Source organism: Nonomuraea aridisoli (genome assembly GCF_003236395.1).
Lineage (GTDB): Bacteria > Actinomycetota > Actinomycetes > Streptosporangiales > Streptosporangiaceae > Nonomuraea > Nonomuraea aridisoli.
This window is the reverse complement of sequence record NZ_POUD01000011.1, coordinates 1-57,671: the sequence shown is the minus strand read 5'-3', so window position 1 is coordinate 57,671 and position 57,671 is coordinate 1. Positions and strand designations below refer to the sequence as shown.

Sequence of the window (57,671 nt, the reverse complement as noted above, 5' to 3'; positions counted from 1 at the left end):
GGATGCGCCGCGCGGGCCGCGCGCTGACCAAGATGGGCGTCGTCGACTTCGCCACCACCGTCGCCCCCGGCTTCCGCGACGTGCTCGTCACCGGCAAGACGACCGAGGCCGTACGCCGGCGCGGCAGGAACGGCCGCAGGGTCTACGACGCGGTCGTCCTCGACGCCCCGCCGACCGGCCGCATCACCCGTTTCCTGAACGTCACCAAGGAAGTGGCCGGCCTGGCCAAGGTCGGCCCGATCAAGAACCACTCCGACCTGGTCAGCGGCGTCGTGAAGTCGCCGGAGACCGCCGTGCACTTCGTCACGGTGCTGGAGGAGATGCCGGTGCAGGAGACGCTCGACGGCATCGACGAATTGCGCGCCGCCGGTCTTCCCGCCGGCGGCATTTTCATCAACATGGTGCGCGAATCCCTCCTTCCCCAGGCCGCACTTGACTCGGCTGTCAAAGGCCGGCTCGACGTCGGAGAGCTCACTCTCGGGCTCAAGGCGGCAGGAGTGATCGACGGCGCGCAGGCCACTTCGATGGCCGAGGCGCTCGCCGAGGAGATCGCGGAACATGCCCGCCGCACCGAGCTCGAGAACACCGAACGCGAATCGCTGGCCGAAGCCGACCTGACGACGTACGAGCTGCCGTTGCTGGCCGACGGCGTCGACCTGGCCGGCCTGTACGAGCTCGCCGAGAGCATGCGCACCCAGGGAGCAGCGTGAAGAAGCCCGCCGTCCTCGACATCGACGCGATCCTCGACGACCGGGGCACCCGCATCATCGTCTGCTGCGGCGCGGGCGGCGTGGGCAAGACCACGACCGCCGCGGCCCTGGGCCTGCGGGCCGCCGAACGCGGCCGGTGCGCGGTCGTGCTGACCGTCGACCCGGCCCGGCGCCTCGCCCAGTCGATGGGCCTGACCGAGCTCGACAACACCCCGCGCCTGGTCAGCTCGCCCGACGGCGGCGGCCAGCTCTACGCGATGATGCTCGACATGAAGCGCACGTTCGACGAGATCATCGAGGCGCACGCCGACCCCGAGCGGGCCCGGCAGATCCTGTCGAACCCCTTCTACCAGTCCCTCTCGTCGAGTTTCTCCGGCACGCAGGAGTACATGGCCATGGAGAAGCTCGGCCAGTTGCGCCGCTCCGACGAGTGGGATCTGATCATCGTGGACACGCCGCCCTCACGCTCGGCGCTCGACTTCCTCGACGCTCCCGAGCGGCTCGGGCGCTTCCTCGACGGCAGGTTCATCAGGCTGCTGACCGCCCCGGCCAAGGCCGGGGGGCGCAGCGCGTTCCGACTGCTCAACGCCGGGTTCGGGTTGATGGCCGGGGCGATGACGAAGCTGCTCGGCGCGCAGGTCATCAAGGACCTGCAGACGTTCGTGTCCGCGCTCGACGCGGTCTTCGGCGGCTTCCGGCAGCGGGCCGAGGCCACGTACCGGCTGCTGCAGGCGCCCGGCACGGCCTTCCTCGTGGTGGCCGCGCCCGAGCGGGACGCGCTGCGTGAGGCGTCCTACTTCGTGGAGCGCCTGGCCGAGGAGCGGATGCCGCTCGCCGGCCTGGTGGTCAACCGCGTGCACACCTCGCCGGCCTCGGCGCTGTCGGCCGCCCGCAGCGCCGCCGCCGCGGAAGACCTGGAATCGAGGGGCGAGCACGAGCTCACCGCCGCCGTGCTGCGGCTGCACGCCGGGCGGATGCAGCTCGCGGCCCGTGAGAGCCGCGAACAGGAGCATTTCGTCTCGGCCCACCCCACGGTCCCCGTGGTGCAGGTCCGCGCCATGTCCGAGGACGTCCACGACCTGGCGGGGCTGCGCCGGATCGGGGACCTGCTGGCGGCCGCATAGAGGTACGGCCGGCGGGCGGCGCCGGCCGTACGCGGTCGCCGATCCGCGGATCAGCCCGCGATCAGCTCGTTGGTCCGTTCGTACTCTTCCTTGGCCGACTCGAGCAGGTCGCGCCACGAGTCCACGTCGGGCCGTCTGCGCAGCAGCGCACGCCGTTCGCGTTCGGTCATACCGCCCCACACCCCGAACTCGATGCGGTTGTCCAGCGCATCGGCGAGGCATTCGGTACGGACCGGGCAGCCCCGGCAGATGAGCTTCGCTCTGTTCTGCGCGGCGCCCTGCACGAACAGGGCATCCGGATCCGCACCCTTACAGGCGGCACGGGAGGTCCAATCCGTGATCCACATTTTTCGACCCCACTCCCCTTAGGTGGTCAGTCGTCATTTGGGGCCGACGGGCGCGGGCGCCGAGCCTCCGTATTCAGTTGCCGCAGGGAGAACGTACGCAACCGACCCTTCGTGCCGACAGACCCCAGAGGACCAATTTCTCGCGGCAGTCTTGACCGGGAATGACTAGTCACCCCCGTCAGTCAAGGCGAAATGGTGTCGTGCTACCGATTAGGTCAGTCATTCGACGTACCCTTAGGGGTGTGCAAGCCCAGGGCAAAGATCGCGCCAACCCGGTACTCAACATCCTGCGCCTGATCATCGCGGGAGCAGCGGCCGGCGTGCTGACCGCCGCCGTGGCGCTGCCCGCCGTCGGTGGAGCGGGGATCTCCACCAAGACCGCCGTCGAAGGGCTCAACCTCAAGCCGGAGGAGCTGGAGGAGCCTCCGTTGTCGGAGGTCACCCGGCTCTACGACGCCAACGATGACCAGATCGGCCAGTTCTACTTCGAGAACCGCCAGTCGGTCACGCTGGACAAGGTCGCCCCGATCATGCGCACAGCCCTGATCGCCATCGAGGACTACCGTTTCTACCAGCACGGGCCCATCGATGTGGAAGGAACGGCCAGAGCTCTGGTCAAGAATCTGACGAGCGGCGGCGTCACGCAGGGCGGTTCCTCGATCACGCAGCAGTACGTCAAGCAGGTTCTGCTCAACAAGGCCGAGACGCCGGAGGAGCAGGCCGCGGCGATCGCGCCCACGGTCTCGCGCAAGCTGTCGGAGCTGCGCCACGCCATGGCGATCGAGAAGAAGTACACCAAAGACCAGATTCTCGAGAAATATCTGAACATCGCCTACTTCGGCGCGGGAGCCCACGGCATCCAGGCCGCGGCCAAGCGCTTCTTCGACAAGCCGGCCTCCGAGCTCAACCTCGTCGAGGCCGCCACGCTCGCCGGCGCCGTCCAGAACCCTGCCCGCACCGACCCCAACGTCGGCCCCGAGTCGCGCGAGCGGCTGCTGGAGCGGCGCAACGTCGTGCTCGACCGCATGGCCGAGCTGAAGAAGATCACGCCGCAGCAGGCGGCCGAGGCCAAGGCGAAGAAGCTCGGCTTCAAGGACATCGAGGCTCCCGGCGGGTGCGAGGAGAGCGAATACCCGTACTTCTGCCTCTATGTCCAGTACGAGATCCTCAACAACGAGGACTTCGGCAAGAACCAGGATGAGCGCAGGGAACTCCTGGAGCGGGGCGGTCTGAGGATCAAGACCACGATCGACCCCAAGATGCAGGCCGCCGCCGAGCGGGCGATCAGGAAGTATGTCAGCGCCAAGGACAAGCCCGTGGCCTCGCAGGCCATGGTCGTGCCCGGCACCGGTGAGATCAAGGCCATGGCCGCCTCCCGGAAGTACGGCCGGAGCAAGAGCAAGAACGAGATGAGCTACAACATCGTGGCCGACGCCGCCCACGGCGGCGGCCGCGGGTTCCAGCAGGGCTCGACGGCCAAGGTCTACACGCTGGCCGCCGCGCTCGAAGAGGGCATGAAGTACGGCGACGGCTTCCCCTCGCCCGCGGGCTACCAGGCCGGCGGCTACAGCGCGTTCAAGAACTGCAAGGGCCAGAACGTCGGCGACCCGTCCCACACCGTGCGCAACTCCAGCGAGGGCGGCGGCGGCTTCAAGACGCTCGAGACCGGCACCTGGGGCTCGGTGAACACCTTCTTCGTCAAGCTGCAGGAGGAGGTCGGGCTCTGCGACGTCGTCAAGATGGCCAAGAAGCTCGGCGTCAAGCGGGCCGACGGGCAGAAGCTGTCGGAGGTCGAGACGTTCACGCTCGGCGTCAACGAGGTCGACCCGGTCACGATCGCCAGCTCCTACGCGGTCTTCGGCGCGCGCGGCGAATACTGCAAGCCGCTGGCCATCACCGAGATCACCGACCGCTACGGCAAGACCAAGCAGTACAAGCCGAAGTGCTCGCAGGTGCTGGACGAGAAGGTCGCCGACGCCGTCAACGGCATCCTGTCCGGGGTGTTCACCAAGGGCACCATGACCGAGGTCGGCGGGATCGGGCGTGACGCGGCCGGCAAGACCGGCACGACCGACAACTACATGTCGGCCTGGTTCGCCGGTTACACGCCGAACCTGGCGTCGGCCGTGAGCCTGGGCGACCCGCGCGGCACCTCGGCCCACAAGCTGATCGGGGTCACCATCGGCGGGCGGTACTACTCGTACGTGTACGGGGCGTCGATCTCGGGGCGCATCTGGAAGGACTCCATGCTGGACGCCCTCAAGGGCGTGGAGGCGACGGACTTCACGCCGGTCGACCGGTCGCGCTTCGGCGGCTGCACCGACAACTGCGCGCCCAAGCCGCCCAAGGAGAAGCGCGACGACGGGCCGCGCGATCCGTTCGACTGGTTCGACCGCGACGATGACGGCGGCGGCGACGGCGGCGATCGCGGCAACTGGGGCGACTGGGGCAACGGGCGCGGCGACGACGGGCCGGGCAACGGGCGAGGCAACGGCCGCGGCGCCGGCAACGCCGGCCCCGCCGGCAACGACGACTAACCCACGGCCCCTTGCCTGAGCCCTGCGGACCTTCCGCGAGCCCTGCGGGACTTCCGCGGGGCTGAGCGGATTTGGACTGCAGGGCTCAGCGGATTTGGGGCGCGGGGCTCAGCGGGTCTGGGCCGGGGTTTGCCGCCCTCCAGAGGTTTGTGCCGCTCGGCGGGCTGTGCCGCTCGGCGGGCCCGCAAGGCCCTTCAGCACGCCTTCACAGCCCGGTAGGGGGCCTGCGAAGCGCTGAGGCCCTCTACCACCATGAGAACGCCCGGGGCTTCCCAGGAACCCTTGAGCGCCTTCCACAGGCCCACAACACCTCACCGGCCCCCTGGACGCGCCCGGAGCGGCGATCGCCTGTGCACGCCTCGATCGGCGAGAGGTAGCCGGGCGCCGCCCCGACCCGGTAGCGCGTCAGGCCGGCGCAACCAGGACTCGGCAGCAACAGAACCGAAGTGGCGACCCGCTCGGTCGGGACGTCGGCAGAAGGAGCACAGCCGCCGACCAGCCACACCCCGGCGACAGAACCGCACAGCGGGCCGCCCGGTCCCGCTCAAGCAAGGGAACCGGCAGCGAGCCGCCCGATCAGACCCAAGCAACGGAACCGGCAGCGGGTCGCCCGGTCAAGCCTCAGCGACAGGTCCGGAACAGCGACCACACCGGTCAAGACCGGCCAGCCGGAACGGCGGCCGGTCCCATCACACCTCGGCAGCCCCACCCGGTACACCGGCCAGTCCTCTCGACAGACGCACAGGACGACCCGCCCGCTCAAGGCGTGAGGCGTGAGGCGTGAGGCGTGACGCGAGGCGTGGGGCGTGAGCCGGAGAAGCGGCCGGGCGGCGCGACTCGGCGGCGTTACTCGGCGGCGAGGCGGGCGCGTACGGCGGCGGCGACCCGGCCGCCCTCGGCACGGCCGGCGACCTTTGGGTTGACGGCCTTCATGACCTGCCCCATGGCCTGCGGCCCCGACGCCCCAGTCTCGGCGACGGCGGCGTCGACCAGCGCGGCCAGCTCCTCGTCCGACAGCTGCGCCGGCAGGTACTCCTCCAGCACCCGCTGCTCGTCGAGCTCGGCCTGCGCCTGCTCGGCCCGCCCCGCGTTGCTGAACGCCTCCGCCGCCTCGCGCCGCTTCTTGGCCTCCTTGGTGAGGACCTTGATGACCTCGTCGTCGGTCAGCTCCCTGGCCTCCTTGCCGGCGACCTCTTCGACGTTCACCGCGGCCAGTGCCATCCGGATGGTCCGGAGGCGGACCTCGTCCCGGCTCTTCAGCGAGGCCGTCAGATCGGCCTTCAGCTTGTCCTTCAATGCGCTCATGCGGTCCATCTTGCCGCCTGTGCGGACTGCCGCGGTCGTCTCCCGCCCGATGTCGGGCATCATGAAGGAGTGAGGAAAGCCGTCGCAGTGCCCCTGTCCGTGTTCGGCCTCGGCCTGGCCGGGCTGACCTACGCCTCCGTGGTGGAGCGCAACTGGTTCCGCCTGCGCCGCTTCGACGTGCCCGTGCTGGAGCGCGGCCAGCGTCCGGTGCGCATCCTCCACCTGTCCGATCTGCATCTGACGCCTGGCCGCTCGATGCTGATCAACTGGGTGCGTTCCCTGGGCGCCCTGGAGCCCGACCTGGTGGTCAACACCGGCGACTCGATCGCCCACCCGGACGCCGTCCCGTCGCTCCTGCACGCCCTGGAGCCCCTGCTGTCGCGCCCCGGCCTGTTCGTGTACGGCTCCAACGACCTCTACGCCCCCAAGCCGAAGAACCCGGCCCGCTACCTGTGGCGCACGTCCAAGAACGAACGCCGCCAGCACGTGCCGTCCCTGCCGTGGGAGGAGCTCGGGGCGGGCATGGCGGCCGAGGGCTGGCTCGACATGAACAACACCACCGCCCGCATCAAGGTGGGCGACCTCGACGTGGCCGTGGCGGGCATCCACGACTCCCACATCTCCCGCGACCGCTACGACCTCGTGGCGGGCCCTGCGCCTTCCGACGCCGACCTGCGGCTGGGAGTCATGCACTCACCCGAGCCACGCAACATGTCCCTCTTCGCGGCCGACGGCTACGAGCTCCTGCTCGCCGGCCACACCCACGGCGGCCAGCTCTGCATCCCGTTCTACGGCGCCCTGGTGACCAACTGCGGCATCGACCGGGCCAGGGTGAAGGGCCTGAGCCGCCACGACGGCGCCTGGCTGCACGTCTCGGCCGGCCTCGGCACCTCCCCGTACGCCCCGGCCCGCTTCGCCTGCTTCCCGGAGGCGTCTCTGCTGACCCTGGTCCCCCGGCGCTGAAGGCGGTCACAACCACCCCGGAAGTGGGCTAGACTTCTTCAAGCACGCGCACGACGGCGTGCACCGGGGTGTAGCGCAGCTTGGCAGCGCGCTTCGTTCGGGACGAAGAGGTCGTGGGTTCAAATCCCGCCACCCCGACACTGTAGTTGCAGATCAAGGGCCTGGTTCTCAAGATCGAGAGCCAGGCCCTTGATCGTTTGACCGTCATTTGACCGTCGTTCTGAACGCCCCCACGGGTCACTGACAGGTTCAAAAAAGTTCTCCTGGGCACCTTGATCGCCCAACTGCCACCGCTCTGCGGCGGTCGCCGGTTCAAAGCAGTGGGTGGCCAGCGTGGGCCCAGGAGCGCGCCAGGCCTGGATTCGATCTCCGTCCGCATGGATCGTAGGTAGGGCCGCACCCACTGCCAGGATCCTGAGGTCCGCCATGCTGAGGACGTTGGTGAGCATCGCGATGCACTGGACAGTGCGGGGGCAAAGCCTTCGGCACGTTCGCTGTGCCCGATGCCATGAGATCTATTCCGAAGGCACCGGGGGCCGCTTCCTGACCACAGCCACATTCACCATGCGAACGAGACCCGAGGGCAGCACCACGACCGACGCCATCCAGACCCCTGCCGAGTGGGTCTGCTCATGCGGCAGGAAGGCGCCCTTGGAGATAGGCGAGTTGCTGACCAACGACACAATGGTGCAGTGCCGCCGCCGATGGATCTGCCGTAACCGTTGGCAGGTTCCCGCGGGACTGGAATGGATGACCTGCCCATGCTGCTGGACCGCCCAGCCAGGTCCCAACGCCCGCGGACAGTGATCAAACACCAGTACAGCGCTCGCTGGGCGCCGTCCCGGAGAGAATGGTGTCTTCAGCGAGGTCTCCGGGAGGCACCGTGGCTCCACGACGGCGAGGCTCGGATCCGGTCTTTGCTACGATCCGCGCCCTGACGAAGGTCGACGAGTTATCGGAGAAGCACACACGGCGCGGGATCCGAATCCTGCTCGCGGTGGCGCGCGAAGCAAGCGATCGGGGCCACGAACTCCGGCTCGGCAGAGGCGGACGGTTAGAGATCACCGTCAGACCTACAACCTCTACCCTTCTCCTCAAGGAGGAGTACGGCCGCGTTCCGCGCAAGTTGACCGCCCAGGACAAGAAGTGGCTGGAAGAGGCGAAGGCCAACCCGAACCGCGTTCTTCCCAGACCGCGAACCTGGGAGCGAGGTCCCACCGGCCGGGTGATCGTCGATATCCTCGAACGTCGTACCTCAGGGCATGCTGGCCAGTGGTACGACGACAAGGATCATGGCGTCCAGGATTACGCCGCTGCCGTCGTCAACTGTGCCGAGAACCGCGCCGGCTCTGAGGAGGCGCGGCACGCATCGGAAGCGCGCGCCAGGGAGTTCTACCGGCGCCAGGCGGAACTCGATCGGGAAGCCGCGATCGAGCTACTGGTGCAGGCACGCATTAAGGACGCGCTCAGCGAGCAGGTACGCAACTGGCGCCAAGCCGAAGACATCCGCGTGTACTGCGACCGACTGGAACAGAGGAACACCGCTCAGGCGAGTGACAGCGCGGACTCTACGCGCGAGTGGATTGCGTGGGCGAGGCATCACGCTGATGCGATCGATCCCTTGCTCCAGAATCCACTTCCAGCGATGCCAACGATCAAGTGGTCCGATGAAGATCTAGAGCCGTACAAGCCCGAAAGACCAATCCTCTTCGGCTCTGGCTACCTCCGGCATCCGTTCTGAAAGACAGCTATCGGTGCCCTCAAGCGGGCTGCTGTCGTCTGGACGGCTGGTCACGGTGACCGGGCCGGGCGGGGTGGGCAAGACCCGGCTGGCGCTGGCGGTGGCGGCGACGGTCGAACCGCCCGACGGGGTCTGGCTGGTCGAACTGGCCGAGCTGTGTGGCGGCGGCCTGGCGGAGGTGGCCGAGGTCGTGGCGGGAGTGCTGGGCGTACGCGACGAGCCCGCCACCGGCGCCCGCCCCGGCGTGCGCGACGAGCCCGCCACCGGGGTTCGCCCCGGCGACAGGCGCACCGGGGCGAACCCCGGTTCGGGCGTCGCCGGGCTGGCCGAGCGGCTCGCCGGCGCGCTCCGCGGGCGGCGGATGCTGCTGGTCCTCGACAACTGCGAACATCTCATCGAGCCGGTGGCCGAGCTGGCCGGACTGCTGCTCAGGGCCGCCCCGGGAGTGAGCGTCCTCGCCACGAGCCACGAGCCGCTGGCCATCCCCGGGGAGGTCGTCCACCCGCTGGGCCCGCTCGGCCGGGACGACGCCGTCACGCTGTTCGCGGCCCGGGCGGGCATCGCGCTCAACGCCGCGAACGCGGGCTGGGTGGCGTCGATCTGCGAGCGGCTCGACGGCATACCGCTCGCCCTGGAGCTGGCCGCCGCTCGCGTCCGCACGCTCGGGGTGCGAGGCGTCGCCGAACGCCTCGACGACCGGTTCGCCCTGCTCGCCGCCACGACCCGCGGCCTGCCCGCCCGGCAGCGCACCCTGCGAGCGGTGATCGACTGGAGCTGGGACCAGCTCGACCAGGCGCAGCGCGCCGCCCTGTGCGCGCTGGCCGTGCACCCGGGCGGCTGCACGCTCCAGGCGGCCGAGGCGGTCGGCGTGGACCTGGGCCTGCTCGACCAACTCGTCAACCGTTCGATGGTGGTGGCCGAGCAGCAGCCGTCGGGCCGGATGCGTTATCGGCTGCTGGAGTCCGTCGCCGCCTACTGCCTGGAGCGGCGCCGCCCGGCCGGCGACGTGCTGAGCCGCCGCGACGCCTACTACGCCGGGCTCGCCGAGCGGGCCGATCTCCACGGCCCGGGCCAGCGGCGGTGGCTGCGGCGTCTCGACGAGGAGTGGCCCAACCTCCGTGCCGTGCTCGACCACTCCCGGGACCCGGAGCTGGCCGTCCGCGTGGCGTGGTACTGGTACCTGCGGGGCAGGCACCGTGAGGGACACCGCCACCTGGCCGCGGTACGGGAACACCCCGAGGCCGCGGCATGGTTGCGCGGATTCGCCCTGCTGACCGGCGCCGGGCGGACGGAGCGCGACCGTACTGCCGGGACCCTGGCGAGCCCCCGTGCGCGGTGGTTCCTGGCTCTCGCCCACCTGCACCTCGGGGCCGTCGCCGCCGGCCAAACCCTGATCGACGGCGCACTGGCCGACTTCCGCGCCACGGGCGACCGATGGGGTGAGGCGGCGGCGCTCGCCGCCCGCGCCAAGCAAGCCCTCTTCCAGGGCGACCTCGACCTGGCCGAGCGCAGCGGCACCGCCAGCCACGCGCTGTTCACCGCCCTGGGCGACCGGTGGGGACAGCTCCAGGCCACCGACATGCTCGGCTACCTGGCCGAGATCACCGGAGACTACGACCGCGCCGCGCTGCTGCACCGTGACGGGCTGCGCGGCGCGGAGGACCTGCAGTTGTGGGTCGACGTGTCGTACCGGCTGTCCAGCCTCGGCCGCATCGCGCTCCTGACCGGCGACTTCGCCCGCGCCCGGGAGTTCCACGAGCGGGGGCTGCGGCTTGCGGCCGAACAGTCCAGCCGCTTCGCCGAGGAGTTCGCGCGGGTGGGGCTCGCCCTCGCCGCCAGGCGCTCGGGCGACCTCGACGGCGCCGACGCGCTGCTCCGCGAGTCGCTGGCCTGGAGCCGGCGATTGGAGGACGAGGACGGAGTGCCGTTCTACGGGGTGACGCTCCTGCTGTCGGAGCTCGGCTTCGTCGCCGAGCAGCGCGGCGACGCCGCCGGCGCCCGGTCACTGCACCAGGAAGGGCTCGCCGCGGCCGAGGCGATCGGCGACCCGCGCGCCGTCGCGCTGGCCCACGAGGGCCTGGCCGGAGCGGCGGCGCTGGAGGGCTCCTTCGCGGCGGCGGAGCGCCTGCTGGCCACGGCCGCCGCCCTCCGCGAGGCGGCGGGCGCGCCCCTGCCGCCGGCCGAGCGCGGCGACGTCGAGCGCATCACGGCGCGCATCAGGGCCGCCGTGCGCTGACCACCAGCCGGGCGTGCGAGCCACCCGTCAGGGTTAGCCCACCCGACCAGGAGGGAACGATGCACGCCTTGATCTACGACCCCGGCCTCACCCTCGGCGTGGTGCCCGACCCGGTGCCACGCCCCTCGCAGGCGCTGGTGAAGGTGACCGCGATCGCGCTCAACTTCGGAGAGATCGCCTTCCGCCCGCCGAACGCGCGTCCTGGCCACGTCTCGGGATGGGACGCGGCCGGCGTCGTCGTCCGGGCCGCCGCCGACGGGTCCCGCCCTGCCGCGGGCACCCGCGTGGTCACCTTCGGCTGGAGCGGGGCCTGGGCCGAGCTCCGTGCGGTGGAGGCGGCCGACCTGGCCATCGTGCCCGAAGGCGTCGACCTGGGTCTGACCGCCGCGCTGCCGGTCGCCGGGGTCACGGCCCTGCAGGCCCTGCGCCGGCTCGGGCCCGTCGCCGACCGCCGCGTGCTCATCACCGGCGCGTCCGGCGGCGTCGGCCGTTACGCGGTGCAGCTCGCCGCCCGCGCCGGCGCGTACGTCATCGCCTCGGTCGGCAGCCCAGCCCGCGGCGAGGGCCTGCCCGGCCTGGGCGCGTCCGAGGTCGTCATCGGGCCCGCGGGCCTGCGCGAGCGCGTGTACGGCGTGCTGGACAACGTCGGCGGACGGCAACTGGCCGAGGCGTTCCTCCTGCTGGAGGACGACGGCGTCGTCCAGGCCATCGGCATGGCGTCCCGCGAGCCGACGACGATCGACTTCGAGGAGGCCCGCGTCCGGTCGGCGCGCGGCCGGATCGAGAACTTCACCATCTCCACTCCGCTCGGCGCCGACCTCGCCCACCTGGTGAACCTGCTCGCCACCGGGCGGCTGGACGCCCAAGTGGGCTGGCGCGGCCCGTGGGAAAGAGCCGCCGAGGCCGCCGCGGCCCTGCTCGCCCGCCGGGTGCGCGGAAAGGCGGTGCTCGACCTGCCGTGAACGAGGCGACCGCCGGCCGGCGGGAAGCGTCACGGCGGGCTCAGCCAGCGGTCGCCGGGGCCCGGGACCGGAAGAACCGGGCGGTGTCCTCGTCGGCCGGGAAGTACGCCTCGACCGCGATCTCTTCCAGCGTGATGTCGAAGGCGGCGCCGAAGGTCGTGACCGTGTTGATGAAGCACAGCTCGGCGCCGCGGTGCTCGATGCGGATCGGGAGCGCGATGCCGGCGGGATCGGGTGGCGGCGGGTCGCCTTCGGGGCCGTAGGACCGCAGCTCGTCGTAGAGCGCGTGCAGTTCGGGGTCGCCGCTCTGCGCCGCCTGGCGGGCGAGCCGGGGCAACAGGTGACCGCGCACCTGCCCGAGGTTGTTCACCCGCCGCGCGAACCCGTCCGGATGCAGGCCCAGCCGCATCATGTTGACCGGCGGACGCAGCAACGACGCGTCGACGCCGTCCAGGAAGACGTCGATCGCCGCGTTGGCGAACAGCAGATTCCAGCGCCGGTCCACGGCGAGCGCCGGATACGGCTCGTGGCCCCGCAGCACCTGCTCCAGGGCGTCCCGCGCGGGCATCAGGTGGGGATCTTCGAGCGGCCGTTCCCGGACGACGGGCGCGTGCCCCGCCGCGACCAGCAGCCGGTTGCGTTCCCGCAACGGGACGCCGAGGTGCTCGGCCAGACGCAACACCATCGCGCTGCTGGGAATGGTCCGTCCCGTCTCCACGAAGCTGACGTGCCGGGCCGACACCTGCGCTTGGATCGCCAGATCGAGCTGGCTCAGCCCTCTGCGATGGCGCCACTCGCGCAGCAGCTCACCGACTGGCCGGCCCTGGATCATGCGGCGATTATCGCCCCGCCCGGCCGGGCGTCGCCATTACATGCCATGTAATCGACACGCCGGCCAGGCGGCTGGGACGGTCGGTCCATGAACGAGACCAGCGAGACAGCGCGCAACAAGGCGGTGGCCGTCCACGCCTTCAACGAGTTCGCGGCGGGGAACCTCGACGTGCTCCGTACAACCCTGCGGGACGATTTCATCGAGCACAGCCCGGGGAACCCGTCCGGGCGTGAGGCGTTCATCGCGTTCGTCGCGCAGGCCCCGGTGGCCCGGGCCCGGCTCGCGCTGAAACGGGTCATCGCCGAGGGCGACTACGTGGTCATGCACTACCACATGACCACGGACGACGCCCCCCGCGGTGTCGCCGTCGTGGACATCTGGCGACTGGTCGACGGCCAGATCGCCGAGCACTGGGACGTCGTCCAGCCGGTGCCCGAGGACGCGCGGACCCCCCACGGAATGTTCTGAAGGGGCCTCGGGGGCTATCGCAGCGCCTGGTTCCCGCGGGCGGTCCATACCGCGAGCCCGGCCAGCAGGATGAGGCCGCCCGCGAGCCACAGCGCGCCATGGAGCGGGAGTGCGTCGACGACCCTGCCGCCGGCCAGCGCGCCGAGGCCGATCGAGAGGTTGAACACCGCGACCCACAGGGCGGAGGCGGCTTCGACCGCCCGCGGCGCGGCCTTGATCATCGAGGTCTGGAGGCTGACCGAGACCCCGCCGTACACCAGCCCCCAGAGGACCAGGAGCGCGATCCCGCCCGCCGGAGCGCGGCCCGCCAGGGGATAGAGCAGGACCAGCACCGCCAGGACGACGGCGATGGCGAACACCGTACGGTGCGGTCGTCGCGCGACCGCCTCGCCGGCGATGAAGTTGCCCGCGACCCCGGCCACGCCGAACCCGAACAGCAGCGGCCCGATGAGCGGTTCCGCGACGCCCGACAGATCCCGCAGCACCGGGCCGACGAACGTGTAGGCCGAGAAGTGCCCGGTAACGATGAGAAGGGTGGCGATGACCCCGATCAGCACTCCGGCGTTGCGGAACTGGCCGGCCAGGTGCCGCGGGCTCACGGGCTGCGCGGCGGCCAGCGGCGGCACCACCGCCAGGAGGGCGGCCAGCACGACGAGCGCGAGGGCGCTCAGCACACCGAACGCGGTGCGCCAGCCGGCCAGCTCGCCGATCACCGTGCCGATCGGGACGCCGAACACATTCGCGGTGCCGACGCCCCCGAAAATGACCGCGGTCGCCCGCGGCACGTGCGCGGCGCGGACGAGCCGGACGGCCAGGCCGCCCGCGACGGCCCAGAAGCCGCCGATCGCCACCCCGACCAGGACGCGGGAGGCGATGAGCGCCGGATAGTTCGGCGCCAGGGCGGAGAACAGGTTGGCCAGCGTCATCAGCCCCATCAAGCCGGCCAGCAGAAGCTTGCGGTTCATCGCGCCGACGAGGACCGGGACCACCGGTCCCGCAGGCCACGGCCGACACGGCGACCCAATGGCTCTTCGGCGGGGCATCGGGCTCAGTCGGGTGATCCGTCTGGTCTGTCTGGTCCGTTTGCTTCGTCTGGTCCGTCGGCATGGTGCCGTCTCTCCTCCCGCCATTCGGGAGCGAACGCTCCCATATGCGGACGCCACCCTAGTATGGGAGCGATCGCTCCATAACTGGGGTAGACTGGTGCCATGGCCCGGCCGAGGGAGTTCGACGAGCGGGAAGTGGTCGCCAAGGCGACCGACCTGTTCTGGCGGCGCGGCTACAACGCCACGTCCGTCCGCGATCTCGGCGCCGAGCTCAAGCTCACCCAGAGCAGCCTGTATCGCACGTTCAGCGACAAGCGCGGCCTGTTCCTGCGCGCGCTCGATCACTACCGGGCGACCGAGACCACCCAGGCCGACGAGTGGCTGAGCCGGTCCGGGCCTGTCCGCGAGGTCCTGCGCGACTGGCTGATCTGGATGGTCGGCGACGAGGCCGGTCGTGGTTGTCTGGTGGTCAACACCGCCACCGAGCTGGGCGCCGGCGACCCGGAGATCCGGCGGGAGACCGAGGCGGCGTTCGAGGTCACCCGGGAGGCGCTCGCGTCTGTGCTGCGCCGCGGCTGCCGCGACGGCGACCTGCCGGCCGATCTCGACCTCGACGGCGCCGTGGAGCTGCTGTTCACGACCGTGCTCGGGCTGCGGGTGCGGGAACGCGCCGGCCACGACCCCGCGCGCCTGGCCAGGAGCATCGACGTCGCCGTTCAGGCACTTGCCGCCTGCCGCAGAAGACCTTCCTGACGCCCCCGCCGCCGCTGACTCCCCCACATGCCGCGCTCGACGCGCCAGCCCCGCGCCGACCCCCGGCACGCGAGCCGGGCGGTGTGGGGGCGGTGTGGCCGTAGCTGGCCGCTGTGCGGAGCGCTGTGGGCGCGACACCGGCCTTTGTGATCGGTATCACAGCCGAGCGGTGTCACGGATTTCCTCCGGTCGCCGTCTCCGCTGCGGGTGACGGCTCACGGTGTGAAGGGGTGAGGGATGGGATGACGTGCCGGTCGTGGGAGGCGTCCCGGCGGCGGACGGCTCCGAGCCCGCGCTCGGCAGCGGGGAGAGCGGCCGCACCGCGGTGGAGCCGGGTCCGTCCTGGCGACGGTGAGGAGTAGCCGATGGGCGCATCGTCCACCCCGTACGCTCCCGCGTCGGCCAGGGGTGCCGACCGTACCGGCGATGGGGTCGAGTTCCGGTTGCTCGGGCCGGTAGGCGTCTGGATGGACGGCGACCTGCTCGGGCCCGCCGTCCCGAAGCAGCGCTCGGTGTTGGCGGTCCTGCTGCTCCATCTGCGGCAGGTGGTGCCCGTGGACGGGTTCGTCCAGGCGATCTGGGGGGAGACGCCGCCACCGCAGGCCCGCAACGCGCTGAGCGGCTACATCTCGCGGCTGCGCCGGGTCCTGGCGGGGATTCCCGGGGTCGAGTTGACGACCTCGCGTCCCGGTTACCGCCTGGACGCCGATCCGATGCGGGTGGATCTATACCGCTTTCGCCACCTGGTGCGGACGGCGCGCGGCCACGACGTGGCGCAGGCCGGGGACCTGCTCCGGCAGGCCCTGTCGTTATGGCGCGGGCCGGCGCTCGCGGACGTGGCCGGAGAGCCGCTGCCGCGCGGAGCCGGCGCGACGCTGGAGGAGGAACGCCTGGCCGCGCTGGAGGACCGCATCGCCGCCGACCTGCGGGCCGGCCGCCACCGGGAGGCGCTCACCGAGCTGCCGGCGCTCATGGACGCCCACCCCTTACGGGAGCGCCCGGCGGCGCTGATGATGACCGCGCTGCGCCAGGACGGCCGCCGCAGCGCCGCGCTGGAGGTGTTCCGCGACGCCAGGCGCAGGCTGGTGGAGGAACTGGGCATCGAGCCAGGCGACGATCTCCAGCTCCTCCACCGGAGGATCCTGCGTGGTGAGCCGGTCAACCTCACCGCGTCTCAAGAGGCGGGCGAACGCCTGCCCGTCCCGGCGGAAGTCCCCGCCGGGGTGGCGTCCTTCGTCGGCCGGGCCGCCGAGGTGCGCCTGCTGCGGGACGCCCTGACCGGTGACCCGGCGGAGACCGGCGCGCCGTGGGTCTGCCAGATCAGCGGGATCGGCGGCGTCGGCAAGTCCACGCTGGGCGTCCACGTGGCCCGCGCGGTCGCCGGCTCGTTCCCCGACGGGCAGCTGTACGCCAACCTGCACGGCGCGACCCCCGATGTGGAGCCCACCCGGCCCGTGGACGCGCTCGGCCGGTTCCTGCGCTCGCTCGGCCTGGCCACCTCGGCGGTGCCCGGTCAGGTGGAGGAGGCGGCGGCCCGGTTCCGTTCGCTGACCGAGGGGCGGCGCATGCTGATCGTGCTGGACAACGTGCGTGACGCCGCCCAGGTGCGGCCGCTGCTGCCGGGCAGCCCGAGCTGCGCGGTGCTGATCACCAGTCGCAGGATGCTGGCCTCGCTCGACGACACCGTCCGGGTGTCGCTGGACGTCCTGTCCGCGGCCGAGGGGCTCGCGCTCCTGAACAGAGCGGTGGGTGCGGCGAGGATCGCCGCGGAGCCGGACGCCGCCGCCGAGCTGGTCCGTCTGTGCGGCGGCCTGCCGCTGGCGTTGCGCCTGGTGTCGGCCCGCCTGGCGGCCCGGCCGACGATGACCGTGGCGGCGATGGCCCGGCGGCTGGCCACCGCACGGCGCCGGCTGGACGAGCTCCAGGCCGACGACCGGGCCGTACGGGCCGGATTTCAGGGCAGCTACCAGGACCTGCGCGCCGATCCGACCGGCGTCGCGGCGGCCCGGGTGTTCCGGCTGCTGGGGCTGCTGGACGGGCCCGACGTCGAGGTGGCCGTGGCGGCCGCGCTGGCCGGCGCCTCCGAGGAGCGTACGCGGGCGCTGCTGGAGCAGCTGGTGGACGCCCAGTTGGTGGAGAACCACGCCCCCGACCGCTACCGCCTGCACGACCTTCTGCGCTTGTTCGCGCGAGAGCGAGCCGAAGAGGAGGACTCACCGCGGGAGCGCGCGGACGCCGTGGAGCGCGCCCTGCACTGCTACTTGGCGACCGCCCGGACCGCACTCGGGTTGTCGAACCAGACCAGAGCGTGGCGGACCGGCATAGGCCCGCAGGAACTCTCCCATCCAGGCATAGCGCTGCGGCCCGCCGACGAACTCCACGCCTGGGTGGACGCCGAGGAGGACAACCTGCTCGCGGCCGTCGCCCAGGCGCTCGGCACGCCCGCCGCCGAGCTGGCGGTCGCCCTGGCCGCGAGCCACCGCGCCACCGGCCGCCTGGACGACGCGGCGGACCTGCACCTGCGCGCGCTGGAGATCAACCGCGAGATCGGCGACCTGTGGGGCAGACGTCGAGCCTGAGCCATCTCGGGCTGGTCCACCAGCACGGCGGACGGTTCGACGCGGCCATCGACCTCCACGTCCAGGCTCTGCGGATCGTCGAGGACGTGGGCAGCGCGGTGGACCGGGTGTCCGTCCTGGTGCATGTGGCCGAGGCGTACCGGCTGGCCGCCCGGCCCCGGCAGGCCGTGGACCACTACCGGCAGGCGGAGCTGCACTGGGGGCTCGGCCTCGCCCTCCACGACGCCGGCGACCTGGCCGAGGCCCGGGACGCCTGGCGCAGCTTCAGCACCATCCTCCACCGCCTGCGGCTGATCACCGCCGACGAGATGCGGGCGATCGACTCCGGCCCGCCGCCCCCGGCCACGCCGCAGGCGATCCGGCGGCAGCTTTGAGCCCGAGCCGCGCTGGTGACGAGGCGCGGGCGGCCGGCCTGAGCCGGCGGTTCCCGGCCGGGCGCGCGGCAGCCGCGGACCCGGCCGGTATGAGCCTCCCGGCCGGAGACCAGGAGCTAACAGACGCGGACGGACTTGGGTCCATTGCGAATGTCGGCCGGCCGCATCCAGCCGACCGCCTTCGCGTTCTTGACCTTTCTGACGTAATACCAGGTGGAGCTCTTGCCGGAGACGGCCGGCTTCTTGCAGACCAAGGTCAGTGGCTCGTTCCGGCAACGTGGATCTCCGTTGTCTTGGACTGGCTGTAGATGTACGAGGGGTTCTTGCAGGTGGCGGTAGCGGACGCGGCCGCCGGGACGACACCGGCGATCGTGGCGGTCGCGACCGCGGACGCGACCGCGAGCATCCTGCCCGCTCCCCGGCGCCGCTTCGCCGTGCCTTTCTCGAGGTCTTGCATGGAGCCGACTGCCTTTCTCCTGATCGGAAACGTGGTCGGCGACAAGACGGGGGCGAGTGTCCGATCGTGACAGCGCGGCCCCGATGTGACGCGAATCACCCGGCGGTTGGAACCGGCTCGGGCACGACCGCACGCGGCGGCGTTTCAACGGGATTTCAATGCGTTTTCACCGCCGTGGTGAACGGTGGCGAGAAAAGGCTTGCGGCTCCTTCGTCCGGCGGTCGGGCGAAGGCTCGCCAAATGACTCAGGGACAGTCGTACAGAGAGAGAATGATGTGTCGCACCACGGGGGACGCTGGGGACCGCAGGGACGACCGGGGCACGGCCCGCCACCGGCCCAGAACGTCCCGCCGCCCGGCCATGGCCCGGCCCAGAACGTCCCGCCGCCCGGCCATGGCCCGGCCCAGAACGTCCCGCCGCTAGGCCACGGCCCGGCGCAGGCCCCGGGCCACCAGGTGCCCGGGCAGCCGAGTCCCCCGCTGCCGGGGGTGCCCTACGGTGCCCCGCCATCCGGCAACCGCAACAGCCCCGTGCTCATCGGCGTAATCGTGGCGCTGTCGGCGCTCCTCCTCCTCGGCGGCGGCGCCTTCGGCGCGTACGCCTACCTCAACGCCGCTGCCCCGGCGCCCACCCTCATCGCCCGGACCAGCTTCCCGCCATCCGAGCCACCGCGGTCCGAGCCACCGCCATCCGACCCACCGCCATCCGACCCACCATCATCCGACCCGCCGCAGTCCGAGCCGACGAACTCCTCCGAGGCCGAGCCGTCCGCCACGCCCAGTGAACCCGCGCCGGAAACTCCGCTCGACCACACCGAGTTCGGCGACTGGAGACTGACCCTGGGAGACAAGCGATACCAGGCGGACAAGGTCGGCGGCTGGACGTACGACTCGTGCGGCCCGGTGGACGCCGAGGGGGTGCTGGCCGACAACGGGTGCGAGAGCGCCGTCCAGCTCGCCTATTCCGCCAGCGGCGGCGCCATCAGGGCGGTGCAGGTCATCATGTCGTTCCCCAGCGCCAACGCGGCCAGGACCGCCGCGGCCCGGCTGGCCAACGCCAACGCCGACAAGGCGGTGGCCTGGCGGAGGAGCAGCGCCCACAGCTCGTACGGCTACGGCAAGGTCCACTCGGGCGCGTACCGGAACTTCGTGGTCGTCACGATCGTCACCGCCACCAGGACGGCCGCTTCCAAGGCCATGGGTTTCCACCGCTACCTGCAGGCCGACCGTGGCGTCTATTTCCTGATAAAACGCGACACCGCCGTCACCAGTTAGGCCAAGAGGGTTCCGACACCGGTCCGAGATCCGGAGGCGCGACGATGGTCATGACCCGGACGGGCAAGGTGGCCCGGTTAGGGGGATTCGTGGTCTTGTTCCGCCGGGTCCTGGGGTTCGCTGACGGTGATCTGTTGCTGTCCGGAGTGGTCGTGGCCGCGGTGCTGCTCGATCCCGCCCGCCGCGCCGCCGTCCCGCTGGGCCTCGCCGTGCTCGGGGCGCTGGCGCTGCCCGCACGCGGGCGATGGCCGGTCGCGGCAGTCCTGATCGCGTGCCCGGCCTTCTGCGGGGTGCTCGCGTCCGGCGGACTGCTGGTGGCGGCCTGCGTTCCGGCGCTGGCCGCGGTCCACACCGCGGCCGTGCGCGGGCGCCGCGCGACCGCCGCCTTCGGAGTGCTCGCGGTAGTGGCGGGCGCCGCGCTCTGGCCCGCCGCGGGCGCGCCGGCGCGGATCGTCTTCACGGGTACGTGGGCGGCGCTGTTCAGCGGTGCGCTGCTGGCCGGCGCGGTCGTCGCCGCGCGGCGCGAGACGGCCGCCGTCCGGGAGCGGCAGCGGCTGGCCGAGGAGCGGTTGTGGCTCGCACGCGAGGTCCACGACGTGGTAGGGCAGAGCGTGACCAGCGTCGCCGTGCAGTCCGCCGCCGCGCTGCACCTGCTCGGCGACCGCGAGCCGGACCGGCCCGAGCTGCGTGACGTGCTCACCGGCATCCGTGACACCAGCAGGGCGCGATGCGCGAGCTGCGGGCCACGCTGGGATGGCTGCACGGCGAGCCGCCGGGCCTGGACCGGCTCGGTGCGCTGGAGGCGGCCATGCGGGACGCGGGCCTGCGCGTGACGGTCGTCCGCGAGGGGCCCGACCGCCCCGTGCCCGCCGCCGTGGGTCACGCCGCCTACCGGACCGTTCAGGAAGCGCTCAGCAACGTCCTGCGCCACGCGGCCCCGGGCACGACGGCCGAGGTCCGGGTACGCCGCGGCGCCGGCCTCACGATCACGGTGACCGACGGGGGCGGAACCGCGACCGGCGCGGCGTCCGCGGGCGGCGGCGGCCGGGGGATCGAGGGCATGCGGGCGCGCGCCGAGCACCTCGGAGGCACGCTGACGGCCGGGCCCGGCGAGGACGGCCGGTTCACGGTGACGGCCCGGCTGCCGGCGGAGTCCGCGTGATCAGAGTGGGGCTGGCCGACGACCAGGAGCTGGTCAGGAAGGGCTTCCGGCTGATCGTCGACGCCTCGCCGGGGTTCGCCGTCATGGGCGAGGCGGCCGGCGGCTAAGCCGCGGTGGCGCTGGCCAGGAACCAGCGCCCGGACGTGCTCGTCATGGACGTTCGCATGCCCGACCTCGACGGCATCACCGCCACCCGGCTCATCACGGCCGACCCCGAGCTGGCCGGGGTGCGGGTGGTGGTCCTGACCACGTACGCCGACGACGCCAACGTCTACGCGGCGCTCCAGGCGGGCGCGAGCGGCTTCCTGGTTGTGGCAGCGGCTGCACGAGGTGCTGCTCGATCGCCTTCGTGCGGCCGACGCGCTCGACTTCTCCCGGGCTGCGGTGGACTCTTCGCAGATCAGGGCGTTAAAAGGGGGGCGCAGACCGGCCCGTCCCCGGTCGATCGAGGACGAGCCGGCAGCAAACATCACCTGATTACCAAGGCCACCGGCGTCCCGCTCGCCATCATCCTGACCGGCGCCAACCGCAACGACGTCACCCAGCTCCGCCCACTACTGGACGCCATCCCCAAGGTGCGCGGCAAGCGCGGTCGACCCCGCCAACGCCCGGACGTCGTACTGGCAGACCGAGGCTACGACCACGACAAGTACCGAAACCTCGTACGTGAGCTGCAGATACGCCCACTGATCGCCCGCCGCGGCACCGAACACGGCTCCGGCCGCGGTAAACAACGCTAGGTCGTGGAACAGACCTTGTGCGCCGCGAGGCGCTCTGTTGTATCCCCGGTTGAGCCGGGAAGGACTTGGAGGGAGGTTTCTGGGTGAATGGCGACCTGGATCCGAAAGGTGAAGGGGACAATAGCATGCCGGGAAATCCGGCGGCCGGGTCCAGTGGTCAGGGACGGGGTGCCGACGGGGCCCGCGTGATATGGCGAAAGCTGAATTGCCTGAATCCTAATCTCCCGACGATGCAAGTTCCCATCCGCCGGAAAGACCTCTGAAACCGGTGCCGTGCTCTGCGTTGGGTTCGATTGTGGCCGCTGCAACCTCTGGAGTGCGGGGCGACGCCCAGCGAGGGTGTTCAAGGAGATGAGTGGGGCGCCTACGTCAGGCTATTACGTGCAACAGAGACGAACGCGGGATCGCCTGTCGGGCGCGAGCCCTATGGCGACGGAGGCCTCGTAGTAGTCGCCGGAGTCACGACCGGTCAGGGAGGGCGGGAAAGCCGCCTGCAGGGCGAAGGAGGCCAGGTGATCGGACACCAGCCCGATCGGGAGGTATGCGTAATGCGGCGGGAGGCCGAGCGGAATAGGACCAGCCCCGGCTGACACCTCGCCGCTCGGCCGGCCCATCCGCCCTGCCGCACGCCTTCCGCCGGCTGCGCATCAGCTGGGATGTCCGCGCCGACATCCATGAGGCCTTCCTCAAGCTGGCCTGCGCGCTCATCTGCTGGCGGCTCGCGGCGCGGGCCGCAGGTCGCGTGAAGGCCGAGAAGATCCTGGCTGAGCAGGTCAGGCACACGGTAGATCTGCTGTTGGACCGCTCTCGGGTGCTCGCCGGACGGGTCGGCGCCGGCAGGGCCGCCGTGGTGGGTCTGTGCTACCGGCTGGCCGACGGCAGCGCGCAGGTGGTGGCAGCCCGCGGCCTCGGAGTCACCGCCGGCTCAGCGTCGTGACCGAAGCTCCGCCGACCGTACGCACAGCCCCACGTCGCATCCCGCCTGGCCCATCGATCCGGTCACGCCGGTACCGGTCATTCGCAGGGCTGGGGCCCCGCGGCGCGGCGGAGCCGGTTGGCGATCGCCAGTCCCAGTCAGAGGCGACGATGAGGTTGCACCCACGCTGGTCGAGCTCGCGCAGGGACCCGTACAGCCCGCGCGCGTAGGCGGCCATCGAACCGGGCACCGCCACCACGGCATGCGCCTTCACCAGGGCGTCGGCGAAGGATGGAGGAAGAAGGACCCCCGCCTGGTGTCCTACCTCTTGCGCGAGCTCCGCTTCGGCGACGACCTTCTCGGGCTCGACCAGGACGACCCGCGCACGCGGCGCGTAGTGCGACGAATGCTGGCCCGGCACCCGGATGCGGCTCGTCAAGCGGACCGCGAGCCGGCGCCCCAGCGCCGCTTCAAGGTCTTCGCGCGTCACCCCGCCGGGCCGCAGGACGCTGGGGATCTCACCCGTGGCGTCGACGATGGTCGACTCGACGCCGACCTGACAGAGCCCGCCGTCCAGCACGAAGTCGACGGCATCATCGGGCGCGCGCTGCGTTCCCGATGTGTCCAGCACCAAGCCCACCGAGTGCACCATCTGCCAGACGTCCTTTGCTTGATGGTGCAGGGAGCTCACCGACGTGTGCAGCCGAAGGGTCGATGAGGCGGAGTGCCCGCCGACAGCCATGATGCCTTGGCTCGCGGTCAAGGCGGAGTCGGTCGAGGCGATGCCGGATGCGTGACATGTTCACCTATGAGTCATTTACGCGCTATATCGCGAAACCACGTGTGCGCCAGGATTTGGGGGCGGCAACGCGGGTTCGAGGAGAAGGATCGTGACGACCGATCAGAGGCACCGGGGTGGCGCCAGCGGACGGTTTCTGTGGGAGTTCGTCAGGGCGCCCATGCGTACGGCGGCGGTGCTGCCCAGTTCGGTGGGGCTGGCGGCGCGGATGGTGGCGGGTGTCCCCGAGCGTGGTGAGCCGGTGGTGGTCGAGCTGGGGGCGGGAACGGGCGCCTTCACCTCCGCCATCCAGGAGCGGCTCTGCGGGCGGGGCAGGCACGTCGTGGTCGAGCTCAACGACAGGTTCGCGGCGGAGATCGCGCGAGCGTACCCGTCGGTCGAGGTGGTGTGCGATCACGCCGTACGCCTGCCCGCTGTGCTCGCCGAGCGAGGCGTCGGGCCGGTGGACGTCGTGGTCAGCGGTCTGCCCTGGATCGCCTACACCGGTGCGCCCCCGCTGATCGAGTCGGTGGCGCGGGCTCTCGCACCGGACGGGGTCTACACGCAGTTCGCCTACAACTGGACGCGCTGGGCGACCCCTGCGCGGCGACTGGTCGACGGCCTGCGGACGGAGTTCGAGGAGGTCGTGACGACTATGACGGTCTGGCGCAATCTGCCGCCCGCGATGGTCTACGTGGCCCGCCGCCCTCGGGCGGCGCAGGCCGCACCGTGACCGCGTTCCGGGACGGCGGCGGGCGGCGAAAGTAGCCGTCAGGAAGGCGTCGGTTCCTGGAGTCCGCACAAGGGCCGGGGTGACGGCCCAGCACGACGCGCGTGGAGGAGCTCATGCCTGTTGTCCGCTCGAGCCGGGAGACCCGTGCGTCCTGGGAGCTTTCCAGGTCGTGGCTCGCTTCCTCGCGGGCCTCCTCTGCAGAAGCGCGTGCACGACGGCGGCTCTCTGCGTCTCGATGACCTGCATGCGCCGGCGCCGCCGCGGACCTTGTCGTCGCCCTGCATGTCGGTGATGTAGAACTCCCTGGCGTCGCCCAGGTCCAAGGTGAAGCCGTCCTTCTGCCGGCGCGCGTCAGCTCGGCGGAAGTCGACCAGGACGCCACCCGGTTCGGCCGGCGCCAGCGGTGAGCTCTCCCCCTGGCTGGGGGAAGGCTCGCTCTCACCCTGAACGGGCGCGGTCGAGGCCGGTGCGGGCGCACTCGCCGCGGGTCCGGTGGTGACGGTGCTGGTCACCCTGTCCAGAGCGGCACCGCCGGCACCGCTAACGAACGGGGACGGCGAGCTCGCGGCCGCGGTAGAAGCCCTCCCGCTCCTCGACGACGTACGGTGCCATGACCTCACGCCGGTGCGCCTCGCCCTCGGACGTACGCCAGGCGTCACAGTCTTCCTTGGAGTCCCAGAACGACACCCCGGTGATCTCCTGCCCGTCTTCGGACCAGTACGCGTACGCCTGGCGCAGGCCCCGCGGGTACGGATCCGGGCGCCACGCCCGTTCGAACTCCTCCAGCGTGCCCGGCCTGATCCGGCGCGTCGTCACCCAGACGAACTGCTCCCTCATCGCGGCCTCCTCCGAAACACGATTCGGCTTGATGGCGCTCTCCCCACCATAAGCCGCCGCTCCCTGGGAACCGGCCCCGCCCCGCGTGAGGGTACAGACCTCCGGCTCAAGGGGGGATCATGCCAACCCGATGGCCCGGTGGCGGTGTTCGCCGACCAGGCCGGTCCAGCCACTCCCCCGAGCGGTGCGGACCGGTAGCGTGGACGTCCGCACCGTCGAACACCGCCACCACCGATCGAGCGAGGCCATCGGTGAACCGTGCGACAGCGTGCGACGCAGCTCGTCTGCTCATCGCCGGGGCCGACTGACTGATCCTGTTATGCCTGGCGCAGTTGCTGGGCGATCCAGTCGTAGACCAGCGCGGACGTGTGAGCGACGTTGCTGACGCCGCAGTGGTGATCGGCGCCGTCCGCAGTCGTGAGGGACACGAAGTGCTTGGGGGCCCGCAGCGCCTGGTGGAATCGGTGGGCCTGTGCCAGCGCCGTCTGGGTTTCGCCCTCGGCAACCAGGCTGAGCGTCGGGCAGGCGATCTGCTCCTCCATTCCTTCCAGGCTGAAGTTCGCGGCGTGCGTCAGGAACGCATCCAGTGAGGTCACGCCGTGGTTCCACAGCAGGTAGTTCTCGATCATGGCTTGTGTACTCCAGCTGGCGCGCCTGACCCGTTCCGATGGATCGTCGTACGAGCCACCGGTGGTCGCCCCCAGGACCAAGCCCAGTAGATCACGCTGCGGGGAATTGGCCACCAGCGCCTTGATACGCCGGTCGTGGGCCGCCGCGCGGGGAGCGAGGTAGCCGCCGAAGCTGAGCCCATACAAGGCAAGCCGATCGCCGTTCACAGCCGTGCGGTTGAGGGCGTAGTCCACGACTGCGCTCAGTGGCACCTCCGCATCCGGCCGGAAAGCCAACTCCGGATGTGACAGTTGCAGGCCGCGGTGACCGGGACCGTGAAAGACGATGACGTTCAAACCTCGCCTGATCGCGTCGGGAACCCCGCCAAGCAGGTACATCTCCTCCCCAGCGCCGTCCATGCCACCGCAGGCGATCACTGTCGGCCGTGGCTTGCCATCGTCGGCGACGGCGAACAGGTAGCCAGGTAGTGCCACGCCGTTTTCGTAAGGGATCGAAATCTTCTCGGCCGGATGCGTCATGAGCTGCGCGGCAGCGTCGAACTGCGCGAGGCTCTCCTCGTAGAACCTTCGGCGCTGGGCCGCCTGAGTCGCCGGGAAATAGAACTCGGCCGCGCGCAGGTAGTTGTAGGCTCGCAGAAATGCTTGGCGTGCGGTGGCATGTCGTCCCGCGGCCAGCGCCTCTCTTGCCTGCGCGGCGACCCGCTGTCCCAGTTCGGCCCAAGCGTTGATGTAACTGTCGCGATCGCCGCCACTCGGCGGCGCCTGGCGCGCGACATGCAGGACCTCTCCCGGGGAGGCTCCACCGTACGGTGCACTGGCGAGCGTTCGCATGTACTGAAAGTCCAGTGCGGCGTCAGGACTGAAATTCAGCCGGTTGAACGGGGCAACGTCGTCAGCCATCGGTTCTCGACTCTCTAGTGGACCTGGGTGGTGTGTCCCGAGCAGCGTAGGTTGATCGTAGGCTGGCGATCAATCAACAAAGGTGCGGCAAATGCTGCATATGCAACAGATAGGATCTAATGTCGCATAATTTGCCGTCGCGGCCGCATGGTGACATCAGAGTCCAGCGAACGCGCCAACGACTCCGTGCCGCGATCCTGGAACTTGCGGATCGCGATGGTTATGAAGCGATCACGATCGGTGACATAGCAGCCCTGGCCGAGGTGAACCGCGCGACCTTCTATCGCCACTACGAAGACAAAGAGGACCTCGCCGTAGACGTCCTCGTGCAGGTGGCCGCGGAAACCGGCCGGATGGCCCCGATCCTCGGCGGGTCGGCACCGGTCGACCTCGACTCCAGGATCGAGAGCGGGGAACGCCTCTTCGAGCACTTCGCACGGCATCACCGGCTGTATCGTCCGCTTCTTGGCTACTCTCGCAACCGGCGCTTCATGATGCGGGTGCGCGGGCTGCTGGTTCCCCTCGTCCGCGCTCGGATCGACGCCGCGACCGACGGCGCCTGGTCACCTCGCGAGTGGCCGCCAACGTCCGAAAGTTCCACGCCTCGGGAGGCCCCGATGCCTCCAGAACTGGTCCCCGTCTTCGCCGTCGAATTGCTCCTCGGCGTGGTCGCCTGGTGGCTGGAGCGCGGCGTCCCCTATCCGCCGCGGCTGATGGCCTCCTGGTTCATCCAGTTCCTCTTCCCCGGATATTTCGGCGTCGTTGGTCTTGAGCATCTCCTTCCCGGCGGTCCGCAGACCGAAGGCCCGCCGCCGCACGAAACTTGAACCGTCCAGTCGCCAAGCGAGTGACGGAGAGACACCGTCGCGCTGCGCACGGATACCTCCTGTCCTGGATCGACCGAGTACGGCTGACATCCACGAACCAGGCGACCTAGGCACCGCAAGTTGGGCTCGATCGCCGGTGCGGCGAAGGCACTCTACGTCGTCTGGGCACTCCTCGTCGCGTGGCGACGATCTGACGCGGCTCGATGGACTACCCGAGACGAATCACTCTGACCAGCGGCTCGTGGCTTATCGAGAAATCCCGGCCGTGTGCACCCGAGGCGGTTGCCGAGAACGCCGATCAGCTGACCTGCGTTCGCCGTCCAAGCATCCCCCCGGCGCCTCGGCTGGATCCACGTCCGGCATGTGTCTAGTCCCATGAGACGCCTGACGTTTCTGTCCCATGACATCCACGACAGGTGATCTAGGAAACATGGTCGACCTTGCGGGGCCGATGAGCTTTGACGTTGCGGACCGGTAGATCGGTGGTGCGATGCACCGTGCGCGGACCCTCGTTGAGATCGATGGTCAGCGTGGTGTCGCTGACATGCACGGTGACGACCCGGCCGACATACAGCCGTCCCAGGGAGACGGTCTGCCGGGCCACCATGATGACGCCGAAGGAGTTCGCGCGGCGCTGCACCGTGATCGGTGACCGTGCCGGGACCGGCGGCGGGCCTGCCGGGCGGGCGCCGCGCAGTTGCAGGCACTTGGCCCAGATCAGCGGGTTCGGGCGGGTGCGCAGCAGCTGCCGGGTGTCGGGGTCGAGGAACATCAAGGTCTTCTCCTCGATCCGGATGGTGACCCGGCGCCCGCCCAGGATCTCGGCCGCCAGCAGATAGCGGCCGGCCAGGCTGACCATGCCGTACTTGTTCACCGTCCGCTCCACCTCCACCACCGCGTCACTCTCGGCCTGCGGCAGCGGCGACGGCCCCGCCGCACGGCCACCACCGGCGAACAGGCGGGCCAGATCGTTGGTCGACAGGTGCGAACGCAGGCTCTTCAGCCGCACCCCGCCGACCAGCAGATGGATCACGTTCACATCCGCCCAGAAGGTGATCACCTGACCGGCGCGGGCCGGGCCGAGCCAGAACTGCTTACCCGCCACGCCCAGGTTGCCGCTGGCCGGCACCACACGCTCGAACTCGATCGGCCCGCCCGACCACGCCGCCGGTCGCGTCGGCTGTTCGGCCACCGGCATGCCTTCGTTGCTGCTCTTGCGGCGCTCCGGCGCCGCAGCACTGGCATCGGCCGCCGCATCGTCTGGCGCGTCGTCCACGGCAGGCGCTGGGTCCGGCTGGGCGGTCAGGATGGTCGGCAGGCGCAGCGGCAGCAGCTCCCGCTCAGCTGGGCTCACCGGCGTGAACCGGTCGGCGGGCACCGCCATGTCCAAGCTCTGATGCGGCCGGGCGGTGTTGTAATGCTCCACCCACGCATCCAGCTCCGCCTGAAACGCGGCCAGGTCCTCGAACGGTCCGGCACCGTCCAGCAGCTCGCGGCGCATGCTCTGATGGAAACGCTCCACCTTGCCCGTCGTCGTCGGTGAACGCGGCTGAGTCAGCCGATGCACGATGGCGTTGTCCCGGCAGATCCGGTCGAACAACACCTCACCGCCATGGCCGAACCGCGCGGTGAACTGCTTGCCGTTATCCGTCAGCACCTCACCCGGAGCCCCGAACGCCCGCAGCGCCTCGGTGAAGGCCAGACAGACCGCCCGGCCGGTGGCCCGCACCACCGCCTTGGCGATCACACAGAAACGTGAGTGGTCGTCGACACCGGTGACCACCTTGACCTCACGCCCGTCCGCCAAGAACACGCCGCCGACGATGTCCAGCTGCCATAACTCCATCGGTGCTTCACGCTGCCAACGCCGGAAGACTTTCCTGCGCCGTCCCGCACCCGGCTCGATCAGGCCGTGACGCTTCAGCGCCCGATACACGCCCATCCGCGACGGCGGCGGATCGATACCGCGTCGCCCGGCTTCATGCGCTAACCGGACCGGACCCCACCGCGGATGCTGACGCCGCAACTCACAGACCAGCACCTCCACCTCCGCCGGCATCTGCGACGGAGACGAGTGCGGGTCGTAGGCGATCAGTGATCGGGTGATGGGCTGGCCGGTGTTGCGGTTGTGCCAGATGGCGGCGGTCAGGGCCAGGATGCGCTGGGCGATGCGGGCTCCGACGCCGATGGCGGTTCGGGCGCCGTGAAGCTCCAGGTCGAGTTGGCCTTTGAGTGTGTCGTTGACGGACTCGATGAGCTGGCGGATGGGCTTGAGCAGGTGCTCGCCGGGGCGGGGTGTGCGGTTGCGGTAGGACGGGCGTAACAGCCGTACCCCGCGTTCGGCCAGGAAGGCGTCCAGTTCGGCGGAGATGTATCCCTTGTCGGCGATGATGAGCAGGCCGGGGCGCTCGGCCACGAGATTCGGGTCGTGTTCGATGAGGGCCATCAGCACCTGGCGTTCGTCGATGTTCGGGGTGGCCAGGGCCCACGTGACGGGTAGTCCTGCTGGGGTGCAGATCAGATGCAGGCGCAGGCCCCAGAACCAGCGTGAGTGGGAGCGGCAGTAGCCGTAGCCGGCCCACCCCGCGAGCTCGGAACGGCGGGCCGTGGGGCGGGATCGACCGCACTCGACCGGGGTGGAGTCGGCCACCCAGATCGGGTCATCCCACAGGTCGGTGTCACAGGCCAGGGCCCGGATCGCTCGTTTGAGCAGGGGCAAGGCCTTGTGCAGGCGCTTGTTGTAGCCGGACTGGCCGGGCAGGTACGGAAAGGCGCCGGGCAGATGTGCGGGGACGTAGCGCAGCCAGCGAGCCTGGGAGTGCACGCCGAGCAGGACCTGGGCCACCGCCAAAGTCAGCAGCTCGGCATCGGTCAGTCGAGGTGGTCGTCCTAGCCGGGGTGATTCGCCCAGCCAGTCGTCGATCCTCACGTACAGTGCGGTCAGAAGGGTGTTGAGGTCGTTCGTCACACATCGATCCTCGACACCCTTCGTCGTACCTGCACTCCAAACGACTTAGGACTTACTCGTCTAGTGCGATCAATGGTGACGACTGCAGTGAAGGACGTGGCGGTCTTATCTGGGCGACCAGTCCGCGGAACTGCTTGAGCCAGTTGAAACAGCGCTCGACGACATTACGGCGTCGGTAGCCGGGCTGCTGTCCGGTTTCGTACCGTGTCGGGTGCGGTGTCTCGCCGTGGAGGCAGTGGCAATCCACGACCTCGGCCTGGAAGGATCGGTTCCGGCTCTGTGGCGCCGGTCCGCCGACCGGCCATACCTGCGTGGTGAAGCGACCGAGCAGATCGGCCCTGAAGCGGCTGCTGACGTAGGGAGAACGGCTACCTCGCCGAACGGATGCTTCCCGTCAATGGCATGCGGTTCCCGGTCATGCCTACACGGGCGCGCAGGCCCCGGCGCAGACACGACCACACCTGCTGATCCATCGGCGGTGTGCGCATCTGACCGGCTCAGCGAGGGGACAGCCCACCCGCAAACGGCGGCGCCAGAGGCTTTTATTTGCACGCCCGGCCTGTGATGTCATGCTGCTCGCCCCCGTGGCGCAACTCCGCCGAACTTGGAAGCAAACCGTCGGGGCCGGAGTGGCCCGATCAGGTCAGGCCAACAACCATCGTGTCACCGCCTGAAACGACCACGACCGCACCGGGCGCGAGCAGCAGCGACACAGGATCACCTGGCGAGGCGAAGTTTACCGGGATGCGTCGCGTGTCTCCGGTGTCCCACGGCGTGAGGAGGACCACGACGCCCGCGCCGGACGGATCCGGTCTCGTCGTGACCACAGCTCGTGCCAGTGGGAGGTCCGCCGTGGGGTGGGGCACTTCCCGGGCCAGGCCGACGACCGATACCGAGGCCGTCCTCACCTCACCTGCCTCGAACGGCTCCCAGCGGTAGTCCGAGGACTTCTCGCTGTCGGGAAGGGTCAGGGACCCCTCGCCGGTGAATGGCGCGGTGCGCAAGTCCCACCCGTCGAGCCCGGCGCGGTCGTCCGTGAGCACCCGCCCGTCGGCCTGAGCGAGCACCATCCCATAGTCCTTCGGCTGGTTCTCGCCGCGCCAGGTCACGGCCACCGCCTGCGCGTCCACCGAGGGCAGTAGGTGGACGAACCGCAGGTCGATCTTTGCCGTCCGCTGGTGCCGCCACACCTCAGATCCGGTCTGCGGGTCCAGGCCGAGCACGGTGACCTGCAGCTCGACGGGGCCGAGCTGGCCTCGACGGAGCTTGTCGTCGAGGTCCTGCCCGCAGAATGCGGCCACGGCTACCACGTCGCGCAGCATGACAGGCATGGCGTTACGAGGGTAATCGAGCACGCTCGGCGCCTCGACGCAGCTCTCGGGAAGCGTGTGCTGCCACCGCGCCTTCGAGGTGTCCAGGTCCCATCCGGTGACGCGGAATCCGTCCTCTGACCAGGTAACGGCGATGTCCTGCCCGAGCGCGAACAGGCCATGCCACTTCGTCACGCCATACAGTAAGTCTTGCGCGTAATAGGCAATGTCTCCCCATGCGTCAGGATGTACGGCCCGCAGTTCGCCGGTCGCCGCGTCCAGCACCACGAGGTGGTCGGCCTGATTTGCCGCCTTCTCGCCCGGCCAGAACGCGATGGCCACCGTGCGACCGTCGGGAGAGGCCTTGACGTCGTATGCCCGCGCTCCAGGCCGGCGATAGTGCCATCGTTCGCGGCCGGTTGTGGTGTCCAATGCCACGACGCCGTCGGGGACCTGCACCACGACGCCGCCGCCGGCCGGGACGACATCGGGCTCGCGGACGCCCTCCGGTGGCTTCCATCGCCAGGCGACCTTACCCACCGTCTCCGGAACCGCCGCGGGCCGCGCGGCCTCGTTCGCCGTGGTGGCCTCGGTCCACAGGGGCATCGTGGCAGCGACATACGTCAACGCCATCACGGCCGCCGCCGTGCCCATGCCCGCCCCCGCCATCACGACCTTCCCAGCGGCCGAACCGTGATCAGGAGTGCCACTCGCATGCAGCGTCAGCCCGATCAGCGTGATCGTCGCGCCCACGACGAAGGCGAAGTCCCGGAACTCGGGGAACCCCGACCCGATCGCTGCGAAGGCCCGCTGCCCGCCGCCGAACGCCAGGATTGCCATCGCCGCCGCGCATATCCACGCCCGGCGACGCACGATCACGGCCGCCTGGTTCACCATCCATTTGGCCTTGTCCACCGCCGGGCCTTCGGCTCGCGCGAGCTCCGCGGTCGTGACCACTACCTGGACCTGCGCCACGACCAGTCCGATGAACAGCAGCGCCGCTCCGATGAACAGCACCGTCATGAGACCCGGCGGGTCCGCGTCACGTGCCGCCGAGTGCCAGAGGACGTACGCCCATCCCGTCAGTGCCGCTCCGCTCAATGTCAACCCGCCGCCGAACCACGTCCAACCCACCCGATACTTGATCACGGACGAGAGCATAGACAGCTCCACAGGAGTGCATACGCCGGCTACAGGAGCTCCTGCACCTCTGGCGCCAACAAACACGATCGCTGACACCCGTTTGGGCCTACCTGCTCGCCGACCGTGACGAGGCCGGCCCATGGCAGGAGCGCGTACGGCAGGCGCGGCCAGCGCGCCGGATCAGCCTGCTCATCGTCGCCGACAAGGGATACGTCTCCGCCGAGCTGGACGCATTCCTGGCCGAACGAGGTGCGCGGCTGCTGCGTCCGTCCTACCGCAATCGCACACCTCACCCCGGCGAGCACTTGCTGAAGCCGATCCGCCAGCTCATCGAATCGGTCAACGACACCCTCAAAGAACAACTCGACCTCGAACTCCATGGCGCACGCACCGTGACAGGGGTCCGGGGCCTGCATCGCCCAGCGCATCCTGGCCCTGGCCGCCGCCATCTGGCACAACCGCGCTACCGGCCAGCCCATCACCCGATCACTGATCGCCTACGACCACTGACCCGATTTAGGACTTACTCGTCTAGCGGCGCGGTCGGCGTCCCGATCGCCCGCGCCCTGCGCTTCAGCGTCTTCTACGGGGCCTCCGGCGATCCGACGGCCGAGCGGATCCGGCGCGGGCGGCTGCCCATCCCCGAGGGCGGTCTCATGTCCCGCGTCCACGTCCTGGACGCGGCCGCCGCCACCCTCGCCGCCCTCGAACGCGGCCGCCCCGGCCAGGCGTACAACATCGTCGACCACGAGCCCGCCAGCTGGCGCGACTACTGCCGCGCGGTCGCCCGGGCCCTCGGCGCTCCCACTCCCAGGGCCGTGCCCGCGTGGGTGTTCAGGGCCATGCCGTACCTGCACCCCGTCTTCACGGGCTCCTACAGGGTCGCGAACGCCAAGGCCACAACCGAACTCGCCTGGGACCCGGCCTTCCCCACCTACCGCGAGGGAGTGAGAGCGATGGCGACCCCGTGACCGGCGTCCGCAGGTGTCGCCGCCCCCGGCGGCCCGGTGGCGGGGCGCGCTCGGAGAGCCCGTCCGAGCCACGACGAGCACCGCCGGTTCTGCTCTCCTGGCCGGCCAGTAGCACGGCCAGGAGGGCGGCGATCAACCGGCCCGGGTCCGCCGTTCCGGCGTCACACCGGCCGGGCGGCCGGGTCCGCGTCCGGCGATGAGGTTGGTCGCCACGGCGGCGGCCTCCTGTACGGCGGCGACGAGGTCGCGCTGGGAGCGGCCGAAACGGGCGGCCGGCGCCGAGACCGTGTAGGACCCAGCCGGCCGGCCGTCGCGGTCGAAGTACGGCGCGGACGCGCAGCACAGGCCCGGCCGGAACTCCTCCAGGTCAACGGCGTGGCCTCGCCGCCGGATGGCGGTCAGGTCGGCGTGCAGGAGGTCGGGGTCACACTGGGTGCGCGGGGTGAGCCGCCGTAGGCGGTCGCCGCGGAGCACGGCGTCGGCCTGTTCGGGCGGCAGGTGCGCGAGCACGGCCCTGCACGAGGCGCGGGCGTGGACGTCCCCGGTGTACCCGACGTCGAGCCCGCCGATGCCGGGCGCTCGCTCCGCGGAGACGAACCGCAGGAGTGTGATGTCGCCGTTGACCCAGCCGCTGACGTAGGCGGTCTCCCGAGTTCGCAGGTGGAGGCGGGTGAGGACGGCGGACAGCTCTGGCGGCGGCTCCAAGCCGGCGTGCAGCCGCCGTCCGAGCGCGGCGCCCCCGGGTCCGATGCCGAGCTTTCCGCCCGGCAGTCGCGTGATGTGCCCGGTGGCCTTGAGGGTCCTGAGTATGTGGTAGCAGCGGCTGAGGCTGAGACCGAGCCGCTGGCTGAGGGTCCTGGCGGTGGCCTGGCCGTCCATGTCGGCAACGGTCCGCAGGACGTCGAGCCCGCGTACCAGGGTTTGGAGCACGCCGTCGTCGTCGGCGGTGAAGGGCTCGGTCATCGTGACTCCTCCATGACGGGTTCCGGAGCAAGAGGGTTTTCGACTATCCGGAATCCGGCGGTCGTGGCGTGGAAGGGGCTGAGGTGGCCCGCCATGCTCCCGGAAAGGCGTGGATGGGAGGAGACATGGCCGCGGTTCGTCGGTTCAGCCCGGCGGGGGTCGCTGCGCCCATCGGGCGGTATTCGCAGCTGGCCGTCGTGCCGGCCGGCGCGGAATTGATCTTCATCTCGGGTCAGGTGGGTGTGCGGGCCGGCGAACCGGCTGGTAACGCGTACGCCCAGACCCGGCGCGCGCTGCTGGCCGTGGCGGACCTGCTCGGCACGCTGGGGCGGGGGCCGGAGTCGGTGGTAAGGCTGTCGACGTTCGTCGCGGGCACTGGCAGCCTGCCCGGGTTCTACCGGGCCCGGGACGAGCTGTTCGACCGGTGGTATCCGGCGGGGGACGTGCCCGCGCATTCGCTGGCCGTCGTCGCGGGCCTGGCCAGGCCGGACCTGCTGGTGGAGATCGACGGCGTCGCGGTCATGGGCGGCTGAGGGAGGACACGCATGCTGACGCGGGAGGGGTTCCGCGCCGAGTTCCCTGCGCTGCGCGAGCGCGCGTGGCTGGACACGGCGGCCTGCGCGCCGGCGGCGGCCGGTGTGGTGCGGGCGCTGCGGTCGGCCCTGGACGCCTGGCTGGCCGGCGAGTTCCGCTGGTCCGACTGGGACCTGGCGCCCGCCGCCACGAAGAGCGCCGTCGCGAGGCTCCTCGGTGTCGGCGAGGAGCGGATCGCCGTCATGGGGTCGGTCGCCGAGGCCGCGGCCACGGTGGCGAAATCGCTCCCGCCCGGCCGGATCGTCGTGCCGGCCCAGGAGTTCCGCAGCAACCTCTTCCCCTGGCGGCAGTTGCACGGGGGTGACCACGAGGTCGTCCTGGTGCCGGCGCGGGACGGCCGCACCCGTACCGAGGACGTGGTGGCGGCGCTCGACGAGCGGACCGTGCTGCTGGCGGTGAGCGAGGTGCTGTCGCTGAACGGCCACCGCGCCGATCTGGTGGCGCTCCGCCGGGCCACGGACGAGGTGGGCGCCCGGTTGTTCGTCGACGTGACCCAGTCGCTGGGCGTGCTCAGGCTGCACATGGGCGAGGTGCGGCCCGATTACCTGGCGGTTCACGGTTACAAGTGGATGTTGTGCCCGCGGGGCGCAGCCTGGCTGGTCACCTCCCCCGGCCGGGCCGAGGAGCTGGCGCCGCTGCTGCCGAGCTGGCGGTCGACCCCAACGCCGTACGGGTACTTCGGCGGGAGTCTGCGGCCGGCCGAGGGGGCGGCTCGGTGTGACACCTCGCCCGCCTGGCTGGCCTGGGTGGGTGCCCTGCCGGCGCTCGACCTGCTGCTTCGGCTCGACGCCGAACAGGTCGAGCGGCACTGTACGGACCTCGCCGCGCATTTCTGTGCGCAGGCGGCCGACCTGGGCGCCGAGGTGCTGACCGAAGCCGGCGAGAGCCACATCGCCGTGGTGCGCGTCGCCGACCCGGACGCCGTGGCCGCGCGGCTGGCCCGGGACGCCGTCCGCGCGACCCTGCTCGGCGACCGGCTCCGGGTCGGCTTTCACCATTTCAACGACGACGGCGACGTCCGGCGGGCCGTGAACGCGCTCCGGAGCGGCTGACCGGCCGGGACCGCTCCGGAGCGGGCGGCGGCCGTCCTGTGCCGCCGGCCGCACGGGACGGCGCGGGGACCGTGCCCGTTCACTGCGCGGCGGCGAGGACGAGAGACGCGATGGCCAGCGCCAGGAAGACCCCGGGAAAGGCGATGTTGGGAAAGAACACGCGGGCCTGGACGTGGAGGGCGACCGCGCCGGTGAAGAACAGCACCAGCCCGACCGCCGCGGCGACGCCGATGACCCGGACGCCGAGGAGCCCGAGCAGCAGCCCGGCCGCCGCGGCCGCCTTCAGCGCGGCCAGCAGCGGAATCCACGAGTGGGAGACGCCCACCGCATCGGAGTTGGCCAGGACGACCTTGGCCCTGGCAAAGTCGGCGATGGCGGCCCAGGCGTTGAGCACGATCGTGATGGCGGTGACGACGACGTAGGCGATGACCATGCGTACGGCTCCGTTCAGCGGAAAGCGGTCGAGGGGTCGAGGCGGCGGCCGGCCGCCGCCTCGGTAAGCTGGACGGGTCAGGGCCGTACGAATGTGACAGTTCGGCCGTGTGACGAAGCCCACTCGGCGGCTCCGAGCCGGCGCACGCGCTCCCGGACCGGCCCCGCGCAGTGGCCCCGGCTCCTGTCAGGAGCCGCCGCGCCGGGCCTTCATCGCGGTGTCGAGCGCGTCGTCGTAGGGGCTGCGTCCGGTCGGCATGGCCTCCAACAGGGCTTGGGTGCGCTGGGCGAGCGCGTCGGCGGCCAGCCGGTCGGTCGGGATGTAGAGGCGGTCCTCGCGGACGCCGTCGACGACCATCTCGCCGACCGTGTCGATGTCGCGACCGTACCTGGCCAGCGCGGCATCGCCCGTGCCGGCCAGTTCGGCCAGGCGCTCGCGGTCGGCTGCGGGGATGGCGGTCTCGGGCGCCGTCTTGAGGCTGTTGGCGGCCACGCGGGTGGCGACCAGGCCCGGGATGAGCACGCTCGCCCCGACCTGGTGGCCTTCGTCCCGCAAGCCGCGGCGCAGCGCCTCGGTCAGCCCGACGACCGCGAACTTGGAGGCGTGGTAGGTGTAGCCGGAACTGCGCTCGGGAAAGACCACGAGGCCGGCGGCGGAGGCGGTGTTGACGATGTGGGCGAGGCCGCCGTGCCCGAGCATGCGGGGCAGGAAGGTGGTCACGCCGTTGTTCACGCCGTCGAGGTTCACGCCGACCACGTAGTCCCACACCTCGTACGTGACCTCTTTCGCGATCGTCTGGAACGCGCCGACGTTGACTCCCGCGTTGTTGACCAGCAGCGTGACCGGGCCGAGGCGGCGTTCGGCCGCGTCGGCGACCGCGGCGAAGGCGGTGCGGTCGCGTACGTCCAGCTCGAAGGGCTCCACGCGGGTGAGCGTGGCCAGTTCCGCCGTCGCGTCGGCGAGCCCCCGCGGGTCGATGTCGGCGAGGGCGAGCCGGACGCCCCGACGGGCGAGAGCCCGTGCGATGCCCAGGCCGATGCCCTGCGAACCGCCCGTGACGAACGCCGTGGTGCCACGCAGAATTTCCATAGCTCCTCCAAAGTCAGAGTCTCTCTGACTTTTGACTGTATCTGAATTCAGAGGGAGTCCGGTAGGCTGGCCGGCATGGACACCTCTCTCGGGCTGCGCGAGCGCAAGAAGCTGCGGACCAGACGCACGTTGATCGAGACGGGGCTGCGGCTCTTCGCCGAGAACGGCTACGACGCGACCACGGTCGCCGACATCTGCGCCGCCGCGGAGCTGTCGCCCGCGACGTTCTTCGCGTACTTCCCCGCCAAGGAAGACCTGGTCTTCGCCGACCAGCCCGAACGAGTCGCGGCGATGCGCGAGATCATCGCCGCTCGCCGGCCCGGCGAGCCGCTGCGCGAGGTGCTCATGCGCGGCATGGACCGGCTCGCGGTCTCCGAGCAGTGGAGCATCCCCCCGGACGACGAGCTGGTCGCGATCCGGGCCCGGCTCATCGCCACCGAGCCCGCGCTGCGCGCGGTCGCGCTCCGGCGGCTGTTCGACGTTCAGCGGGAGTGGGCCGACGCGCTGGCCGAGGCGTTCCCCGACGAGCTCGACGAACTGGGCGCGCACGCCGTCATCGGGTCCGTGGTCGGCGCGGTGATCGGCGTCGCCCTGGCCAACCTCCGGCGCGGCGACGCCGCGCTCCCCATGCCCGAGGCCGTCACCCGAGCCGCCGAGGCGGCGATGGCCGGCCTGCCGCCCGCCGTCCGGTAGCTCCCGGCCTTCGGTCTGCTGACGATCGCCCCGCTTTGCCGGAAGACTGAACCGATGATTAGTATGCTGAACATGAGTTCAGGAGACGACCTCCACGCCGACGACCTCACCGCCCAGGCCCGGATCCGCAACGCCGCCATCGCCCACTTCGCCCGCGACGGCTTCAGGAAGGCGAACGTGCGGGCCATCGCGGCGGCGGCCGGGGTCAGCGTCGGCCTGGTCTTCCACCACTTCGGCAGCAAGGAGGGGCTGCGAAGCGCCTGCGACGACCACGTCCTGCGCGTCCTGGTCCGCCGGACCCGCGACGCACGACCCGGCACGGCGCGGAACCTGCTGGGGGAATTCCTGTCCGACCCCGAGGAATACCGGCTGCACGTGCGCTACATGGTCCGCGCGGTCGAGGAAGACTCAGCCGCCGCCGACACGTTCGCGAGAACCCTGGTGGACGAGGCGGAGGCGCTCTTCAGCGCCGGGATCGCCGATGGCACCGTGCGCCCGTCGTCCGACGTGCGGGCGCTGGCCGTGCTCAACGTCCTGATCAGCCTCTCCATGCTGACGATGGCACGGCCCCTGGCGCGGGCGCTCGGCTACGAGGAGTTCGGCCCGGAAGTGCTCCACCGCATGACGCGGCCCACGCTCGAACTGTTCACCCGCGGCCTCTACACCGACGACACCCTGCTCGACGGCGCCCAAGCCGCCTGGGACGCCGTACGACAGCCGAAGCACGAGTGAGCCGCGCCGCCGCGGTACCAGCCCCCGGCGGCGGAAACGCCGAACACCAGAGGAGAACGCAGAGATGAGCACCCTTGGCCTGATCCGCGATGCCCGTAAGGCGCTCCGGCAGGGCCCCGAGGCGATCGCCGCCCGCCGCCGCGCCCGCTTCGCCGAACTGGTCCGCCACGCCCGCGCGCATTCGCCCTACTACCAGCAGCTCTACCGACATCTGCCCAACCACGTCGACGACCCGCACGCGCTGCCGGTCACCGACAAGGAGAAGCTGATGGAGCGGTTCGACGACTGGGCCACCGACCGCGAGATCACGCTGGCCAAGGCGGACGCCTTCGTCAACGACCCGAGCTTGGCCGGCGACCGCTTCCTCGGCAAATACCTGCTGACCACGACCTCGGGCACGACCGGCCGCCGCGGCATCTACGTGCTCGACGCCGACTGCATGAACATCGCGATCGCGTTGACGCTGCGGGCCTTGAGCCCGGCGTTCACGCCGCGGGTCCTGCTCCGCATACTCGCGACGGGCGGCCGGACGGCCAAGATCGTCGCGACCGGCGGGCACTTCGGCGCGTACGCGATCGAGATGCGACAGGTCAAGACCCACCCGCGCCGTTCCAGGACCGCCCGGGTGATGTCGGTGCACACCCCCCTGCCCGACCTGGTGGCCGAGCTCAACGACCTGCGGCCCGCGGTGCTGGAGAGCTACGCCAGCGTCGCCGCCCTGCTCACCCGCGAGCAGGAGGCCGGCCGGCTGCGCATCAAACCGGCCATCGTCACGGTAGGCGCCGAAGGACTGGCCGCCGCCGACTACCCGCGGATAGCCGGCGCCTTCGGCGCCAAACTGGTCAACTACTACGGCAGCAACGAAGCCCCCTGCTTCGCCTACAGCTGCGCCGAAGACTGGCTGCACGTGCACAGCGACTGGGTCGTGTTCGAACCCGTCGACGCCGAGCACCGGCCGACCCCGCCCGGGGAGCTCTCGCACACCGTTCTGGTGACCACCCTCTACAAACGAGTACAGCCGATCATCCGCTACGACCTCGGCGACAGGGTGCTGCGACGCCCCGATCCGTGCCCCTGCGGGAACCCGCTGCCGGCGATCCGCGTCCAGGGTCGCGCCGCCGACGTGCTGACCTTCCCGTCCGAGCACGGCGACGCCGTCCGGATCACGCCCCTGGCGTTGGAGACGGCCGCCGAGAGGGTGCGCGGCGTGGCGTTGTTCCAGATCGTGCAGGAGACGCCCACGAGCCTGCGAGTCCGCCTGCGAGCCGCGGACGGGATGGACGCCGAGCACGTCTGGCTCGACCTGCGACGCCGCCTGACCGAGCTGCTGGCCGACAACAAGCTCGCCCACGTGACCGTGGAACGGGACGCCGAGGGGCCGCGGCAGTCCGCCGGCGGCAAGATCCGTTCCATCGTCCCCCTGCCGGACCAACGCCACGCCTGACCTCCAGCCCATCCGCCGGAGACCTTCCCATGGACGAGGGCCGCTGACCGCGTCGGCGTAGCCGCATCGCCAACGCCACCTGGGCGGCCGATTCGCGCGGCCGCAAGGACCGGCACGGGTTACTCCTTGCCATGGGAGGGGACGATGTCGAGGTCGCGCATACGCCGGACCGCCCACTCTCCCAGGGCGGCGAGCGGCGCGTAGAGCGCGACGCCTTCGTCTGTCAGCTCGTATTTGACTCGGGGCGGTGTCTCATCGAACACGGTCCGCCGGACGATCCCGTCCGCCTCGAGTTCGCGTAGCTGCTGGGCGAGCACCTTCTCGCTGACGCCGGGGAGGCTGCGGCGCAGTTCGCCGAATCGACGGAGCCGATCGTTCAACGCCCAGAGGGTCAGCGCTTTCCACTTGCCCCCGATGACGTCCATCGCGGCGTCGAGGGCACAGATGTAGGGCGGGTTGCGCACCCACCTGATGATAGGCGGGACGCCCCCGGCCGACCTCGGCCCCGCTCGTGGAGGCCCTGGCGCGGGCTCAGCCGGCGGTCACGGCGATGCCCTGGCGCGGGCTCAGCCGGCGGGGACGGCGCGCCGCATCTTGAGCTACGACGTCACGACAGCGGACGGCACCATCATCCGCAACGGGCGCCTGGAGTTTCCGCGCGCCGAGCATTGCCGCATCGACGGCGACTCGATCCATTTCCTGACGCCCGACTCTGACGAAGTGGCGTTCACCTGGACGCTGCTGTGCGACGACATAGCCAAGGCCACACAGGAGGAACCGTGACGGACCTGCCCATCCCTCGGTCAAGCCGACCCCGGCTGACCTGATCCGAGACTCAGCCGCATACATGCGCGCCCGCTGGCGGGTACCCGGTGACCTCGCTGGTTCTGCGACGACTTCGGCGTCTGCCCGGTCACGACGATTGCCCTGGTCGGGCAACGTGTTCGTGCGCCGTATGCCGCTTGGCCGCGATCCGATCGTCCGCGACGCCCTCGCATCGCTCGTCACCTTGGCCGGCATTCGACATGGCCGCCGACGAGCACCGCGACCGCATGGAGCCAGCGCTTCTACTGCAACCGGTGCGGCACCGCCTGCTGACCGGCCGGGCTGCTAGCCAGCCCCAATCTGCGCCACACCGCCACGGAGGTTTGCGGCCGCCGCTGGCCCTAAGCCCTCGCCTGACGTATGGCCCAACGCCGGCACCTCGACAGCGTGTCCGTCCGAGGCAGTCCGAACGTTCTCTCGCGCTGCGCTTCTCACGGGCCGGACGGCCTGACACAACCCCTCGAAAGGCTGACGATGACCGACTCCTACGTGCTACGGCTGCCCGCAGTCGCCATCCGGCAAGGCATCCGCACTCTTTACCACTTCGGCGTCGACGGCAAACTGCTGCCGGAGTTCGCCACCGTCTCCCGCATCCGCCGCGACGACGACGGCAACCTGCTCGGCTACCAGCGGCCTGAGACGTACAACCACATTCAGGGCATCCGCCGCTACCTGGAGTCCCCGGACGCCCTGATGCCCAACTCGATCACGCTCGCGTTCAACGACCAGGTGACCTTCGAGCCGAGCGACGCCTCAGCGATCGTCGACTACGCCACGCTCGGTGTGCTGTGCATCCCCATTGACCCTGGGCTCGACAGCGCCGACAAGCCAGCCTGGATCGTGGACGGCCAACAGCGTAGCGCCGCTATTCGCGGCGCCAACCTGGACCAGTGGCCGATCGCCGCCGTCGGGTTCATCGCGGACCGCGACGAGCAGCGCGCCCAGTTCATCCTCGTCAACAACACTTTCGAGCACGCCATCCGCACCGCCACCGAAGCTGACGGCCGGATCAGGACACCGCTGTCCTCCGCATGGTCGAGGCCAGCCTGTACAACGGCGCGCTCTACCAATACCGGAACCCAGACGACGGCGCCGTCAACGTCGACCAGGCCGTCACCCACCTGCTCACCTTCTGGGATCTCGTGGCCAAACGATGGCCCACCGCATGGAAGCTCGAACCACGCCTGTCTCGCCTCACCCACGGAGCCGGTATTCACTCCCTTGGCGTCCTGATGGACGACCTCACCACCGACCGGCTGGACACCGACACCATCTGGGCCGCACTGGACCGCATAGGTGATCAGGCCGCTTGGACGTTCGCCGACGGCACCTGGAAGCTCCGCACCGGTGAGATCCGCCGCTGGAACGATTTCCAAAACGTCGGCGCTCACGCCCGCCTCCTGTCCGACCACCTGCGCTACCTCGCCGGGATTCCTCAACCGACATGCCGACCCGTTCCACACACAACATCTGAAGGCAGGACACCAAGGAGGATACGCCGTGGACCAGGTCGAGACCGCAGCCAGCGCCGCCGGCTTCGACGTCGACGCCAAGGAAAAGGATCGAAAGGCCTTCTTGACGCTCACCGGCCGCGGCAAGGTCATCTGTGTGCACTACATCGTGCGCAACCTCGCTACCGGATACCGCCGATACGGCCTCATGGCGGCGGCCAGAGCGATCTACCGCACGATAAGCCGCGTTCCGCGGTATCCCGCTCCACCAGCCAATCGCCGCGCTAACAGCATGCAGCGCCCGCTGCCTTCCACCAGGCCTCGACCCGTAAGACCGCACCGTGACATAGGAGACATGACGCTCATGACCTCTGAGCCTCCCGAGCCCGTAGGGCTGATCATCTAATACAGCCGGGTCTGTCTAGAAAACGGCTCTGTCGCAGATTCGGTGGTGACGGAAGGTATTAGAGCGTCACGCTGAGTTGTGAACGACTGTGACGAGCTTGTGAGGGTGGTGTTCTCGGGGCTATCGCCGCTCCTCGTTGAGGACGTAACGGACGAGGGTGAGCAGATTCGGATCTGTGCCCGAACTCCGGGCGGCGGTCGCTTGTCCGGGCTGCGGGGTCGAGACGGCGCGTGTGCACGGCTATCACCAGCGACGCGTGGCCGACGTTCCGATCGACGGACGCCGGGTGCTGATGATGGTGCGTATCCGCCGCCTGGTCTGTCCGACGCACGGCTGTCGGCAGACCTTCCGGGAACAGGTGCCTGGGGTGCTGGAACGCTACCAGCGCCGCACGTCGCGTCTGGGTGCGCAGATCGGCGCGGTGGTGCGTGAACTGGCCGGCCGCGCCGGTACACGGGTGTTAGCCGCACTGCCCGTGCGCTTATCGCGGCACACCGCGCTGCGCCTGCTGCTGCGTCTGCCGCTGCCACCGATGCGGGTGCCCCGCGTGCTGGGTGTGGACGACTTCGCGCTGCGCCGGCGTCACCGCTACGCCACCGTGCTCATCGACGCCGAGACCCGCCGGCACATCGACGTGCTGCCCGGCCGTACTGCCGATGTCTTGGAGGGCTGGCTGCGTGCCCATCCCGGGGTGCAGGTGGTCTGCCGGGACGGCTCGGGCGCCTATGCCGAAGCGATCCGCCGGGCTCTACCCGACGCCGTCCAGGTCGGTGATCGCTGGCACTTGTGGCACATCTTCGGCGAGGCCGTGCTGAAAGAAGTGGCCGGACACAGTGCCTGCTGGGCCAAGGCCGGTCCCCCGATCAAGGACGGCAAGCGTGCGCAGACCACCCGCGAGCGCTGGCACCAGGTCCACGAGCTGCTCGGCAAGGGCGTCGGCCTGCTGGAATGCGCTCGCCGGTTGAACCTGGGCCTCAACACCGTCAAACGCTACGCCCGCGTGCCTGAACCCGAACGCCTGCAACGCGCCCCTCTCTACCGGCCCACCCTCGTCGATCCCTACCGGGACCACCTCAAACGCCGCCGGGCCGAGGACCCCGCCGTCCCCGTCCTGCACCTGTACAACGAGATCAAAGCCCTCGGCTACCCAGGCAGCCCGATGTGGCGGGCACGTTCGAGCCCCAGCTGGTGCGCAAGCGGCAGCGCCGGCTGTCCGGGGTGGATGAGATGGTGCTGTCCCTGTCGGCCAAGGGCCTCACCGTGTACCCGGTCCTGTTCGTGGACGCGATCAACGTGAAGATCAGGGACGGTCACGTCGCCAACCGGCCCATCTACCTGGTCATGGCGGTCACTGTCGAAGGTCACCGCGACATTCTCGGGATCTGGGCCGGCGATGGTGGCGAGGGCGCCAAGCACTGGCTGGCGGTGCTGACCGAGCTGAAGAACCGCGGCGTGGACGATGTCCTCATGCTGGTTTGCGACGGGCTCAAGGGCCTGCCGCAGGCGGTGGAGGCGGTCTGGCCCCGCACCATCGTCCAGACGTGTGTGATCCACCTGCTGCGCAACTCGTTCCGGTACGCCGCCCGCCAGGACTGGGACAAGATCGCACGTGCGCTCAAGCCCGTCTACACCGCCCCGACCGAGGAGGCGGCGCTGGAGCGCTTCTACGAGTTCTCCGAGACCTGGGGGCGCAAGTACCCGGCGATCGTGCGGCTGTGGGAGACCAACTGGGCCGAGTTCGTGCCCTTCCTGGCCTTCGACGTCGAGATCCGCAAGGTCATCTGCTCCACCAACGCCATCGAAAGCGTCAACGCCCGCATCCGCAAGGCGGTCCGCGCCCGCGGCCACTTCCCGAACGAGACCGCCGCTCTGAAGTGTGTCTTCATGGCGCTGATGAGCCTGGATCCGACCGGCTAGGGCCGCAAGCGATGGACCATGCGCTGGAAGGCACCCTTGAACGCCTTCCAGATCGCCTTCGAAGGCCGCCTCACCCTGCCAACCTCTGACCACTTCAACAACCAAGATCAGCCGTTAAGTTGACACTCCCCCTTCTTGCAACAGCCTTTAGAAAACGGTGTAACTCGATCTTGATTAGTTATCGGGTGGTCAGGGTCAGGCGGCCTTCGAAGGTGACGGCGAAGCGTTCGGGGCGGCCTTCCAACGAGTGACCCAGCGTTTGCGGCCTTTGTCGGTCGGTTCCAAACTCGCGATCGCCATGTAGTCACACTTGAGCGCGGCCTGCTCGTTCGGGAAGTGGCCGCGGGCCTTGACCGCCTGGGATTCGCGCGTTCACGGACTCGATCGCGTTGGTCCAGCAGATCACCCGGCGGATCTCAGCGTCGAAGTTGAGGAACGACACGAACTTCTTGGCCTTGATGTCCTTGGGCTGCTCACGCGCCACACCGGGTCCTCCAGGTAGATCTCCATCGATGCCTGGACACAGTACATATCAGGGGGTTTTCCTTGATCAGGAGTTGCGCCAGTGACCGTACAGGCCCGTGGCGTGGACTTGCCGGTCGGTTGCGTCCGAGTGGTCGGTACCTGTAGGTGCGACTGGCTGACCAGGCTCGGCCCCTGGGTGATCTTTTTCTCGAATGGCGCGGTCGTCCGCCTGCCCGAGTTCCGCAGAAGATGCGCTGTTCGCGCATGTCATCCCAATACTTCAAAGCCTGCTCTTCGGGGAGGTAAGTGGCGGTGATACGCCGTTCCCCGCTCAATCCGGTTAAGGGGCTTCAATGGACTTTCATCGCGTTTTCAACCCTCTATGGCACTGTTGCACCGGCGAAGTCGCGCCTTGCCCTGAGGGGCGCTATGCGAGATGAGGTTGATAGCTGTGGGGCGGACGCTGATGGCGTTATGTCTTGCGTGGGCTGCTTTGGCAGGATTGCCCGCGCAAGCGTCGGTGACAGATTCGGTCGCTTCGACGCCGGAGGAGGCGCAAGCGGCGGCCCGGCAGACGGGTGTCAGGACTGAGGTCCTCTCCCAACGGGGGGAGAGCAGAGAAGTGTTCGCCAACCCGGACGGCAGTTTCACGGCGGTGGAGCATCTGCGGCCGGTACGGGTGCGGCAGGACGGCGGTTGGGTGGCGCCGGATCTGACGATGGTGCGGCGGGCTGACGGTACGGTAGGTCCGCGGGCTGCGGGGGTCGGCCTGGCCGTGTCCAGTGGCGGGAACGCTCCGCTGGCGCGGATGTCGTATGCAGGCCGGTCGATGGCTTTGACCTGGCCAGGGCAGCTGCCGCAGCCCCAGCTGCGTGCAGACTCGGCCATCTACCCGGAGGTGATGCCGGGTGTTGACCTGGTCGTTCGCGCCGATGTGGATGGTTTCGCGCACACACTGGTGGTGAAGAACCGGGCAGCGGCGGATAACCCGACGCTGGCCAGGCTCACGTTCGGGTTGCGCGCGGAGGGACTTGAGGTCCGCAGGAACGATGATGGGAGGCTGACGGCGCAGGACCGCGCTGGAGGAGGAACCCTTTTCGAGGCGCCTGGCGCGATCATGTGGGATTCCGGTCGCGCCCGGGCCGCTCAAGATCTGACCACAGGCCCTGCCCCGGACTCGCGCGTGGCCGAGCTAGGCACTGCGGTCGACGGCGCTAGTTTGACTCTCACACCGGACCTGGCTCTGATCAACAACCCCCGCACTACGTTCCCGGTATACATCGATCCGGTGTGGAAGACAGTCAAGGCGTCGGCTTGGGCGTATGTGTCCCGGGCGCATCCGGGCGAGTCGTTCTACAAGTTCGGTGGAAGTTCCAGCTCCGGTATGGGCCTGTGTGAGGCGGATAGCAACTGTGAGCCCTCCGACGTCAAGCGAATCTTCTATCGCATGTCGACCAGTGCCTATGCGGGTAAGCACGTCATTTCCGCGACCTTCACGGCGAAGGAGACATGGTCGTACTCCTGCACGGCCAGGTCGGTGCAGTTGTGGCGGACCAAAGGGTTCACGGAAGCTTCGACCTGGAACTCCACCGCCGACAACTGGGTGGACCACTTGGACTCTCGTGACGTGGCCAAGGGCTGGTCGTCGAGTTGCCCCGCGGGGGATGTGGAGTTCAACGCCGTGGACGCGGTAAGGCAAGCCGCCGCAGGGAAGTGGTCCACCACCACGTTCGGTCTTAGGGCGGCGAGCGAGAGCGACCGGTACGGATGGAAGCGCTTTGCCGACGACGCGTGGCTGACGGTGTCGTACAACACTCCGCCGCCGCAGCCGAAGCAGTCGAACCTGACGATGAACCCCGGCGGCAAGTGTGTCGGCTCTTCCCCGCCTGCAGTTCGGGTCCCGCCGACCCTGTTCGCAGTGCTGCACGACCCGGACTCGGAGAGCGCCGCGAAGGTGAGCGCTGAGTTCCGGCTTGGCTGGGACGGTGAGGAGCAGTGGACCAAGACGGTGGGTCCGCGGACCACTGGCTCGACGTTCCAGCTCACGGTGCCGTCCACGATTCCGCAGAACAAGCAGATTTCCTGGTCGGTCCGTACGTGGGACGGTCACCAATGGAGCCCGTGGAGCTACGCCGGCGCCCAGACGGCCTGCTATTTCATCTATGACAAGCGGGTCCCGGCCGCTCCAGGGCTGTCTTCCACCGCCTACCCCGAGTCGGATCCCGACAACCCGGATGACCCATGGGTCGAGGGGGTCGGCAGATACGGGCGTTTCACCGCCGACTCCGCTTCGACCGATGTTGCCAAGTACTGGTTCGGCGTCAACGGCAACCCGAGTAAGGCCGTCGAACGCGAGCCGTCCACACCCGGCGGCCCGGTGACGCTGGAGGTCGCGCCGGATCACGCTGGGCTCAACTACCTCACAGTGCAGGCGTTCGACGCCGCGGGCAACGCCAGTGAGATCGGCCGGTACGCCTTCCGCGTCCAGGCAGGCGCGCCCGCCAAGGCGCAGTGGACGTTGGATGAGCCGGTGGACTCCCCACAGGTGGCGACTGTGAGCGGCGGTTTTCCGGCCACAGTGAACGAGGGCGTCACGCTGGGCGTGGACGGTGTCTCCAAGACGGCGATGCAACTCAACGGCAGCACCGGGTACGCTGCGACGGCCGCCGCCGTTGTGGACGCCACCAGAAGTTTCGCGGTCTCTGCCTGGGCCCGGCTACCGGAGGACAAACCGTTGCACTCCGGCATCGTTCTCACCCAGACGGGCATCACCCGCCCCTCGTTCGAGTTGCTCTACAGCCCCACTCATGACCGGTGGATCTTCACCCGCTTCACCGCAGACCGGACGGACGCGACGGTCACTCAGGCCATCGGCACCATGGCGCCGACAGGTGGTGAATGGGCGCACTTGGTGGGTGTGTACGACGCGGTCGCCAAACAGCTCAAGCTGTACGTCAACGGTGTTCTTCAAGATACCGTGCCCTTCACCACGCCCTGGCACACCACAGGCCGGCCAGTGCTTCTGGGGGCTGGGGCTTGGGACGGTACGGCGCGCTCATTCTTCCCCGGGGAGATCGACGACGTGCGGATTTTCGACCGGCTGCTGATGCCAGAAGAAGTTGGCGACCTGTCCACCCAGCATCCGGTGGTCAAGGCCCGCTGGAAGCTGAACGACTCGGCCGCCGCCGTACGCCAGAGCAGGGCATACTGGAAGCTGGACGAGGCGGCCGGGGCCAGTCGGGCCGAGGATGTCAACGGGGCGCATCCGGCAGCCGCGGTCGGCGCTGTTACCTTTGGCACCGCTGGCAAGGTCGGCCGCGCGGTACGCACCGACGGCACCAGAAGCCACCTCAGGACCGCCGGACCAGTAGTAGACACCAGTCGCAGCTTCACCATTTCGGCGTGGGCGAAGCTGCCTGCGGCCAAACCTGGGCACACCGCGGTCATCGCTACCCAAGCGGGCGGCCAGCGCAACGCTTTTGAGCTGTCCTACTCCGTCCCCTACGATCGCTGGGTCTTCGGCAGGTTCGCTGCCGACACCACGTCGGCGCAGGTTGTCCGCGCCCAGTCCAACAGCGTCCCGAAGCCGAACACGTGGACCCACCTGGCTGGTGTCTACAACGCCGCAAGCAGGCAGATCAAGCTGTATGTCAACGGCACGCTCAACCAGACCACGTCCTTCACCACCCCTTGGAACGCCAGCGGACCGCTATTCATCGGCGCAGGTGCGTGGGGCAGCGCTGCCCGTGGGTTCTTTCCCGGTGATATCGACGAGGTGCGGGCCTTTGACCAGGCCGTCACCGACTCGGAGATCGCCTCGCTGGCCACTGGCGCCCCACAGTCGGTTTCAGCCGATGATGCCTCTCTCGGCCAGCATGTCATCCTGCATGGCAACGCGCTGATCGATCAAGGCGCAGGTTGGGTAGGCGCCCCGCCTGGCGGGCTCGTGCTGGACGGCGACGGGGACTACGCCGCCACCAGTGGGCCGGCGCTGCGTACCGATGACAGCTTCACCGTCGCGGGGTGGGTGACCACGGCGGGTCGTCCGGCCAAACCTTCGGCAATTTTCAGCCAGGAAGGGGCTCTCAACAGCGCCTTCACACTACGCTACCGCCCAGACACCGCCGATCCGGCGGGTGCGGGGAAGTATCAGATCGAGATTCCCGACAAGGATGAGCCCGGCGCGGCTCGGCCGACGGCGGAGCATTCTGCCTTCCAATCCGGCTTCTCCTGGGATCATGTCGCGATTGTCTACGACGCATTCCAGGATGAGATGCGCCTGTACGTCAACGGCGAACTGGAGCAGACCGAGCAGAAGGTGTCCTGGCGCTTCAATATCACCGGCTTTAACGCCAGCAGGGCCTTTCATCTTGGCACGACAAAGAGCGAGGGCGTCTGGGGCGAGTACTGGCCGGGCGTGATCGACGACGTTTGGGCCTTCCAGGGCATTGTCCCCCAGGAACAGCTTCAGATGCTGGCTGCGGGGCTGGAACTGGAGACCGATGCGGGCTCCTGATAGCCGCCACGCCTGACCGAGAGGCCGCGGGAATTCCACACACCTGGGAACTCCCGCGGACTTCAACCTCGCCTGCCTGCGATCAGGTCGCTCACAGCTGCTCAGTCGATGAACGTCGTCCGGAAGGAAGTCAATGCACAAGTCAACGAATCCGATCGCGCGACGGGGCTTAGCCGTGTTCACGGCGCTGGCCGTCGCGGTCGGAGTGCTGGTGGCTCCACCGGCCAGCGCAGAACCCGAGGGCACCGACAGACCCGAAGTGAAGAGCATGGAGAAAGTGGTCCAGGGCCGCTCTCTGAACGTGACCCCACGCCGCGCCGATCCCGCCGAGACCAGCAAGAGCTGGCCCGAACCAGGTCCCGCCACAGTACGGGCCTCGGCACACGCTCGCGTCGAGATCATGACCGACACGCAAGCCGCCCGTGTCGGCGTCGAAGGCGTCCTGTTCGCCCTGACAACAGAGGGCAAAACCGAGATCGAAGTCGACTACAGCAAGCTCGCCACCGCCTACGGTGGCTCGTTCGGCAGCCGGTTGCGCCTGGTCAAGCTGCCGACTTGCGCCATCGGCACGCCCGACGAGCTCGCCTGCCGCGCGGCTACCCCGGTGCCGGCCCGAAACGACACCGAGCGCGGGACTCTCACCGCCGAGCTGCCCGCGGCCGCGGTGGCAGAGCCGGGCGCGACGATCCTAGCCGCCGTAGCGGGTGAATCCAGCGACAAGGGCGACTATGCGGCCAGCAAATTGTCACCCTCAGCAACCTGGGACGTCTCCTTGCAGAGCGGCGCCTTCACCTGGAACTACCCTATGAGGGTGCCGCAGGTGCCTGGCTCCCTGGAACCCAAGGTAGGGCTCTCGTACTCCTCCAGCTCCGTGGACGGGCGTACCTCTAACACCAACAATCAGCCGTCCTGGGTTGGCGAGGGCTTCGACTTTTGGCCCGGTTCCATCAATCGCTCTTACAAGCCCTGCTCGGACGACGGCGCCCCCAAAGACGAGTATGGCACCCCGCCCGGGGACCACTGCTGGGCCTACGACAACGCCACCATCAGCTGGAACGGGCGAGGTGGTGAGCTGGTCCAGGCCGGCGACGGCACGTGGCGGATCAAAAACGACGACGGCACCCGCGTAGAGCGGCTGAGGGACACCGCCAAGGCCAACGGCGACAACGATGGCGAATACTGGAAAGTGACCGACACCTCGGGCGTGCAGTTCTTCTTCGGCCTCAACCGGCTGCCCGGCTGGGCCAGCGGCAAGCCCGAGACCAGGTCTGTCTGGACGCAGCCGGTGTTCGGGGACGACTCCGGCGAGCCCTGTCACGGCTCCTCGTTCGCCTCCTCATGGTGCCAACAGGGCTACCAGTGGAACCTCGACTACGTGGTGGACCCTCGTGGGAACGCCGTCACCTATTTCTACACCCAGGAGAGCAACCATTACGGGCGTAACCTCAAGCCCGCCGACGAAACCCCCTATGTCAGGGGCGGCTGGCTGAACCGGATCGAGTACGGCCAGCGGTCCAACACTCTGTTCACCACCAAGGCCCCGGCCAAGGTGCTCTTCGGCGTCTCCGAACGCTGCGTGCCCACCGACGACTTCGACTGCGCCCCCGACAAGATTGATAGCGCCCCGAACAGGTGGCCGGACGTACCATACGATCTGAACTGCGCGGAGGGCACCGAGTGCAAAGGAACAAAGGGCACCGTTGCGCCCAGCTTCTGGTCCCGTAAGCGGCTCACCAAAGTTACCACACAGGTGATCAAGGCCGATGGTAACTACCGGGACGTCGAGTCCTGGGCGATCGACCATCTATGGGGGCAGGCTGACATCGACCAGGCCCTCCTGGTCAAGTCGATCAAGCACTCCGGGCTGGCGGCCACCCCAGCGGTCACTCTGCCATCAGTGACATTCAACCATGTACAGTTGCCGAACCGGCTGGACAGGGAGGGCGACGACATCGCCCCGTTCGTCAAGTACCGCATCGGCGCCATCTACGATGAGTCCGGTGGCCAGATCGAAGTCGGCTACTCAGGGGCCGACTGCACGCTTACTGGCCTGCCCACCCCCGAGACGAACACCCGTCGCTGCTTTCCTGTCAAATGGACCCCAGCGGGGCACGCGGACCCGATCACCGACTGGTTTCACAAGTACGTCGTCACCCAGATGGTCCGCCTCGACCGCACCGGCCGGGCACCGGACCAAGTCAGCTCGTACGAGTACCTCGGGGGCGCGGCCTGGCACTTCGACGACGACGACGGACTCACCAAGGAGAAGTACAAGACCTGGTCACAGTGGCGTGGCTACGGGCACGTACGGGTGCGGACCGGCGGACAAGGAAGCCCGCTCTCTCAGACGGACCATCACTACCTTCGCGGCATGGATGGGGACAGGCTCAACCCCGCTGGCGGCGAGAAACGGGTTACCGTCTCCGACGGGGAAGGCGGCAGCCACGTAGACCACGACGCCCTGGCGGGGTTCGAGCTCAAAACGGTGGAGTTCGACCAGGCTGGAGGCACGGCCGAGGAGAAGGTTGTCAAGACCCCGTGGCGGCATCAAACGGCCAGCCGTACGCGGAGCTGGGGCACGGTCACCGCCAACATGGTCGATGTCGGGCAGACCCGGACCTTGACACTGGTCGAGGGCGGCTCCTGGCGCCAGACGAAGCTCGTTAACACGTACGAGACCACCGCTGGTCTCAAAACGCAAGTCGACGACCTTGGCGATGTCGCCATCGGCACCGACGACCTGTGTACCAGGACCACGTATGCCAAAAACGCTGCTGCGCATCTGCTGTCGCTGCCGTCCCGGGTGGAGACCGTTGCGGTGAGCTGCGCGACCACCCCCGACCGCAGCAGGCACGTCGTCAAGGACCAGCGCAGCTACTACGACGGCGGAGCACTCGGAGCCGTACCCTCCAAGGGGCTGATCACCAAGATCGAGGAGATCGCCGCCCACGACGGCACTACCGCGAGATACACGACGACCAGTACCACCACCTACGACTCCTATGGGCGCCAGTTGACCGTCACTGACGCCCTGGGTCAGGTCTCCACCACGGCCTACACCGACACCGCTGGGCTCACTAGCCAGGTCAAGAGGACCACCCCGCCCGCCGTGAAGGGCGACGTTACCACGGCTCATACCAGCACCGAGGTGTTCGACCCCGCGATCGGCATGGCCACCGTCAAAATCGACGCCGGTGGCAAGCGGACCGACCTCGCATACGATGCGCTTGGCAGGCTCATCAAAGTGTGGCTGCCGGACCGGTCCCAGCAGGCTGGCCAGACGCCCAGCTACGAGTTTGGCTATCACATCGCCGACGGCCGGATGGTCGCCGTCAGCACTAGGGAGTTGACCGCCGAGGGCGGCCAGACGGCGCCAACGTACGAGTTGTACGACGGATTTCTGCGGCTGCGCCAGACTCAGGAACCTGGGCCGGACGGCGGACGGCTGATCTCCGACAAGCTCTATGACTCACGCGGCAACGTCGCCCGCGAGTACGCCCAGTACTACGCCACGGGCACTCCTTCCACCACCCTCTTCGGCGCCTACGAGGGCAACGTCGAGACGCAGAAGGCCTTTGAGTACGACGGACGTGGCCGCAGAACTGTTGAGAAGCTCCTCGTGGGTAATGGCGACACCCAGGAGAAATGGCGCATCGTGACCACGTACGGCGGAGACCGAGTGTCGGTGGACCCACCCGCAGGCGACACCCCGGCCACCACGCTCACCGACGCCCGCGGCCGAGTCGTCGAGACGCGCAGCCACCACGGTGACGCGCCGACCGGCGCGTACGACAAGACCACCTACACCTACACACCCCGGGGCCAGCTCGCCACAGTCAAGGATCCGGCGGGCAACACCTGGACGCACACCTACGACCTGCGCGGCCGGGAGATCAGGAACGTCGACCCCGACAAGGGAACCACCGAGAACACCTACGACGACCTGGGCCGGCTCACCTCAGTGCGGGACGGTCGGGGCAGGACGGCGGCCTTCGTTTACGACGGTCTCGGCCGCAAGACCGAGACCCGCGAAGGCTCGGTGACCGGCCCGCTTCTCGCCTCCTGGACCTACGACACCGTGGTCAAGGGCATGCCGTCCGGCTCCAGCCGCTTCGTCAACGGCAACGCCTACGCCAGCACGATCAACGCCTACGACGACCTGAACCGTGCCATCCGTACCACCGTCACCATCCCCGTCAGCGAAGGCGGGCTGGCCGGCGATTACGTCTTCGATACCCGCTACAAGCTCGATGGCACCCTCCAGTCGACCGGCTACCCGGCGGCAGGAGGGCTGCCCGCCGAGGTGGTGGTGCACGGATACGACGCGTTGGAGCGGCCCACCACCACCTCCTCAAACCTCAGCACCTACGTGACGAGGTCGATTCACAGCTTCACCGGCAAGCCCGAGCAGTACGAGTTGTCCACCGGCGCCAAGAAGACTTGGTTGACGAACTTCTACGAGTACGGCACCCAGCGCCTCGCCTCCTCCCGGGTGGACCGCGAGGACGTGGCCGGAGTGGACCGCGCGGCCACCTACACCTACGATCCAGCGGGCAACATCACCCAGATCTCCGACATCTCCCGCTCTGGTACCGATACCCAGTGCTTCCGCTATGACTATCTACGCCGCCTGGAGGCGGCGTGGACTCAGGGCACAACGACCTGTGCCGCCGAGCCGGCCGACGCCGTGATCGGGGGCGTGGCACCGTACTGGCAATCCTTCTCCTACGACCTGACCGGCAACCGCACCCGGGAGGTCGAGCACGGCATCGGGGGCGCGGCTGACACTGTGCGCAACTACGCCTACCCGGCGGCCGGACAGTCCCACCCTCACGCGCTCATCTCGGTCACTCAGACCGGGGGGGCGGGGAACCGCACTGACGAGTTCGGCTACGACGACGTCGGGAACATGATCCGGCGCGCGATCGGCGACGCGGAGCAGACCCTGGAGTGGGACGTCGAGGGCCGACTCAGCAAGGTCACCCAGGGCACGTCGGTGACCTCGTTCCTCTATGACGCCGATGGAGAGCGGCTGATCCGCCGGGAGGCCACCGCGACCACGTTGTACCTGCCTGGCATGGAGCTCAAACTGAGCACCGCGTCGGGGACCGTGGCGGCCACCCGCTACTACGCGCACGGCGACGGTACCGTCGCGCTGCGCCGGGCGGACGGGGTGCGCTTTTTCGCCGGCGACCACCAGGGCACCAGCGAGATCGCGGTCGACGCGGCCACCCAGCGGCTCACCCAGCGCCGCTTCAGTCCCTTCGGGAAGGAACGCGGCGCCCTCTCTGGCACCTGGCCAGGGGAGAAGGGCTTCGTTGGTGGCACGCTCGACGCTTCGACGGGACTGACTCATCTCGGTGCCCGAGAGTACGACCCCGGCCTCGGCAGGTTCATCAGTGTCGACCCGGTAATTGATGTCAAGGACCCCCAGCAGATGAACGGGTACGCCTACTCCGGCAACAATCCGATCACCTACAGCGACCCCGACGGTGCCCTGAACATCTTGGGCGCGATCGCGGCGGCGATCAAGATAGCCAGCAGCGTCATGGGGATGATCCGCTCAAGTGGTGTGAGCAACGTAAACAGCGGGGGTGGCTCGGGTTACGGTGGTGGTGGTGGCGGCGGTGGCTCGTCTCCCGGGCCTACGTTCATACCCGGAAACCCTACCGTCGACCCGGTCAAGCTCGACGCGCTCACTTGGATCGGGATCGGCCTGAAAGTAGGCAATCAGGCTACCAAAATCATCCAGCAGGTCTCCGCAGTGCATCCCCATGCGGTATCCGCCATAAGCATGCTGCGGGGGCTCGGCGCGCCGGGGGTTGGGCCGTTCAAGAGTGGGTTCCTTCGCGGTATTGAGGCGACCTACTGGATGCAGAACCGTCTCAATCACTTCGGGACCAAGCATGCGGACAAGTTGACCAAGGCAGGGAAAGTCCTGAAGGTGATGAGCAGTTTGCTCACCTATGGCGACTATTTCGTCACCCAATGGAACCAGGACGACGGCCGCAGCCTCCCTGCCAGGCTGCATCGTGCACACCTGCGCGGTGCCGCTGCCATGGGCGGAGGCCTCGCAGGTGGCGCGCTAGGGGGAGCCGCATGCGCTGCCACGGGCGTCGGCATCGTCATCGCTGGTGGGTGCGCCATAGGCGGCAGCCTGATCGGCAGCGCGCTCGGCGGAATGGCCGGTGAGAAACTGGTTGCAGGGTCGGACAGAGTGATTAACTACGTCAAGCCGGGACTCCGGAACATCGGTTCGGGGACGCTGAACGTTCTCTCGGATGCCGGGTCCGGCGTGCGCAACGTGGGCTCCGGGCTGGCGAATGCCGGGGGATGGGTGGGCGACAGGGCGTCAGATTTCGGCTCTGGCGTGGTCGACACCGGATCCAACGTTATTGATGCGATGACCTTTTGGTGATCGCCAACTGGCTGTGCTGGGGCGGAGCCGGAGCCATCCGTCCCAGCGCAATCAGGAGTTCTAGCTGTTCAGGCGAGTGTTGAAGGCCTACTGGCTTGTAGTGGTTGAACTTACCGCCGGCGATGTTGTAGCGCGGAAGTGCCTCGACGTGCGGCGCGATCCTGGATCTGTGTGGTTACTGGCTCTGGCTTGTAATCGGTGGTGGCGCTGTGTGCGGTGCCGTCCACGATGTGCGGCCCATCTCCAGCGCCGCGACGAACGAGTACGGCCAGCCCGGATGAACTGCGAGGAGCTCTTGGTCCGGCCGTAGACGTGGCAGAACAGTCGTTCGGCCGAGCAGGCCGCGTCCGGGCACAGCCACGGAGACACATCCACCGCCAGCACGATCCGCCAGTCCGGCAGCGGCAGCCCGGCCAGCACGTCACGTAGTCGCTCCACGTTGATCCAGCCGTGGTTGAGCCCGCCGTACAAGGCGCCATGCCCGCGCCGGTACTCCGGCGACAAGGTTAAATCCACCGGCGAGTGCACCGGCCCCAGCTCACATAACAGCGCGTCTGCCAGCTCGAACAACGCATCGGACCACGACTTCAGGCAGGCGTAGACGTCGTTCCGGAACCGGGACAGCACCCTGGGGGACTCGCGACACAGGCGACATCGTTCAACAGGCTCACCCTCACGGCCTTGTAGTGATCAGCAGCGACTCGACACCGCACATGATCACTCAAGGCCGTCTTGCTGTCCGTGAAACGATCAAACGTAGCTCAGCACAACAATCCGGAGGACAAAAACAAGCTTAGAGCGTGATTCATTTGGCGGTCGCTCGTTAGATCGTTCGTGGATGCGTTCCTTCAGCGACTGGTGCCCGATGAGTTGGGGGAGCTGTCCGGCCGCGTGGTTCCACCGGCACCCACACGGCCGCAAGGGGGGCGGCCGACGGCGGGTCGACGATCGGACGATCTTGGCGGCGATCGTGTACGTGGCCACCACCGGATACGCCTGGCGGCAGTTGCCGCCGGTCTTCGGCGCCTCCTGGCAGACGGTGCACCGCCGC

General features: G+C 69.3%; 42 protein-coding genes, 1 tRNA gene and 10 pseudogenes (1 of these 53 running past the window's edge). 36 read left to right on the top strand and 17 right to left on the bottom strand.

The window, feature by feature from the left end; translation table 11 throughout:
- Together bagA and bagB are read left to right on the top strand one after the other, a co-directional pair.
- Positions 1–710, top strand: the 3' portion of a protein-coding gene (bagA, locus tag C1J01_RS04905; RefSeq protein WP_111176456.1) for an ATPase BagA. 292 nt of this gene lie to the left of the window's left edge; the window shows 710 of its 1,002 coding nt (coding positions 293–1,002); its start codon lies off the left edge, out of view; it ends in the stop codon at positions 708–710.
- Positions 707–1,834, top strand: coding sequence for an ATPase BagB (bagB, locus tag C1J01_RS04900; protein ID WP_111176454.1), 1,128 nt, complete (start codon positions 707–709; stop codon positions 1,832–1,834). The genes bagA and bagB overlap by 4 nt, the downstream gene beginning before the upstream one ends.
- A gap of 50 nt (positions 1,835–1,884) precedes the next feature.
- Here the strand turns inward: bagB and C1J01_RS04895 are convergent, their stop codons facing one another.
- Positions 1,885–2,181 carry a WhiB family transcriptional regulator gene (locus C1J01_RS04895; RefSeq protein WP_090771382.1) on the bottom strand — a complete coding sequence of 99 codons (297 nt, stop codon included), beginning with the start codon at positions 2,179–2,181 and terminating at the stop codon, positions 1,885–1,887.
- Between the two features lie 242 nt (positions 2,182–2,423).
- Between C1J01_RS04895 and C1J01_RS04890 the strand changes: the two genes are divergently transcribed.
- Positions 2,424–4,718: a transglycosylase domain-containing protein gene (locus C1J01_RS04890; protein ID WP_235854256.1), complete on the top strand. Its 2,295-nt coding sequence runs from the start codon at positions 2,424–2,426 to the stop codon at positions 4,716–4,718.
- Positions 4,719–5,564: 846 nt separating this feature from the next.
- On the opposite strand, the gene C1J01_RS04885 is transcribed toward C1J01_RS04890, so the two are convergent.
- Positions 5,565–6,023, bottom strand: a complete 459-nt coding sequence (locus tag C1J01_RS04885) for a GatB/YqeY domain-containing protein (RefSeq protein WP_111176495.1) — start codon at positions 6,021–6,023, stop codon at positions 5,565–5,567.
- Positions 6,024–6,092: 69 nt separating this feature from the next.
- Between C1J01_RS04885 and C1J01_RS04880 the strand changes: the two genes are divergently transcribed.
- The 5 genes from C1J01_RS04880 to C1J01_RS04860 all read left to right on the top strand — a co-directional run bounded on the left by C1J01_RS04880 (position 6,093) and on the right by C1J01_RS04860 (position 11,925).
- Positions 6,093–6,986 carry a metallophosphoesterase gene (locus C1J01_RS04880; protein ID WP_111176450.1) on the top strand — a complete coding sequence of 298 codons (894 nt, stop codon included), beginning with the start codon at positions 6,093–6,095 and terminating at the stop codon, positions 6,984–6,986.
- A 64-nt stretch (positions 6,987–7,050) separates the two neighbouring features.
- Positions 7,051–7,124 (top strand) — tRNA-Pro (locus C1J01_RS04875).
- Positions 7,125–7,869: 745 nt separating this feature from the next.
- Positions 7,870–8,727, top strand: coding sequence for a hypothetical protein (locus C1J01_RS48995; RefSeq protein WP_146615472.1), 858 nt, complete (start codon positions 7,870–7,872; stop codon positions 8,725–8,727).
- Between the two features lie 13 nt (positions 8,728–8,740).
- The gene (locus tag C1J01_RS04865) at positions 8,741–10,963 is read left to right on the top strand and encodes an ATP-binding protein (protein WP_146615471.1); all 2,223 of its coding nucleotides are present in this window, start codon (positions 8,741–8,743) and stop codon (positions 10,961–10,963) included.
- Positions 10,964–11,022: 59 nt separating this feature from the next.
- Entirely contained in the window at positions 11,023–11,925 is a 903-nt protein-coding gene (locus C1J01_RS04860; protein WP_111176444.1) for a zinc-binding dehydrogenase, read from the top strand.
- 40 nt (positions 11,926–11,965) lie between these two features.
- On the opposite strand, the gene C1J01_RS04855 is transcribed toward C1J01_RS04860, so the two are convergent.
- Complete coding sequence (locus tag C1J01_RS04855; RefSeq protein ID WP_111176442.1) at positions 11,966–12,757, bottom strand: helix-turn-helix domain-containing protein; 792 nt, start codon at positions 12,755–12,757, stop codon at positions 11,966–11,968.
- 87 nt (positions 12,758–12,844) lie between these two features.
- On the opposite strand from C1J01_RS04855, the gene C1J01_RS04850 reads away from it, so the two are divergent.
- Positions 12,845–13,225, top strand: a complete 381-nt coding sequence (locus tag C1J01_RS04850; RefSeq protein WP_111176378.1) for a nuclear transport factor 2 family protein — start codon at positions 12,845–12,847, stop codon at positions 13,223–13,225.
- A 14-nt stretch (positions 13,226–13,239) separates the two neighbouring features.
- Here C1J01_RS04850 and C1J01_RS04845 read toward each other — a convergent pair whose 3' ends face one another.
- Complete coding sequence (locus C1J01_RS04845) at positions 13,240–14,268, bottom strand: MFS transporter (RefSeq protein WP_268958576.1); 1,029 nt, start codon at positions 14,266–14,268, stop codon at positions 13,240–13,242.
- Between the two features lie 165 nt (positions 14,269–14,433).
- Between C1J01_RS04845 and C1J01_RS04840 the strand changes: the two genes are divergently transcribed.
- The 3 genes from C1J01_RS04840 to C1J01_RS49570 all read left to right on the top strand — a co-directional run bounded on the left by C1J01_RS04840 (position 14,434) and on the right by C1J01_RS49570 (position 17,977).
- Complete coding sequence (locus C1J01_RS04840) at positions 14,434–15,024, top strand: TetR/AcrR family transcriptional regulator (protein WP_111176374.1); 591 nt, start codon at positions 14,434–14,436, stop codon at positions 15,022–15,024.
- 365 nt (positions 15,025–15,389) lie between these two features.
- Positions 15,390–17,603, top strand: coding sequence for an AfsR/SARP family transcriptional regulator (locus C1J01_RS04835; RefSeq protein WP_111176372.1), 2,214 nt, complete (start codon positions 15,390–15,392; stop codon positions 17,601–17,603).
- A complete protein-coding gene (locus C1J01_RS49570) occupies positions 17,582–17,977 on the top strand; it encodes a tetratricopeptide repeat protein (RefSeq protein ID WP_181448577.1) in 396 nt (131 codons plus the stop codon). The genes C1J01_RS04835 and C1J01_RS49570 overlap by 22 nt, the downstream gene beginning before the upstream one ends.
- 256 nt (positions 17,978–18,233) lie before the next feature.
- On the opposite strand, the gene C1J01_RS48990 is transcribed toward C1J01_RS49570, so the two are convergent.
- Positions 18,234–18,434 carry a hypothetical protein gene (locus C1J01_RS48990; RefSeq protein ID WP_146615470.1) on the bottom strand — a complete coding sequence of 67 codons (201 nt, stop codon included), beginning with the start codon at positions 18,432–18,434 and terminating at the stop codon, positions 18,234–18,236.
- Positions 18,435–18,964: 530 nt separating this feature from the next.
- Between C1J01_RS48990 and C1J01_RS49565 the strand changes: the two genes are divergently transcribed.
- The 7 genes and pseudogenes from C1J01_RS49565 (at position 18,965) to C1J01_RS04785 (ending at position 22,547) form a co-directional block, all read left to right on the top strand.
- Positions 18,965–19,708 carry a hypothetical protein gene (locus C1J01_RS49565; protein ID WP_181448576.1) on the top strand — a complete coding sequence of 248 codons (744 nt, stop codon included), beginning with the start codon at positions 18,965–18,967 and terminating at the stop codon, positions 19,706–19,708.
- Between the two features lie 134 nt (positions 19,709–19,842).
- Positions 19,843–20,541, top strand: a complete 699-nt coding sequence (locus C1J01_RS04815; protein ID WP_181448575.1) for a histidine kinase — start codon at positions 19,843–19,845, stop codon at positions 20,539–20,541.
- Positions 20,517–20,870, top strand: a complete 354-nt coding sequence (locus C1J01_RS04810) for a sensor histidine kinase (protein ID WP_181448574.1) — start codon at positions 20,517–20,519, stop codon at positions 20,868–20,870. The genes C1J01_RS04815 and C1J01_RS04810 overlap by 25 nt, the downstream gene beginning before the upstream one ends.
- A gap of 152 nt (positions 20,871–21,022) precedes the next feature.
- A pseudogene (locus C1J01_RS51905) lies at positions 21,023–21,121 on the top strand (DNA-binding response regulator); the annotation flags it as partial.
- A gap of 16 nt (positions 21,122–21,137) precedes the next feature.
- Positions 21,138–21,607: pseudogene (locus C1J01_RS49560) on the top strand (transposase); the annotation flags it as partial.
- A gap of 628 nt (positions 21,608–22,235) precedes the next feature.
- Positions 22,236–22,343, top strand: a pseudogene (locus C1J01_RS04790) (IS5/IS1182 family transposase); the annotation flags it as partial.
- A 9-nt stretch (positions 22,344–22,352) separates the two neighbouring features.
- Positions 22,353–22,547, top strand: coding sequence for a carbonic anhydrase (locus C1J01_RS04785; protein WP_220039735.1), 195 nt, complete (start codon positions 22,353–22,355; stop codon positions 22,545–22,547).
- On the opposite strand, the gene C1J01_RS04780 is transcribed toward C1J01_RS04785, so the two are convergent.
- Positions 22,525–23,166, bottom strand: coding sequence for an L-threonylcarbamoyladenylate synthase (locus C1J01_RS04780; protein ID WP_220039734.1), 642 nt, complete (start codon positions 23,164–23,166; stop codon positions 22,525–22,527). The two genes, C1J01_RS04785 and C1J01_RS04780, sit on opposite strands and share 23 nt — an antisense overlap.
- 250 nt (positions 23,167–23,416) lie before the next feature.
- Between C1J01_RS04780 and C1J01_RS04775 the strand changes: the two genes are divergently transcribed.
- Positions 23,417–24,037, top strand: a complete 621-nt coding sequence (locus C1J01_RS04775) for a class I SAM-dependent methyltransferase (protein ID WP_235854255.1) — start codon at positions 23,417–23,419, stop codon at positions 24,035–24,037.
- 540 nt (positions 24,038–24,577) lie between these two features.
- On the opposite strand, the gene C1J01_RS04770 is transcribed toward C1J01_RS04775, so the two are convergent.
- Both C1J01_RS04770 and C1J01_RS04765 read right to left on the bottom strand, forming a co-directional pair.
- Complete coding sequence (locus C1J01_RS04770) at positions 24,578–24,874, bottom strand: hypothetical protein (protein ID WP_111176360.1); 297 nt, start codon at positions 24,872–24,874, stop codon at positions 24,578–24,580.
- A 317-nt stretch (positions 24,875–25,191) separates the two neighbouring features.
- Positions 25,192–26,403 carry an alpha/beta hydrolase family protein gene (locus C1J01_RS04765; RefSeq protein WP_111176358.1) on the bottom strand — a complete coding sequence of 404 codons (1,212 nt, stop codon included), beginning with the start codon at positions 26,401–26,403 and terminating at the stop codon, positions 25,192–25,194.
- 119 nt (positions 26,404–26,522) lie between these two features.
- On the opposite strand from C1J01_RS04765, the gene C1J01_RS04760 reads away from it, so the two are divergent.
- On the top strand, positions 26,523–27,230 hold the full coding sequence (locus tag C1J01_RS04760) for a TetR/AcrR family transcriptional regulator (protein ID WP_111176356.1): 708 nt from the start codon (positions 26,523–26,525) through the stop codon (positions 27,228–27,230).
- A gap of 871 nt (positions 27,231–28,101) precedes the next feature.
- On the opposite strand, the pseudogene C1J01_RS54055 reads toward C1J01_RS04760, so the two are convergent.
- The 3 genes and pseudogenes from C1J01_RS54055 to C1J01_RS04750 form a co-directional block, all read right to left on the bottom strand.
- A pseudogene (locus C1J01_RS54055) lies at positions 28,102–29,319 on the bottom strand (integrase core domain-containing protein); the annotation flags it as partial.
- Positions 29,311–30,198 (bottom strand): annotated as a pseudogene (locus tag C1J01_RS51895) (IS982 family transposase); the annotation flags it as partial. The pseudogenes C1J01_RS51895 and C1J01_RS54055, both read right to left, overlap by 9 nt.
- 638 nt (positions 30,199–30,836) lie before the next feature.
- Entirely contained in the window at positions 30,837–32,657 is a 1,821-nt protein-coding gene (locus C1J01_RS04750; RefSeq protein ID WP_181448573.1) for an outer membrane protein assembly factor BamB family protein, read from the bottom strand.
- Positions 32,658–32,821: 164 nt separating this feature from the next.
- Here C1J01_RS04750 and C1J01_RS54050 point away from each other — a divergent pair.
- Both C1J01_RS54050 and C1J01_RS04740 read left to right on the top strand, forming a co-directional pair.
- A pseudogene (locus tag C1J01_RS54050) lies at positions 32,822–33,161 on the top strand (transposase family protein); the annotation flags it as partial.
- Between the two features lie 146 nt (positions 33,162–33,307).
- On the top strand, positions 33,308–33,622 hold the full coding sequence (locus C1J01_RS04740; RefSeq protein WP_111176350.1) for an NAD-dependent epimerase/dehydratase family protein: 315 nt from the start codon (positions 33,308–33,310) through the stop codon (positions 33,620–33,622).
- 132 nt (positions 33,623–33,754) lie between these two features.
- Here C1J01_RS04740 and C1J01_RS04735 read toward each other — a convergent pair whose 3' ends face one another.
- Positions 33,755–34,585 (bottom strand): IclR family transcriptional regulator, encoded by an 831-nt coding sequence (locus tag C1J01_RS04735; RefSeq protein ID WP_111176348.1) that lies wholly within the window; start codon positions 34,583–34,585, stop codon positions 33,755–33,757.
- A 125-nt stretch (positions 34,586–34,710) separates the two neighbouring features.
- On the opposite strand from C1J01_RS04735, the gene C1J01_RS04730 reads away from it, so the two are divergent.
- Both C1J01_RS04730 and C1J01_RS04725 read left to right on the top strand, forming a co-directional pair.
- Positions 34,711–35,118: a RidA family protein gene (locus C1J01_RS04730; RefSeq protein WP_111176346.1), complete on the top strand. Its 408-nt coding sequence runs from the start codon at positions 34,711–34,713 to the stop codon at positions 35,116–35,118.
- 12 nt (positions 35,119–35,130) lie between these two features.
- Entirely contained in the window at positions 35,131–36,231 is a 1,101-nt protein-coding gene (locus tag C1J01_RS04725) for an aminotransferase class V-fold PLP-dependent enzyme (protein WP_220039733.1), read from the top strand.
- A gap of 79 nt (positions 36,232–36,310) precedes the next feature.
- Here C1J01_RS04725 and C1J01_RS04720 read toward each other — a convergent pair whose 3' ends face one another.
- Both C1J01_RS04720 and C1J01_RS04715 read right to left on the bottom strand, forming a co-directional pair.
- Positions 36,311–36,664, bottom strand: coding sequence for a DoxX family protein (locus C1J01_RS04720; RefSeq protein ID WP_111176344.1), 354 nt, complete (start codon positions 36,662–36,664; stop codon positions 36,311–36,313).
- 186 nt (positions 36,665–36,850) lie between these two features.
- A complete protein-coding gene (locus tag C1J01_RS04715; protein ID WP_111176342.1) occupies positions 36,851–37,753 on the bottom strand; it encodes an SDR family NAD(P)-dependent oxidoreductase in 903 nt (300 codons plus the stop codon).
- Between the two features lie 75 nt (positions 37,754–37,828).
- Here C1J01_RS04715 and C1J01_RS04710 point away from each other — a divergent pair, with 75 nt between their 5' ends.
- The 3 genes from C1J01_RS04710 (at position 37,829) to C1J01_RS04700 (ending at position 40,622) form a co-directional block, all read left to right on the top strand.
- Positions 37,829–38,446, top strand: coding sequence for a TetR family transcriptional regulator (locus tag C1J01_RS04710; protein ID WP_111176340.1), 618 nt, complete (start codon positions 37,829–37,831; stop codon positions 38,444–38,446).
- Between the two features lie 72 nt (positions 38,447–38,518).
- On the top strand, positions 38,519–39,178 hold the full coding sequence (locus C1J01_RS04705) for a TetR/AcrR family transcriptional regulator (protein ID WP_111176487.1): 660 nt from the start codon (positions 38,519–38,521) through the stop codon (positions 39,176–39,178).
- Positions 39,179–39,242: 64 nt separating this feature from the next.
- Complete coding sequence (locus tag C1J01_RS04700; RefSeq protein WP_111176338.1) at positions 39,243–40,622, top strand: phenylacetate--CoA ligase family protein; 1,380 nt, start codon at positions 39,243–39,245, stop codon at positions 40,620–40,622.
- A 119-nt stretch (positions 40,623–40,741) separates the two neighbouring features.
- On the opposite strand, the gene C1J01_RS04695 is transcribed toward C1J01_RS04700, so the two are convergent.
- On the bottom strand, positions 40,742–41,086 hold the full coding sequence (locus C1J01_RS04695; protein ID WP_438943090.1) for a winged helix-turn-helix transcriptional regulator: 345 nt from the start codon (positions 41,084–41,086) through the stop codon (positions 40,742–40,744).
- A gap of 130 nt (positions 41,087–41,216) precedes the next feature.
- On the opposite strand from C1J01_RS04695, the gene C1J01_RS48985 reads away from it, so the two are divergent.
- The 5 genes and pseudogenes from C1J01_RS48985 to C1J01_RS04675 all read left to right on the top strand — a co-directional run.
- Positions 41,217–41,405, top strand: a complete 189-nt coding sequence (locus tag C1J01_RS48985; RefSeq protein WP_146615469.1) for a hypothetical protein — start codon at positions 41,217–41,219, stop codon at positions 41,403–41,405.
- A gap of 516 nt (positions 41,406–41,921) precedes the next feature.
- Positions 41,922–42,680, top strand: coding sequence for a DGQHR domain-containing protein (locus C1J01_RS51100; RefSeq protein ID WP_220039732.1), 759 nt, complete (start codon positions 41,922–41,924; stop codon positions 42,678–42,680).
- Positions 42,681–42,947: 267 nt separating this feature from the next.
- Complete coding sequence (locus C1J01_RS51095) at positions 42,948–43,304, top strand: hypothetical protein (RefSeq protein ID WP_220039731.1); 357 nt, start codon at positions 42,948–42,950, stop codon at positions 43,302–43,304.
- Positions 43,305–43,382: 78 nt separating this feature from the next.
- A pseudogene (locus C1J01_RS04680) lies at positions 43,383–44,457 on the top strand (ISL3 family transposase); the annotation flags it as partial.
- A pseudogene (locus C1J01_RS04675) lies at positions 44,448–45,344 on the top strand (IS256 family transposase); the annotation flags it as partial. The pseudogenes C1J01_RS04680 and C1J01_RS04675, both read left to right, overlap by 10 nt.
- 55 nt (positions 45,345–45,399) lie before the next feature.
- On the opposite strand, the pseudogene C1J01_RS51890 reads toward C1J01_RS04675, so the two are convergent.
- Positions 45,400–45,657: pseudogene (locus C1J01_RS51890) on the bottom strand (transposase); the annotation flags it as partial.
- 651 nt (positions 45,658–46,308) lie between these two features.
- Between C1J01_RS51890 and C1J01_RS04665 the strand changes: the two are divergent.
- Positions 46,309–50,202, top strand: a complete 3,894-nt coding sequence (locus C1J01_RS04665; RefSeq protein WP_181448571.1) for a LamG-like jellyroll fold domain-containing protein — start codon at positions 46,309–46,311, stop codon at positions 50,200–50,202.
- A gap of 175 nt (positions 50,203–50,377) precedes the next feature.
- On the top strand, positions 50,378–56,620 hold the full coding sequence (locus C1J01_RS04660) for an RHS repeat-associated core domain-containing protein (protein WP_181448570.1): 6,243 nt from the start codon (positions 50,378–50,380) through the stop codon (positions 56,618–56,620).
- Between the two features lie 87 nt (positions 56,621–56,707).
- Here the strand turns inward: C1J01_RS04660 and C1J01_RS04655 are convergent, their stop codons facing one another.
- A complete protein-coding gene (locus tag C1J01_RS04655; RefSeq protein WP_220039728.1) occupies positions 56,708–57,247 on the bottom strand; it encodes a transposase in 540 nt (179 codons plus the stop codon).
- Positions 57,248–57,454: 207 nt separating this feature from the next.
- Between C1J01_RS04655 and C1J01_RS04650 the strand changes: the two are divergent.
- Positions 57,455–57,671: pseudogene (locus C1J01_RS04650) on the top strand (transposase); the annotation flags it as partial.

Excerpts from the sequence above, each read along its gene's own strand:
- C1J01_RS04895 (WP_090771382.1), bottom strand. The coding sequence starts at position 2,181 with ATGTGGATCACGGATTGGACCTCCCGTGCCGCCTGTAAGGGTGCGGAT.
- C1J01_RS04840 (WP_111176374.1), top strand. The coding sequence starts at position 14,434 with ATGGCCCGGCCGAGGGAGTTCGACGAGCGGGAAGTGGTCGCCAAGGCG.
- C1J01_RS04705 (WP_111176487.1), top strand. The coding sequence starts at position 38,519 with ATGAGTTCAGGAGACGACCTCCACGCCGACGACCTCACCGCCCAGGCC.
- C1J01_RS04715 (WP_111176342.1), bottom strand. The coding sequence starts at position 37,753 with ATGGAAATTCTGCGTGGCACCACGGCGTTCGTCACGGGCGGTTCGCAG.
- C1J01_RS04760 (WP_111176356.1), top strand. The coding sequence starts at position 26,523 with ATGTCGCATAATTTGCCGTCGCGGCCGCATGGTGACATCAGAGTCCAG.
- C1J01_RS04855 (WP_111176442.1), bottom strand. The coding sequence starts at position 12,757 with ATGATCCAGGGCCGGCCAGTCGGTGAGCTGCTGCGCGAGTGGCGCCAT.
- C1J01_RS04885 (WP_111176495.1), bottom strand. The coding sequence starts at position 6,023 with ATGAGCGCATTGAAGGACAAGCTGAAGGCCGATCTGACGGCCTCGCTG.
- C1J01_RS51100 (WP_220039732.1), top strand. The coding sequence starts at position 41,922 with ATGACCGACTCCTACGTGCTACGGCTGCCCGCAGTCGCCATCCGGCAA.
- C1J01_RS04765 (WP_111176358.1), bottom strand. The coding sequence starts at position 26,403 with ATGGCTGACGACGTTGCCCCGTTCAACCGGCTGAATTTCAGTCCTGAC.
- C1J01_RS48990 (WP_146615470.1), bottom strand. The coding sequence starts at position 18,434 with ATGCAAGACCTCGAGAAAGGCACGGCGAAGCGGCGCCGGGGAGCGGGC.
- C1J01_RS04770 (WP_111176360.1), bottom strand. The coding sequence starts at position 24,874 with ATGAGGGAGCAGTTCGTCTGGGTGACGACGCGCCGGATCAGGCCGGGC.
- C1J01_RS04735 (WP_111176348.1), bottom strand. The coding sequence starts at position 34,585 with ATGACCGAGCCCTTCACCGCCGACGACGACGGCGTGCTCCAAACCCTG.
- C1J01_RS04700 (WP_111176338.1), top strand. The coding sequence starts at position 39,243 with ATGAGCACCCTTGGCCTGATCCGCGATGCCCGTAAGGCGCTCCGGCAG.
- C1J01_RS04810 (WP_181448574.1), top strand. The coding sequence starts at position 20,517 with ATGCGGGACGCGGGCCTGCGCGTGACGGTCGTCCGCGAGGGGCCCGAC.
- C1J01_RS04725 (WP_220039733.1), top strand. The coding sequence starts at position 35,131 with ATGCTGACGCGGGAGGGGTTCCGCGCCGAGTTCCCTGCGCTGCGCGAG.
- C1J01_RS04710 (WP_111176340.1), top strand. The coding sequence starts at position 37,829 with ATGGACACCTCTCTCGGGCTGCGCGAGCGCAAGAAGCTGCGGACCAGA.
- C1J01_RS04850 (WP_111176378.1), top strand. The coding sequence starts at position 12,845 with ATGAACGAGACCAGCGAGACAGCGCGCAACAAGGCGGTGGCCGTCCAC.
- C1J01_RS04740 (WP_111176350.1), top strand. The coding sequence starts at position 33,308 with ATGTCCCGCGTCCACGTCCTGGACGCGGCCGCCGCCACCCTCGCCGCC.
- C1J01_RS04720 (WP_111176344.1), bottom strand. The coding sequence starts at position 36,664 with ATGGTCATCGCCTACGTCGTCGTCACCGCCATCACGATCGTGCTCAAC.
- C1J01_RS04860 (WP_111176444.1), top strand. The coding sequence starts at position 11,023 with ATGCACGCCTTGATCTACGACCCCGGCCTCACCCTCGGCGTGGTGCCC.
- C1J01_RS04835 (WP_111176372.1), top strand. The coding sequence starts at position 15,390 with ATGGGCGCATCGTCCACCCCGTACGCTCCCGCGTCGGCCAGGGGTGCC.
- C1J01_RS04845 (WP_268958576.1), bottom strand. The coding sequence starts at position 14,268 with ATGCCCCGCCGAAGAGCCATTGGGTCGCCGTGTCGGCCGTGGCCTGCG.
- C1J01_RS04730 (WP_111176346.1), top strand. The coding sequence starts at position 34,711 with ATGGCCGCGGTTCGTCGGTTCAGCCCGGCGGGGGTCGCTGCGCCCATC.